Origin of the sequence: Variovorax sp. MHTC-1 (assembly GCF_003984645.1) — a bacterium.
Classification (GTDB): Bacteria; Pseudomonadota; Gammaproteobacteria; order Burkholderiales; family Burkholderiaceae_C; genus Variovorax.
The window spans coordinates 108,975-166,645 of record NZ_RWKI01000010.1 but is presented as its reverse complement, the minus strand read 5'-3'; the positions used below and the strand labels follow the sequence as shown (position 1 = coordinate 166,645).

The 57,671-nt window shown below is 66.7% G+C and carries 45 protein-coding genes and 1 pseudogene (2 of these 46 cut by a window edge); 24 read left to right on the top strand and 22 right to left on the bottom strand.

From position 1 onward, the window contains the following. Positions 1 to 448 carry the start of an ATP-binding protein gene (locus EJI01_RS18435; RefSeq protein WP_260602512.1) on the bottom strand. It extends 3,086 nt beyond the left edge of the window, so only the first 448 of its 3,534 coding nucleotides appear in the window; it begins with the start codon at positions 446 to 448; its stop codon lies off the left edge, out of view. A gap of 75 nt (positions 449 to 523) precedes the next feature. Between EJI01_RS18435 and EJI01_RS18430 the strand changes: the two genes are divergently transcribed. The 4 genes from EJI01_RS18430 (at position 524) to ureC (ending at position 3,698) form a co-directional block, all read left to right on the top strand. After that, positions 524 to 826, top strand: a complete 303-nt coding sequence (locus EJI01_RS18430; RefSeq protein WP_093108993.1) for an urease subunit gamma — start codon at positions 524 to 526, stop codon at positions 824 to 826. A gap of 19 nt (positions 827 to 845) precedes the next feature. After that, entirely contained in the window at positions 846 to 1,442 is a 597-nt protein-coding gene (locus EJI01_RS18425; RefSeq protein WP_126838571.1) for a HupE/UreJ family protein, read from the top strand. An 88-nt stretch (positions 1,443 to 1,530) separates the two neighbouring features. Next, the gene (locus tag EJI01_RS18420) at positions 1,531 to 1,836 is read left to right on the top strand and encodes an urease subunit beta (protein WP_126838570.1); all 306 of its coding nucleotides are present in this window, start codon (positions 1,531 to 1,533) and stop codon (positions 1,834 to 1,836) included. Between the two features lie 143 nt (positions 1,837 to 1,979). Then, positions 1,980 to 3,698 (top strand): urease subunit alpha, encoded by a 1,719-nt coding sequence (ureC, locus tag EJI01_RS18410; RefSeq protein ID WP_126838569.1) that lies wholly within the window; start codon positions 1,980 to 1,982, stop codon positions 3,696 to 3,698. Here ureC and EJI01_RS18405 read toward each other — a convergent pair. Further along, positions 3,695 to 3,943 carry an AbrB/MazE/SpoVT family DNA-binding domain-containing protein gene (locus tag EJI01_RS18405; protein ID WP_126838568.1) on the bottom strand — a complete coding sequence of 83 codons (249 nt, stop codon included), beginning with the start codon at positions 3,941 to 3,943 and terminating at the stop codon, positions 3,695 to 3,697. The two genes, ureC and EJI01_RS18405, sit on opposite strands and share 4 nt — an antisense overlap. A 68-nt stretch (positions 3,944 to 4,011) precedes the next feature. Here EJI01_RS18405 and ureE point away from each other — a divergent pair, with 68 nt between their 5' ends. From ureE to EJI01_RS18375, 6 genes are all read left to right on the top strand, one after another. Continuing rightward, the gene (gene ureE, locus EJI01_RS18400) at positions 4,012 to 4,590 is read left to right on the top strand and encodes an urease accessory protein UreE (RefSeq protein ID WP_126838567.1); all 579 of its coding nucleotides are present in this window, start codon (positions 4,012 to 4,014) and stop codon (positions 4,588 to 4,590) included. Then, entirely contained in the window at positions 4,590 to 5,279 is a 690-nt protein-coding gene (locus tag EJI01_RS18395; protein ID WP_126838566.1) for an urease accessory protein UreF, read from the top strand. The genes ureE and EJI01_RS18395 overlap by 1 nt, the downstream gene beginning before the upstream one ends. A 12-nt stretch (positions 5,280 to 5,291) precedes the next feature. Next, positions 5,292 to 5,942 (top strand): urease accessory protein UreG, encoded by a 651-nt coding sequence (gene ureG / locus EJI01_RS18390; protein WP_126838565.1) that lies wholly within the window; start codon positions 5,292 to 5,294, stop codon positions 5,940 to 5,942. A gap of 145 nt (positions 5,943 to 6,087) precedes the next feature. Continuing rightward, entirely contained in the window at positions 6,088 to 6,357 is a 270-nt protein-coding gene (locus EJI01_RS18385) for a hypothetical protein (RefSeq protein ID WP_126838564.1), read from the top strand. A gap of 69 nt (positions 6,358 to 6,426) precedes the next feature. Then, a complete protein-coding gene (locus EJI01_RS18380) occupies positions 6,427 to 6,810 on the top strand; it encodes a bleomycin resistance protein (protein WP_126838563.1) in 384 nt (127 codons plus the stop codon). 2 nt (positions 6,811 to 6,812) lie between these two features. Then, positions 6,813 to 7,505, top strand: coding sequence for an aspartate/glutamate racemase family protein (locus EJI01_RS18375; RefSeq protein ID WP_126838562.1), 693 nt, complete (start codon positions 6,813 to 6,815; stop codon positions 7,503 to 7,505). On the opposite strand, the gene EJI01_RS18370 is transcribed toward EJI01_RS18375, so the two are convergent. Genes EJI01_RS18370 through EJI01_RS18360 form a run of 3 tightly spaced genes read right to left on the bottom strand, consistent with a single transcriptional unit; the run spans position 7,502 to position 12,289 of the window. Next, on the bottom strand, positions 7,502 to 9,472 hold the full coding sequence (locus tag EJI01_RS18370; protein ID WP_409513966.1) for an acetyl-CoA carboxylase biotin carboxylase subunit: 1,971 nt from the start codon (positions 9,470 to 9,472) through the stop codon (positions 7,502 to 7,504). The two genes, EJI01_RS18375 and EJI01_RS18370, sit on opposite strands and share 4 nt — an antisense overlap. A gap of 3 nt (positions 9,473 to 9,475) precedes the next feature. Then, positions 9,476 to 11,095: an acyl-CoA carboxylase subunit beta gene (locus tag EJI01_RS18365; RefSeq protein ID WP_126838560.1), complete on the bottom strand. Its 1,620-nt coding sequence runs from the start codon at positions 11,093 to 11,095 to the stop codon at positions 9,476 to 9,478. An 18-nt stretch (positions 11,096 to 11,113) separates the two neighbouring features. After that, positions 11,114 to 12,289: an acyl-CoA dehydrogenase family protein gene (locus EJI01_RS18360; RefSeq protein WP_126838559.1), complete on the bottom strand. Its 1,176-nt coding sequence runs from the start codon at positions 12,287 to 12,289 to the stop codon at positions 11,114 to 11,116. Positions 12,290 to 12,394: 105 nt separating this feature from the next. Between EJI01_RS18360 and EJI01_RS18355 the strand changes: the two genes are divergently transcribed. The 3 genes from EJI01_RS18355 to EJI01_RS18345 are packed head-to-tail and all read left to right on the top strand — an operon-like array spanning position 12,395 to position 15,835. Then, the gene (locus EJI01_RS18355) at positions 12,395 to 14,182 is read left to right on the top strand and encodes an acyclic terpene utilization AtuA family protein (protein ID WP_126838558.1); all 1,788 of its coding nucleotides are present in this window, start codon (positions 12,395 to 12,397) and stop codon (positions 14,180 to 14,182) included. Beyond that, complete coding sequence (locus tag EJI01_RS18350; protein WP_126838557.1) at positions 14,183 to 15,022, top strand: GNAT family N-acetyltransferase; 840 nt, start codon at positions 14,183 to 14,185, stop codon at positions 15,020 to 15,022. Positions 15,023 to 15,055: 33 nt separating this feature from the next. Then, positions 15,056 to 15,835, top strand: coding sequence for a plasmid replication/partition related protein (locus EJI01_RS18345; RefSeq protein WP_126838556.1), 780 nt, complete (start codon positions 15,056 to 15,058; stop codon positions 15,833 to 15,835). Between the two features lie 53 nt (positions 15,836 to 15,888). Here the strand turns inward: EJI01_RS18345 and EJI01_RS18340 are convergent, their stop codons facing one another. Both EJI01_RS18340 and EJI01_RS18335 read right to left on the bottom strand, forming a co-directional pair. After that, positions 15,889 to 17,718: a pectate lyase gene (locus EJI01_RS18340; RefSeq protein WP_126838555.1), complete on the bottom strand. Its 1,830-nt coding sequence runs from the start codon at positions 17,716 to 17,718 to the stop codon at positions 15,889 to 15,891. Beyond that, complete coding sequence (locus EJI01_RS18335; RefSeq protein ID WP_126838554.1) at positions 17,715 to 17,909, bottom strand: hypothetical protein; 195 nt, start codon at positions 17,907 to 17,909, stop codon at positions 17,715 to 17,717. Before EJI01_RS18335 ends, EJI01_RS18340 begins: the two co-directional genes overlap by 4 nt. Positions 17,910 to 18,192: 283 nt before the next feature. On the opposite strand from EJI01_RS18335, the gene EJI01_RS18330 reads away from it, so the two are divergent. Then, positions 18,193 to 19,941, top strand: a complete 1,749-nt coding sequence (locus EJI01_RS18330) for a tannase/feruloyl esterase family alpha/beta hydrolase (RefSeq protein WP_126838553.1) — start codon at positions 18,193 to 18,195, stop codon at positions 19,939 to 19,941. A 1,373-nt stretch (positions 19,942 to 21,314) separates the two neighbouring features. On the opposite strand, the gene EJI01_RS29610 is transcribed toward EJI01_RS18330, so the two are convergent. Next, positions 21,315 to 32,381 (bottom strand): autotransporter-associated beta strand repeat-containing protein, encoded by an 11,067-nt coding sequence (locus EJI01_RS29610; protein WP_126838552.1) that lies wholly within the window; start codon positions 32,379 to 32,381, stop codon positions 21,315 to 21,317. Positions 32,382 to 33,070: 689 nt separating this feature from the next. Here EJI01_RS29610 and EJI01_RS18315 point away from each other — a divergent pair. Next, positions 33,071 to 35,179 carry a TonB-dependent siderophore receptor gene (locus tag EJI01_RS18315; RefSeq protein ID WP_126838551.1) on the top strand — a complete coding sequence of 703 codons (2,109 nt, stop codon included), beginning with the start codon at positions 33,071 to 33,073 and terminating at the stop codon, positions 35,177 to 35,179. Positions 35,180 to 35,226: 47 nt separating this feature from the next. Beyond that, a complete protein-coding gene (locus EJI01_RS18310) occupies positions 35,227 to 35,973 on the top strand; it encodes a DUF4198 domain-containing protein (RefSeq protein ID WP_126838550.1) in 747 nt (248 codons plus the stop codon). A gap of 201 nt (positions 35,974 to 36,174) precedes the next feature. On the opposite strand, the gene EJI01_RS29355 is transcribed toward EJI01_RS18310, so the two are convergent. Continuing rightward, positions 36,175 to 36,360, bottom strand: coding sequence for an ATP-binding cassette domain-containing protein (locus tag EJI01_RS29355; protein ID WP_260602515.1), 186 nt, complete (start codon positions 36,358 to 36,360; stop codon positions 36,175 to 36,177). On the opposite strand from EJI01_RS29355, the gene EJI01_RS29350 reads away from it, so the two are divergent. After that, positions 36,314 to 36,457, top strand: a complete 144-nt coding sequence (locus EJI01_RS29350; protein WP_260602517.1) for a hypothetical protein — start codon at positions 36,314 to 36,316, stop codon at positions 36,455 to 36,457. The two genes, EJI01_RS29355 and EJI01_RS29350, sit on opposite strands and share 47 nt — an antisense overlap. Positions 36,458 to 36,474: 17 nt before the next feature. Here the strand turns inward: EJI01_RS29350 and EJI01_RS18300 are convergent, their stop codons facing one another. The 12 genes from EJI01_RS18300 to EJI01_RS18245 all read right to left on the bottom strand — a co-directional run bounded on the left by EJI01_RS18300 (position 36,475) and on the right by EJI01_RS18245 (position 52,595). Continuing rightward, positions 36,475 to 37,005: a hypothetical protein gene (locus tag EJI01_RS18300; RefSeq protein ID WP_126838549.1), complete on the bottom strand. Its 531-nt coding sequence runs from the start codon at positions 37,003 to 37,005 to the stop codon at positions 36,475 to 36,477. A gap of 17 nt (positions 37,006 to 37,022) precedes the next feature. Further along, a complete protein-coding gene (locus EJI01_RS18295) occupies positions 37,023 to 40,253 on the bottom strand; it encodes an autotransporter outer membrane beta-barrel domain-containing protein (RefSeq protein ID WP_126838548.1) in 3,231 nt (1,076 codons plus the stop codon). 313 nt (positions 40,254 to 40,566) lie between these two features. Then, positions 40,567 to 41,757 carry an ABC transporter substrate-binding protein gene (locus EJI01_RS18290; protein ID WP_260602511.1) on the bottom strand — a complete coding sequence of 397 codons (1,191 nt, stop codon included), beginning with the start codon at positions 41,755 to 41,757 and terminating at the stop codon, positions 40,567 to 40,569. A 34-nt stretch (positions 41,758 to 41,791) separates the two neighbouring features. Next, on the bottom strand, positions 41,792 to 43,399 hold the full coding sequence (locus tag EJI01_RS18285) for a polysaccharide lyase family 1 protein (RefSeq protein ID WP_126838547.1): 1,608 nt from the start codon (positions 43,397 to 43,399) through the stop codon (positions 41,792 to 41,794). Positions 43,400 to 43,526: 127 nt separating this feature from the next. Next, complete coding sequence (locus tag EJI01_RS18280; RefSeq protein WP_260602510.1) at positions 43,527 to 44,255, bottom strand: hypothetical protein; 729 nt, start codon at positions 44,253 to 44,255, stop codon at positions 43,527 to 43,529. A 4-nt stretch (positions 44,256 to 44,259) separates the two neighbouring features. Continuing rightward, positions 44,260 to 48,021 (bottom strand): pilus assembly protein, encoded by a 3,762-nt coding sequence (locus EJI01_RS18275; RefSeq protein WP_126838546.1) that lies wholly within the window; start codon positions 48,019 to 48,021, stop codon positions 44,260 to 44,262. A gap of 17 nt (positions 48,022 to 48,038) precedes the next feature. After that, positions 48,039 to 48,641, bottom strand: a complete 603-nt coding sequence (locus EJI01_RS18270) for a hypothetical protein (protein WP_126838545.1) — start codon at positions 48,639 to 48,641, stop codon at positions 48,039 to 48,041. Further along, the gene (locus EJI01_RS18265; RefSeq protein ID WP_126838592.1) at positions 48,638 to 49,762 is read right to left on the bottom strand and encodes a PilW family protein; all 1,125 of its coding nucleotides are present in this window, start codon (positions 49,760 to 49,762) and stop codon (positions 48,638 to 48,640) included. Before EJI01_RS18265 ends, EJI01_RS18270 begins: the two co-directional genes overlap by 4 nt. Beyond that, positions 49,759 to 50,181 (bottom strand): type IV pilus modification protein PilV, encoded by a 423-nt coding sequence (gene pilV, locus EJI01_RS18260; RefSeq protein WP_126838544.1) that lies wholly within the window; start codon positions 50,179 to 50,181, stop codon positions 49,759 to 49,761. Before pilV ends, EJI01_RS18265 begins: the two co-directional genes overlap by 4 nt. Beyond that, positions 50,181 to 50,780: a GspH/FimT family pseudopilin gene (locus EJI01_RS18255; RefSeq protein ID WP_260602509.1), complete on the bottom strand. Its 600-nt coding sequence runs from the start codon at positions 50,778 to 50,780 to the stop codon at positions 50,181 to 50,183. Before EJI01_RS18255 ends, pilV begins: the two co-directional genes overlap by 1 nt. Next, entirely contained in the window at positions 50,768 to 51,466 is a 699-nt protein-coding gene (locus EJI01_RS29605) for a type IV pilin protein (RefSeq protein ID WP_126838543.1), read from the bottom strand. The genes EJI01_RS18255 and EJI01_RS29605 overlap by 13 nt, the downstream gene beginning before the upstream one ends. 157 nt (positions 51,467 to 51,623) lie before the next feature. Continuing rightward, complete coding sequence (locus EJI01_RS18245) at positions 51,624 to 52,595, bottom strand: LysR family transcriptional regulator (RefSeq protein ID WP_126838542.1); 972 nt, start codon at positions 52,593 to 52,595, stop codon at positions 51,624 to 51,626. 326 nt (positions 52,596 to 52,921) lie between these two features. Between EJI01_RS18245 and EJI01_RS18240 the strand changes: the two genes are divergently transcribed. Together EJI01_RS18240 and EJI01_RS28805 are read left to right on the top strand one after the other, a co-directional pair. Then, positions 52,922 to 53,455, top strand: coding sequence for a tyrosine-type recombinase/integrase (locus tag EJI01_RS18240; protein WP_126838541.1), 534 nt, complete (start codon positions 52,922 to 52,924; stop codon positions 53,453 to 53,455). Further along, positions 53,452 to 53,745, top strand: coding sequence for a hypothetical protein (locus tag EJI01_RS28805; protein ID WP_185878966.1), 294 nt, complete (start codon positions 53,452 to 53,454; stop codon positions 53,743 to 53,745). Before EJI01_RS18240 ends, EJI01_RS28805 begins: the two co-directional genes overlap by 4 nt. 24 nt (positions 53,746 to 53,769) lie before the next feature. Here the strand turns inward: EJI01_RS28805 and EJI01_RS29345 are convergent. Then, a pseudogene (locus tag EJI01_RS29345) lies at positions 53,770 to 53,964 on the bottom strand (efflux RND transporter permease subunit); the annotation flags it as partial. 312 nt (positions 53,965 to 54,276) lie between these two features. Between EJI01_RS29345 and EJI01_RS18235 the strand changes: the two are divergent. From EJI01_RS18235 to petA, 5 genes are all read left to right on the top strand, one after another. Then, entirely contained in the window at positions 54,277 to 55,677 is a 1,401-nt protein-coding gene (locus EJI01_RS18235) for a multicopper oxidase family protein (protein WP_260602508.1), read from the top strand. Positions 55,678 to 55,992: 315 nt separating this feature from the next. Then, a complete protein-coding gene (locus EJI01_RS18230; protein WP_185878965.1) occupies positions 55,993 to 56,448 on the top strand; it encodes a hypothetical protein in 456 nt (151 codons plus the stop codon). A gap of 148 nt (positions 56,449 to 56,596) precedes the next feature. Continuing rightward, the gene (locus tag EJI01_RS18225; protein WP_126838539.1) at positions 56,597 to 56,938 is read left to right on the top strand and encodes a P-II family nitrogen regulator; all 342 of its coding nucleotides are present in this window, start codon (positions 56,597 to 56,599) and stop codon (positions 56,936 to 56,938) included. A gap of 60 nt (positions 56,939 to 56,998) precedes the next feature. After that, the gene (locus tag EJI01_RS18220; RefSeq protein ID WP_126838538.1) at positions 56,999 to 57,253 is read left to right on the top strand and encodes a DUF2933 domain-containing protein; all 255 of its coding nucleotides are present in this window, start codon (positions 56,999 to 57,001) and stop codon (positions 57,251 to 57,253) included. A 45-nt stretch (positions 57,254 to 57,298) separates the two neighbouring features. Further along, positions 57,299 to 57,671 carry the 5' portion of a ubiquinol-cytochrome c reductase iron-sulfur subunit gene (gene petA / locus EJI01_RS18215; RefSeq protein ID WP_126838537.1) on the top strand. 224 nt of this gene lie beyond the right edge of the window, so only the first 373 of its 597 coding nucleotides appear in the window; the start codon lies at positions 57,299 to 57,301; the stop codon falls past the right edge of the window.

Here is a 57,671-nt window from a genome sequence, read left to right as displayed (position 1 = left end):
CCATCACCGCCGCCTCGAGCGCGAAGAAGATGAAGGTGAAGGAGGCGTAGATCAGCGAGGTCAGCGTGGAGCCGATGTAGCCGAAGCCGGCGCCGCGCGTGAGCAGGTCCATGTCGACGCCGTAGCGCGCCGCGTAGACGCTGATCGGCAGGCCGGCCAGGAAGATGATCAGCCCGGTGACCAGGATGGCCCAGGCGGCATTGATGAAGCCGTATTGCACCAGCAGCGTGGCGCCGACCGCTTCGAGGATCAGGAAGGAGGCCGCGCCGCCGAATGCCGTGTTCGCCACGCGCCACTCCGACATCCGGCGAAAACGCTGGGGCGTGTAGCGCAGCGCGTAGTCCTCCAGCGTCTCGCGCGCCACCCAGCTGTTGTAGTCGCGCCGGACCTTGACGATGCGCTGCGGGGCTTCGTCGCTCGGGAGCGGGGGAACGGCGGTAGAGTCCACGGGTTCAAAGTGCAGCTTTCATGCCACCGGCACGCGGGGAGCGACGGCGGCACGAGTGTTGCAAAGCCGACGACCATGGAACTGACACCGCGAGAAAAAGACAAACTGCTGATCTTCACCGCCGCCCTGCTGGCCGAACGGCGCCGGGCGCGCGGACTGAAGCTCAACTATCCCGAGGCCGTGGCGCTCATCTCCGCGGCCGTGATGGAGGGTGCGCGCGACGGCAAGAGCGTCGCGGCCCTGATGAGCGAGGGCCGCAGCGTGCTGTCGCGCGCCGACGTGATGGACGGGGTGGCCGAGATGATTCCGGACATCCAGGTCGAGGCAACCTTTCCGGACGGCACCAAGCTCGTGACCGTGCACCAACCCATCGTTTAAAAAACCACCCGCCACCACCATGCGCCTTCTTCGCCAAGCCCCCCTGCTCTTGATCGCGGCACTGCCGTTCGCCGCAGCCGCCCACACCGGCGCCGATGCCGGCATGCACCACGGATTCATGTCCGGCTTCCTGCATCCGCTGACGGGGGTCGACCACCTGGCCGCGATGGTGGCGGTCGGCCTGTGGAGCGCGCTCACGGCTCGGCGCGCCTGGCCCGACATGCTGTGGGCGCCGCTGGGCTTCGCGTCGATGCTGCTGGTTGGCGCGTTGCTGGGGTTGGCGGGCGTGCAACTCCCCGTTGTCGAGCCCATGATCGCTGCGTCGCTGCTGGTGCTGGGCCTGCTGGTCCTCACGCAGCGTCGCCTGCCGGCGCTGGCCGCCGCAGCGCTGGTCGGCCTGTTCGCCGTGTTCCACGGCGTCGCGCATGGCCAGGAGCTGGCAGGTGAATCCGGTGCCGCGCTCACGCTGGCCGGAATGCTCGCTGCGACGGTGCTGCTGCATGCGGCCGGCATCGCGATCGGCTGGTCGCTGCGCCATGCGAAGCGCTGGCTGCCGCGCGTCGCGGGCGCCGCGGTCGCGATCTTCGGTGTCGCATTGCTCGGCGGCGTTGTATGACCGCCCCCCGGCTCGCCACTTCGTGTGCTTCGCCACCCCCCGAGGGGGAGGCGCCTCCGCCTTGGGGCGGCCCGGCGGCGGAGGCATCATGATTCCCGGCGAACTCATCACCGACGGGGGCGACCACGTCCTCAACCCGGGCCGCCGCGCGATCACGCTGGTGGTGCAGAACACCGCCGACCGTCCGATCCAGGTCGGCTCGCACTACCACTTCGCCGAGACCAACGGCGCTTTGGGTTTCGACCGCGAGGCCGCGCGCGGCATGCGATTGAACATCGCCTCGGGCACGGCGGTGCGTTTCGAACCGGGCCAGCAGCGAACGGTCGAGCTGGTCGATTTCGCCGGCGACCGCGTGGTCTACGGCTTCCGCGGCCTGGTTCAAGGAAAACTCTGAGATGAAGCAATTCCGCAAGGCAAAGACGCGCCCCTCTGTTCGTGAAACACCGCGGAACCGGCTTTGCCGGGCCGCTGGTGTTGCCCCCGGTGAGGGGGTTGGCGAAGCGACACGAAGTGCGCGAAGCCTGGGGGTGAGCTGAGATGGCAACGATCGGGCGGCGTGCCTACGCCGAAATCTTCGGCCCTACCGTCGGCGACCGCGTGCGTCTCGCCGACACCGACCTCGTGATCGAGGTCGAGGAGGACTACACCCTGCGCGCCGGCGGCTACGGCGAAGAGGTCAAGTTCGGCGGCGGCAAGACGATCCGCGACGGCATGGCGCAGTCGCAGCGCACGCGCGCCGAAGGAACCGTCGACACAGTGATGACCAATGCGCTGATCCTCGACCACTGGGGCATCGTCAAGGCCGACATCGGCCTCCGGGGCGGGCGCATCGTCGCGATCGGCAAGGCCGGCAACCCGGACGTGCAGCCGGGCGTGGACATCGTCATCGGCCCGGGCACCGAGGTCATCAGCTGCGAGGGCAACATCGTCACCGCCGGCGGCATCGACAGCCACATCCACTTCATCTGCCCGCAGCAGATCGAGGAGGCGCTGGCTTCGGGCGTCACCACCATGCTCGGCGGCGGCACCGGCCCCGCGACCGGCACCTTCGCGACCACCGCGACGCCCGGGCCCTGGCACATCGAGCGCATGTTGCAGGCGGCCGACGCCTTCCCGATGAACCTCGGCTTTCTGGGCAAGGGCAATGCGAGCCTGCCGGCTGCGCTGCAGGAGCAAATCGACGCCGGCGTGATCGGCCTCAAGCTGCATGAAGACTGGGGCACCACGCCGGCCGCGATCAGCAACTGCCTCGACGTGGCCGACGCCACCGACACGCAGGTCGCGATCCACAGCGACACGCTGAACGAATCGGGCTTCGTCGAGAACACCATCGCGGCCGTGGGCGGCCGCGCGATCTGCGCCTTCCACACCGAAGGCGCCGGCGGTGGCCATGCACCCGACATCCTGCGCGTTGTGGGCGAGCCGAACTTCCTGCCCTCCTCCACCAATCCGACCATGCCCTACACCGTGAACACGCTCGACGAGCACGTCGACATGTTGATGGTGTGCCACCACCTCGATGCCGGCATCCCCGAGGACCTGGCCTTCGCCGAGAGCCGCATCCGCAAGGAGACCATCGCGGCCGAGGACATCCTGCACGACCTCGGCGCGATCAGCATGTTCAGCTCCGACAGCCAGGCCATGGGCCGGGTCGGCGAGGTCGTCATCCGCTGCTGGCAGACGGCGCACAAGATGAAGGGCCAGCGCGGCAAGCTGCCGGAAGACGGCGCGCGCAACGACAACTTCCGAGCCAGGCGCTACGTCGCCAAGTACACGATCAATCCCGCCATCGCGCACGGCATCGCGCACGAGGTGGGCAGCATCGAGGTCGGCAAGTGGGCCGACCTGGTGGTGTGGAAGCCGGCCTTCTTCGGCGTCAAGCCCTTCGCGATCCTGAAGGGCGGCACCATCGCGATGGCCGCGATGGGCGACCCCAACGCCTCCATTCCGACGCCGCAACCGGTGCACTACCGCCCGATGTTCGGCGCCTTCGGCGGCTCGCTGGCGAAGAGTTCGCTGACCTTCGTCTCGCAAGCCGGCCTGGCGGCCGGCATCGGCGAACGCTACGGCCTCGTCAAGACCTTGAGCGCTGTGAAAAACATCCGCGGCATCCGCAAGCAGCACATGGTGCACAACGCCTACACGCCGAAGATGGAGATCGATGCGCAGACCTATGCGGTGCGGGCCGACGGGCAGTTGCTAACCTGCGATCCGGCGGTGTCGTTGCCGATGACGCAGCGGTATTTTTTGTTCTAGCTCGGGTCTTGCGTGTCGCTCTTGGCTAGCGCGCGCAGTACGCCCCAGCGCTTGCGCATGATCTTCCTACCGATCTTCATCTGTTCCTCGAAGTCGTCAGTTGGCCTTGACAATGAAAAGCCGTTGGCGCTTTTGGCTAGCAAGACCGTGTCGCCGGCCTTCCAGTTCAGCCGCACGAGCAATTCCTCAGGCAGGATCAAGCCCACCGAGTCTTCACCGACTTGAGTCAACTGCAGAATAGTCATCGTCGTACAGCCGCTGTTAGGGATCGCCACTATCGAATGGCCGCAGCACACACCCAGATTGACCCCCCATGCTCACAGCCAACAAACTCATGCCCCAGGGCGGCGGCCTCGCGCCCGTTCTGCTTAAGCGCGCCGCCACGGTCGAACTCGACTGGGACGTGCGCCAGAAAAGCCGCTTCGATGCCACCGATTCGCACGGCCGCCAGGTCGGCGTGTTCCTCCCGCGCGGCACCGCGGTGCGCGGCGGCGACGTGCTGGTGGCGGAAGACGGTTCGCTGATCAAGGTGATCGCGGCCAAACAGCCGGTGCTGGTCATCACGCATTGCAGCCAGCACGGCACCCCCTTCGACCTGATGCGCGCGGCCTACCACCTGGGCAACCGGCATGTGCCGATCGAGCTCAAGCCCGACCACCTGAAGATCGAGCCCGACCACGTGCTGGCCGCCATGCTGCGCTCGATGCACCTGATCGTGCGCGAAGCCGAGGAGGCCTTCGAGCCCGAGGGCGGCGCGTATGGCGCGCAGGGCGGCGGCCATGGCCATTCGCATGGCGCAGCGCCGGTGGGGCCGGTGCTGCATCCGGACGCGTACTCGGCGCCGCATGCGCACGACCACGGCCACGATCATTCGCACGGGCACTCGCACTGATGGACGACGCGCCGGGCGCCCTGCCCGCTGGCAGCCTGCTGCAGTTGATCTGGCTGGCCTCGCCGGCGCTGCCAGTCGGCGGCTTCTCCTATTCGGAAGGTCTGGAAGCGGGCATCGAATGGGCCGGTCTCGCCACCGAAGAGGCGGCCTCCGACTGGCTGGCCGACCAGCTTCACCTGAGCCTGGCGCGCGCCGATCTCGCCGTGGTGGCGCAGGCGGTTCCGGCCTGGCACGACGGCGACACGGCACGCATCCGCGCGCTCAACGACTGGGTGTTCCAGACCCGCGAATCCGCCGAGTTCCTGCTGCAGACCGAGCAGATGGGCCGCTCCTTCGTCGAGTGGCTCAAGCTGCACCATGCCGACACCGCGAGCGTCTTCGATGGCCTGCCTGCAAGCTATCCCATCGCCTTCGCCTTCGCCGCCAGCCGCACCGGGGCGCCGGTGCGCGACGCCTGCCTGGCCTTCGCCTTCGGCTGGGCCGAGAACATGGTGGCGGCGGCCGTCAAGGCCGTGCCGCTGGGCCAGAGCGCCGGCCAGCGCATGCTGGGCCGCCTGGCCGCGGAAATCCCCACAGCCGTCTTGAGTGCGCTCACACTGGCGGATGATGAACGCCAGGCCTTTTCCCCCATGCTCGCCGTGCTGTCGGCGCGCCATGAAACACAGTACTCGCGCCTTTTCAGAAGCTAAAAGCGAATCATCATGACCTCCGCCCTGCACCACATCCCCCACCGCACCAAGAGACTGCCGCCGCTGCGCGTGGGCATCGGCGGGCCGGTCGGCTCCGGCAAGACCACGCTGCTCGAGATGCTGTGCAAGGCGATGCGCGACAAGTACGACCTGATTGCCATCACCAACGACATCTACACCAAGGAAGACCAGCGCCTGCTGACGGTGGCCGGCGCGCTGCCGGCCGAGCGCATCATGGGCGTGGAGACCGGCGGCTGCCCGCACACCGCGATCCGCGAGGACGCCTCGATCAACCTCGAGGCCATCGACCGCATGCTCGGCGAGTTTCCCGATGCCGACGTGGTCTTCGTCGAGAGCGGCGGCGACAACCTGGCCGCCACCTTCAGCCCCGAGCTCAGCGACCTCACGATCTACGTGATCGACGTCGCGGCCGGCGAGAAGATCCCGCGCAAAGGCGGCCCCGGCATCACCAAGAGCGACCTGTTCGTGATCAACAAGACCGACCTCGCGCCCTACGTCGGCGCCGACCTCGGCGTGATGGAGGCCGACACCAGGCGCATGCGCAAGCAGCGGCCTTACGTGATGACAAACCTCAAGACCCACACGGGCTTGGCCGAAGTCGTGGCCTTCATCGAAGAGCGCGGCATGCTCGCCGAGCACTGAGCGCACCAGCGCCGGCGGACTTCCGGCCCCATTTGTCGAAGCGATTCGAGAAATGCTTCACACCTTCGGGACGTCATAGAGCTTCGGGCTTATTTCTTGCTGAACCCGAAAATCCGATACTGCCGTAACGAATACGAAAGTTCCTATGGCCTCCGAAGCAACTTTTCATCCCGCAACCGGCAGCGTCCAGTTCGCGATCTACCCCGACGGGTACGACGGCGCACGCATCATTGCCCGGATCGACGAAGAGGCGCTGCACGCCCGCTTCCATGCACCGGAGGGCGACACTGAACTGGTGCGCGCCTATGCGGAGAACGCCGACTCGATCGACGCGCTGGCGACCGCGCGCTACCGCGAGAACCCGACGGCCGCCATCTGCCTGCACAGCACGGACTTCCAGCCGAGGGGCCGCTAGGGCCTGTTATTAATAACAGGCCCTATCGGACTTGAGGTTCAATGGCGTCTTCCAAAAAGGAGACGGTCCATGTCGAACTTCATCCAGGTCACGCCTTTCATGCACGTCGCCGAGCTCGACCGTGCCCTCGCCTTCTTCACCGACATCCTCGGATTCACGGTCGGCTACCGCGATGGAGGCTATGCCTACCTGCACCGTGAGAAAGTGGCCTTTCGCATCCTTGGGCTGGAGAAGGGCTGCACCGTGCCTCCCGGCGACCGGCGCTACGCCTCCTACATCGATGTGGTCGATGTCGACAGGCTCTATGCCGAGCTCAAGCCGAAGCTCGACACGCTTCCCGACAAGGACGTTCACGGCCCGATCGATCAGGACTACGGCCAGCGCGAACTGCTGGTGCTGGCGCCAGATGGCAACCTGATCGCGTTCGGGCAGGCGATCAAGAAGGCGGCTTGAGCATGCCCGAGCACATCGGAATCGTCGGCTGCTCCGCCGAAGGCGCGGGCCTTTGCTACAAGACCATTTGCGCCGAAGGCACGCGGCTCCTGGGCCCGCACGCCCATCCCGAGGTATCGATGCACACGCCCTCGCTCGCCGAGTACGTCGAGTGCCTGGACCGCGGCGACCTGCAGGGGGTGGGCGAGTTGATGCTCGCCTCGGCCCACAAGCTCGCGAAGACCGGCGCCGATTTCCTGGTCTGTCCCGACAACACCATCCATCAGGCGCTGCCGCTCATCGAAGCGCGCTCGCCGCTGCCCTGGCTGCATATTGCCGAAGTGGTTGCGGCAGAGGCCGTCGAACGCGGCTTCCGCCGGCTCGGCCTGACCGGCACGCGCTGGCTGGTGAACAGCGAGGTCTATCCCGAAAAGCTGGCGGCACGCGGCCTGATCTGCGTGCGGCCGAGCGACACCGAACGCGACGACATCCAGCGCATCATCATGGACGAGCTGGTCTACGGCGTGTTCAAGCCCGAGGCGGTGGCCCGCTTCCAGCAGGTCATCGGGCGCATGAAGGACGAGGGCTGCGATGCCGTCATCCTCGGCTGCACCGAGATTCCATTGATCATCGACGACACGAATTCGCCGCTTCCGCTGCTCGACTCCACGCGCCTTCTGGCGCGGGCCGCGCTGCGGCGGGCTGTGCAGGCCTAGGGCGCCTCGATCGCGAGCTCCGCCACCACGCGGCTGGCGGCGACCTGGTCGCCGGCTTTCACATGCAATGCGGTCACCCGGCCCGAGGACGGCGCTGCGTGCACGTGCTCCATCTTCATGGCTTCCAGGGTCACGATGGGTTGGCCGACCTCGACGGTGTCGCCGACGGCCACCATCACCGCGACCACGCGGCCGTTCATCGATGCGCGCAGCTTGCCGTCGCCGGCCGCGTCGCCGGCCTTGAGCGCGGCCGCGCGCGTGTGGTCTTCCACCCGCAGCTGGCGGCCGCGGTAGTGCAGCAGCAGCAAGGGTCCATCGCGATGGCAGGCCGCGTGTTCGGCCAGGCCGTTGCAGGCGAAGCGCACCGAGGCCTGCACCCGTTCGATTCGATCGATCTCGAAGACGCTTTCGTCGATGCCCACGCTGAACCGATCGGGATGCGTACGCACGACGCTGGCGTGGAGCATCCGGCCATCGAGCGTGAAGCGCAGCGGGATCGGCAGCGTATGCGTGATGCTGTGGCCTTGATGCGATCGATCGCCGCTGTCTTCGCAGAGCAGCACGGCCGCGAGCGCGGCGGCACGATCCTGCGTGGCGCCGTCCGGTGCGAGCAGTTCTTCCTGGTACTGGTCGATGAAGGCGGTGCTCGCCCCGCCGGCCGCGAACACCGGGTGCGCGAGGCAGCGCTGCAGGAAGAACTGGTTGGTGGTCACGCCCAGCGCCACCGCGTCCTCGAGGCCGGCCATCAGCTTGCGGCGCGCCTCCTCGCGCGTGCGGCCGTGCGCGACGAGCTTGGCGATCATCGAGTCATAGAAAGGCGGAATCCCGGCGCCCGAACGCAGTGCATCTTCGACGCGCAGCTGCGCCGGCATCCGCCACAGCGCCATGGTGCCGCTTTGGGGCATGAAGCCCTGCGCGGCATCCTCGGCGCAGAGGCGAACCTCGATCGCGTGGCCGTCGAAGCGCACGTCCTCCTGCGCCAGCGGCAAGGGCTCGCCGGCCGCGACGCGCAGCTGCAGCGCCACCAGGTCGAGCCCGGTGATCGCCTCGGTGACCGGATGCTCCACCTGCAGCCGCGTGTTCATCTCCATGAAGTAGTAGTTGCCTTCGCCGTCGAGCAGAAACTCGAGGGTGCCCGCGCCCTCGTAGCCGATGGCCTTCGCCGCCGCGACGGCGGTCGCGCCCATGCGCTCGCGCAGCGCCGCGTCAACCGCCGGCGAGGGCGCCTCCTCGATGAGCTTCTGGTGGCGGCGCTGGACCGAACAGTCGCGCTCGCCGAGATGAATCGCATGGCCGTAACGATCGGCGAGGACCTGGATCTCGATGTGGCGCGCCGCCGCGATCGCGCGCTCCAGGATGAGCTCCGGATTGCCGAAAGCGCCTTCGGCTTCGGAGCGCGCGCTCCGAAGCAATTCGGGAAACTCCGTCGCCGAGGACGCCAGCCGCATGCCGCGCCCGCCGCCGCCGGCCGCGGCCTTGATCATCACCGGGAAGCCGATGCGCGTGGCCTCGGACGCAAGACGCGCAGCGCTCTGGTCGTCGCCCTGGTAGCCGGGAATGCAGGGCACGCCGGCCGCCTGCATCAGCGTCTTGGCGCCGGCCTTGTGGCCCATCGCGGCGATTGCCTCGGGCGAGGGGCCGATGAACACCAGGCCGGCCTCACGGCAGGCGCGCGCGAAGCCTTCGTTCTCGGCCAGGAAGCCATACCCCGGATGCACGGCGTCCGCGCCCGCCACTGCGGCCGCTTCGAGAATCGCAGGAATGCACAGGTAGGACTGCGACGGCAAGGGCTCGCCGATGCAGACCGCCTGGTCGGCCTCCTGCACATGGCGCGCATCGGCATCGGCGGTGGAATACACGGCCACCGTGCGATAGCCGAGCGCTCGCGCGCTGCGCATGATGCGCAGCGCGATCTCCCCGCGGTTGGCGATGAGGATCTTCCGGAACGGTGTGGGCTGCATGGTCATGGCTCAGGGGCGCGCCACGGAGAACTGCATCGCCTGCGGCCGGCGCAGCTCGGCATCGCGGCAGATCGAGAGCAGCTGCGCGATGACGGCGCGCGTGTCGCGCGGATCGATCACGCCGTCGTCGAGCAGGCGCGCGCTGGTGGTGAACACACTGGTCTGGCTCTCGAAGCGCTCGATGATGCGGCGCTCGAGCTCGTCGAGCTTGGCCTGATCCACCGCGCCCTTGCGACGCATCGCGGCCTCGGTGACCATGACCATGGTGCCGGCCGCCTGCTCGGCGCCCATCACCGCCGTTCTCGCGTTGGGCCACGAGAAGCAGAAGCGCGGATGGAAGCCGCGCCCGCACATGCCGTAGTTGCCCGCGCCGTAGGAGGCGCCGCAGTAGAGCGTGATCTGCGGCACGGTGGCGTTGGTCACCGCCTGGATCATCTTGGAGCCGTGCTTGATCATGCCGGCCTCCTCATGCGCCTTGCCGACCATGTAGCCGGTCGTGTTGTTGAGGTAGAGGATCGGCGTCTTCGCCTGGCAGCAGGCCTGGATGAAATGGGTCGCCTTGTTGGCGCCGGCGCTGTCGATGGGGCCGTTGTTGGTGACGACGCCGAGCGGCAACCCCTCGATCTTGATGTGGCCGACCACGGTGGCGCTGCCGTAGCCCTCGCCGAATGGCAGGAACTCGGAGTCGTCGGCGATGCGCGCAATCACCTGCCGCATGTCGACAGGGCGCTTGGGGTCTATCGGCATGATGCCCAGCAGTTCCTCGGCGTCGTGGCGCGGCGGCTTGAAGCGGCGCGGCGGCTCGGCCGGCAGATCGCGGTTCCAGTCGATGTGGGCGAGGATCTCGCGCGCGATGCGGATCGCGTCGCGGTCGTCTTCCGCCAGGTAGTCGCCGAGGCCGGAGATCGAGGTGTGCATGAGCGCGCCGCCCAGTTCCTCTTCGGTCGCGATCTCGCCGGTCGCGGCCTTGAGCAGGGGCGGCCCGGCGAGAAAGGCGCGCGAGCGGCCGCGCACCATCACGATGTAGTCCGACAGGCCGGTCTGGTAGGCGCCGCCGGCGGTGGAGGAGCCGTGCGTCACCGTGATCACCGGCAGGCCGGCCGCCGACATGCGCGCGAGGTTGCGGAACAGGCTGCCGCCCTTGATGAACTCCTCGACCTTGTAGGTGAGCAGGTTGGCGCCGGCGCTCTCCACCAGCTGGACATAGGGCAGCTTGTTCTCGAGCGCGAGCTCCTGCATGCGCAGCGCCTTGTCCAGGCCCATGGGCTGCAGCGCGCCGGCATCGATCCCCGAATCGGAAGCGTTGACCATGACGCGCACGCCCGACACCCAGCCGATGCCGCCGATGATGCCGCCGCCCGGCACGCTCTGGTCGAGCTCGGGCTTGTCCATGCCCAGGCCGGCCAGCGATGCGATTTCGAGGAAGGGCGAGCCGGGGTCGAGCAGCAGTGCAACCCGATCGCGCGGCAAGAGTTGTCCGCGTTGCTCGAAGCGCTCGCGCGATCGCGCCGAAGTCGCCGCGCTGCGCCGCTCGCAGGCACGCACGCGTTCGAGCAAGGCCAGCATGCCCTCGCGGTTGGCGTGGAAGGACTCGCTGTCGGGATAGATGGTCGACTCGATGCTTGCCACGTTCTTTTTCCTTGCGCCTCAGAGGCCCAGCTGCCGCGCGGCCAGGTCCTTCATGACCTCTTCCGATCCACCGCCGATCATCATCACCTTGACCTCGCGGTAGATGCGCTCGCTCTTCGTGCCGCGCATGTAGCCCATGCCGCCCAGCAGCTGCACCGCCTGGTCGGCGCAGAACTGCATCGCCTGCGTGGCCTGCACCTTGGCGAGGCAGATACGCGCCACCAGCTGCGCCGGATCCGCGAGCCGGTGCTCGACGCGGTAAGCCAGGTCGTAGACGAGCGTGCGCGCGGCATCGATGCGCAGAGTCATGTCCATCAGCTTGTGGCGTACCACCTGGCGCTCGGACAGCGCCGTGCCGCCGACCGTGCGCTGGCGCGCCCAGTCCACCGCCTCCTCCAGGCAGACCTCGGCATAGCCGCAGGCCAGCGACGCCATGAGCAGCCGCTCGTTGTTGAAGTTGTGCATGAAGAGCTTGAAGCCGCGGTTCTCCTCGCCGACGAGGTTGGCTGCCGGCACGCGGCAGTCGTCGAAGCGAAGGTGCGCCGTGTCGGAGCTCCACCAGCCCATCTTCTTGAGCGGGGTGCGCGTGAGCCCCGGCGTATCGGCCTCGATCACGAGCGCCGAGATGCCGCCGGCGCCCAAGATTTTCGGATCGGTGCGTACCGCGGTCGTGATGAAATCGGCGCGCAGGCCCGAGGTGATGAAGGTCTTTTCGCCGTTCACGATGTAGTGATCGCCGTCGCGGATCGCGGTGGCTCGGAGATTGGCCACGTCGGAGCCGCCCGAAGGCTCGGTGACGGCCAGCGCGGCGATCTTCTCGCCCGCGAGCACCGGCGGGATGACGCGGCGCTTCAACGCCTCGCTGCCCGCGGCCAGGATCGGCGGCAGCGCGATGCCGTGCGAGTTCATCGAGGCCTGCACGCCGCCCGAGCCGCAGCGCGCGAATTCCTCTGCCACCACCAGCTGATAGAACAGGTCGGCCGGCGTGCCGCCGTATGCCTCCGGGTAGCCCAGTCCCAGGATGCCGAGCTCGGCCGCGCGCGCATAGAGCGAGCGCGGAAAGGTCTCCGCCTCGTCCCACGCGTTCACGTGGGGCGTGATCTCGCGCGAGATGAAGCCGCGCACACCGGTGCGGAACTGCTCGTGGTCCGGACTGAAATAGAAAGGCAGCGGCGGCGCATCGAGAAAATCCATGAACGGAGGCTAGCGGCGCGGAGCGCCCAGGTCTTGTGCGAAGTGGCTGCGCCGCAGCGAGTTGGCGCAAGCGCGGCGCGCGGCGGATCGCTAAGCTGCATCTTCATGACAAGCAGCAAGATCGTCCGCATCGGCGGCGCCTCGGGCTTCTGGGGCGACAGCATGGTGGCCGCACCGCAGCTGGTGAAGGGCGGCCGGCTCGACTACCTGGTGTTCGACTACCTGGCCGAAACCACGATGGCCATCCTTGCGGCCGCGCGCGCCAAGCAGCCCGAGCTGGGCTGGGCCACCGACTTCGTCGACATCGCGATGAAGCCGGTGCTCGCCGAAGTGAAGCGGCAGGGCATCAAGGTGATCAGCAACGCGGGCGGCATCAACCCGCACGGATGCGCAGCCGCACTGCGCGCGCTGGCCGAGGCCGAAGGCATCGCGCTGCGCATCGCGGTGGTCGAGGGCGACGACATCGGCGCGCAGATGCCGGCCTTGCGCGAGCACGGCGTCCGGGACATGTTCAGCGGCGAATCCCTGCCCGGGAAGGTGCTGAGCGCCAACGCCTACCTCGGCGCCCTGCCGATCGCCGCCGCGCTCGCGGCCGGCGCCGAGGTGGTGATCACCGGACGCTGCGTCGACAGCGCGGTGACGCTGGGGCCGCTGATGCACGAGTTCGGCTGGACCGCCTCGGATTTCGACCTGCTGGCCTCCGGCAGCCTGGCCGGCCACATCATCGAGTGCGGCTGCCAGGCGACCGGCGGCCTGCACACCGACTGGGAAGACATTCCCGACTGGGCGAACATCGGCTATCCGATCGTCGAGTGCCATGTCGACGGCAGCTTCGTCGTGACCAAGGCCGAGGGCACCGGCGGGAAGGTGATCCGCGCGGCGGTCGCCGAGCAGTTGCTCTACGAGATCGGCGACCCGGGCGCCTACCTGCTGCCGGACGTGAGCTGCGACTTCCGCGAGGTCTCGATCGAGCAGCAGGGAGAGAACCGCGTGCGCGTGAGTCCTGCCAAGGGACGCCCGCCGACGCCGAGCTACAAGGTGTCGGCGACCCAGCAGGGCGGCTACCGCTGCGCGGGCAGCCTGGTGATCGTCGGCATCGATGCCGAGAAGAAGGCGCGGCGCACGGCCGAGGCGATCATCGAACGCACCGGCCGCATCTTGCGCGAGAGCGGGCAGCCACCCTTCACTTCCACCCATATCGAAGTGATCGGCGCCGAGTCGCTCTACGGCCCGCACGCGCGCACGCGGGCGTCGCGCGAGGTCATGATGCGCGTGGTCGCCAACCATCCGCAGAAGGCCGCGCTCGCGATGTTTTCGCGCGAGATCGCGCCGGCGGGCACCTCGTGGGCGCCCGGCACCACGGGCCCGGGTGGCGGACGGCCTTCGGTTTCGCCGCTGATCGAGCCCTTCGCCTTTCTGCTGGAGAAGCGGGCCGTGCCCGTCGCCTTCGTGCTCGATGGCGAGCGCCATGCGGTGCCCATTCCAGCGGGCGACGGCGACGGCATCGCGCCTGCGGCCGCGGCACCGCCTCCCTGGACCGAGCCCAGCGAAGCGATGGAGGAGGTACGCCTGCTCCAGCTCGCCTGGGCGCGCAGCGGCGACAAGGGCAACCTCTCGAACATCGGCCTGGTCGCGCGCCGCCCCGAGTGGCTGCCGCTGCTGTGGGAGCGCGTGACGCCGGAGGCCGTGCGCGCCTATTTCGCGCACCTGGTTCACGGCAGGGTGGAACGCTTCTACTTGCCCGGCATCGCCGCGATGAACCTGCTGCTGCACGATGCGCTCGACGGCGGCGGGCCGTCCTCCATGCGCATGGACCCGCTCGGCAAGGGCATGGCGCAAATGCTGCTGGACATGCGGGTCAAGGTTCCGCGCTCGCTGGCCGCGGGACTTTGAATGCAGAACAGGCCTGAAACCCGCTTCATCCCCGCCACCGAGTTCGGCCGCAGCGAACTCACCGCGCTCTGGAATCGCGCCTACGAGAACTATTTCGTTCCCATTGCCTTCACCGAGGCGCTCTTCGAGAGACATCTGCGGCGCGCGAATGCCGACCTTGCGCTTTCCAGGGTGCTCGCGATCGATGGCGCACTCCACGGCATCTCGCTCGCGGGCCGCAGGCAGGGCCGTGCCTACCTCGCCGGCTTCGGCATCGCCGTTGCGCAGCGGGGCCGAGGGCGGGCAAGGGAGCTGCTCGAGGCTCAGATCTCGGCCTTGTCGGACGCGGGGATGCGCGAAGTCATCCTCGAGGTCATCGAGCAGAACCCGGCCCGGCTGCTGTACCGCAAGGCAGGCTTCGCAGAGCTTCGGCCCTTGGTGGTTCTGGAGGGAACACTCGCCCAAGGCCGCGCATTTGCCGGTGTGGCGCTCGATGCGGCATCCCTCGCCTCTGCGCACGCGCTCTGCAGCGCGAACACACGTCCGACCTGGCGCCGCGAAATCCCCACGGTGCTGGACGCCGTCGCGGCCGAGGGTGCGGTGGCCCTCGGCGTAAAGCGCAGCGGCGCCGTCGTCGGCTATGCCGTCTATCTAGAAGCCGGCGCTAGCAGCGCGCTGCTCGATGCCGGTGCGCTCGACGAGGCCGCGGCTTCCGATCTCCTAGACGCTCTCGCCTGCGCGCGCGCCGGCACGACATGGCGGCTGGTCGACGAGCCGGCGGACAGCGTCCTGTTTCGCGCGGCGACCGCGCGCGGGCTGGCGACCGGCATCCGCCAGGTGGAGATGCAGCTCGCGCTCTGAGAGAATGCCGCCCCCAGCCTTGATCCCGCATCCATGAATATCGTCGTCAACGAAGAACTAAGAACCTATATCGACCCGTTGACTCCCGAGGAACACGAAGCGCTGGAACGAAGCATCCTGGCCGAAGGCTGTCGCGATGCGCTGGTGCTGTGGGGCGATGTCCTGGTGGATGGCCACAACCGGTACGGCATCTGCCAGAAGCACGGGCTGCCGTTCCAGACGGTGCAGAACGCGCGCTTCCAAACCATGGAGGACGTGCACCTGTGGATGATCGACCAGCACCTGGGCCGGCGCAGCGTCTCGGACTTCCTGCGCGGCGTGCTGGCGCTGCGAAAGAAGGAGATCGTGGCCGAGCGGCAGGCTCGAATGTCGACAGCGGCCGCGCCGGCAGAGGCGGAGGCCCCAGCGGAGGCGCCCGCGTCCCTGAACAGCCGCGAAGCCGTCGCCAAGGCGGCGCGCATCAGCAGCAGCCAGGTCGTGATGATCGAGAAGATCCGGAAGCAGGCCGCGCCCGAGCTGGTGGCGGCCGTCAAGTCCGGAACGATCTCGATCAATGCCGCCGCAGCCGTGGCGACCTTGCCGGCCGAAGAACAGGCGGCCGCCGCGATCGCCGGCAAGGATCAGCTGAAACAGGCCGCCAGGCGCGTCCGCGAAGCCAGGCGCAAGCCGCGCGATGAGCCGGCGCCCTCCGACGAATCGGCAAAGCTCGACCTCGTGCAACAGCTGCAGCAGCGCGTGGCCGAGCTGAAGGCCGAGAACGAAGCCTTGCGCAGGCAAGTGGCCGATCTGCTGCAGGCGCAGCGGACGGGCTAGCAGAAGGCTGGTGCACCAGCCTTTCTGCTACCGCGGATTCACCCGCCCCGCTCTCAAGCCACCGGCGCGAGGAACGCGATCAGCTTGCCCGTGTTGGCGACGAAGTCGCTGGTCGAGATGCCCAGCGGACGCTCGCGTGGCTGGTAGGGCTCGATCTCCGGCGGGGTGAGCGGGTCATACGGCGAGGTGTCGTAGATATCGCCCACGTGCCTGCTGCGGTAGGCGTCGCCTGTATACGGCGTGGTGGGGCCGTTGCCGCGGAACGGGTTGGTGACGAACGCGATCGGCGAGAGCCAATAGTCCTTCTCGCCGAGGGCATCGACCACCGCCTGCGCCTGCGCTTCGGTGACCGTCGGGCTGGTCATGGTCGCGCCCGCGAACAGGTCGGGGAAGTCGACTTCGCGCAGCGAGAAGTACTTCGGCAGGTCCCTCGGCCTGGTGGCCTTCAGCGGCGACCCCGCAGTCATCTCGGCGATCGCGGCATCGCTCATCGACGCGAGCTGGTCGTAGGTTGCCTGAAGACTGCCGATGTTGACGCTGCGGCCCGCCGAATAGTGGCTGAGCGTGGCGCGATGGTCGTGATCGAAGTAGTACGCACCGTTCCAGATGTTCGAGCCGTAGCGGTGGACGAAGCGCGGCTGGTTCGTCCCCAGCTCGATGAAGGTGGGATGCGTGCGGCCGGCGAGCAGCGGGTTGTCGGCAATCATCTCGGGCGTCAGCTTGCAGCTGTTGAGCCACGCGATCGCTTCCGGCACGCGCGCCAGGAACGTCCTGTCGCCGGTCAGCCGGAAGTAGTGGAACAGCTGCAGCACGTTGGTCTGCGTCGTGTGCGTCGCGAGCGAGCGCGGCTCGTAGGTGCGCGCGCCGGCCGGAGCCCCGGCCGGGCGGCCGTCGCGATCCTCGGTCAGGTGCTGCAGCGCCCAGCCGGCCTGCGGCCCCGGCTGCTGGAGGCGCCGCAGGCATTGCATCGCGCGCTGCACCGGCTCGATCAGGCGGGTCTCGCCGAGTCCCACCACGCACATCAGCATGAACTTGATGTTCTCGCCGGCCACGTCGTCGTTGAACGTGATCTGGCGCGTGTAGTCGCCGTCCTCCATGCCTTGGGTCGCGCCGGGCGGCAGCTGCTGCGGGTTAGGCAGCGGCATCGACGAGACCGAGCCCGGGAACGGCGGATAGCGCTGCGGCCAGCCGCCGTCGGCGATGCCGCTGCTGAACTGCGCGCTGGTCACGAAGTCGATGGCCTTGTACAGCGGGCCGCGGAAGCGCCAGTCGCGCTTCTCGAGGTACATGCGCAGCAGGAACTGCGACGCCACCGCGGTGCCCGCGTCGTCGAAGGTCGCGTTGCCGTAGTAGTGCTGGAACTCCTCGAGCCGCCAGCCGTTGGCGCCGATCGTCTCGTACCAATGCTTGAGCGACGCCTCGCCGGCGAAGTCGTAGATGTAGTTCCAGCCGCCCGCCGGATGCTGGGCCGCGACCAGCGCGCGCGCGGTGCGCTCGGCGGCCTTGTAGAAGAGCTCGTCGCCGGTCGCGTGGTAGGCGTCGAGGAAGGCGTGACCGGCCGAAGGCGTGCCGGGCGGCTGGATCCAGCACATGGTGCGCTTGGCCTCCATCTCGCCCCAGCTGACCGACAGGTCGGGCAGGTAGGCCCAGACGTAGCCGCCTCGGTAGGACACCTCTTCGTCCATGAAGCGGACCGCTTGCCGCAGCGCCGAGCGGACGCGCTTGCGCAGCTTGTCGCCGGCGTCAGGTTTCTCGTCCGCGACGGCCTCGGGTTTCGAGCTCCCGGCGCCGGCAAGGGCTGAGGCGCCGCCATCGCCGCCGCCACCGCAGGCGGCCAGGGCGATCGGGCTGAGTCCGGACATCACGAATCTTCTGCGTTTCATCGCTGCTCCTCAAAGGTGGATTTGCCCACCTCGGTGACACCGGGGACTCTCACGCCCTGGTGGCCGGGGATCGGGCCGTGGACGAGATCCGGCCGGACGGCAGGCGCACGGCACGGCTTCGGCGGCATGTACGCCGGAACGCCAGTTTTGTCATGATTCTTGGCGCTACGGCGCGGCATGTCGTCGGTCATCGTATGACTCGAAGTCGACGGCAGGATTGGTGGAAACCATGATAGGCATGCCAAGGTCTACGATTCCCCACTGGAGGAGCCAATCAACCTGCTTCACATTCAGGTCCACCTACACCTATGACGTCAGACGACATGAACCATCGCCCACTTCATCGCGCAGCCGCCGCATCGACACGTCTTCGGGTACGGGTTTGCCCTATTTTTTAGTTATTCCAAAAAACTATATTGATTATTTGAAATAACGTTATGACCACCCGGGTCCGCCCCGGTCCAGGAGACAACCATGGGTCAGATCGCGTTCTATTCCTCATGCCGTCCCAGATGGGCAGCGTTGGCTGCGGCATCCCTGCTTGCCGCCTGCGGCGGGGGCGGCGGCGGCGGCGGCTTGGCCTTCGTTCCGGCAACGCCGGCTACGCCGTCGGAAGCGCGCCCCGGCACGCTGCAGTCTTGTACCGACCTCGCAAGCAAGGCAGCGTTCAGCAATACGGTCTACACCAGCGCCACATCCGTGGCCGCTGGCGCGCTCGCCGTAGCCGGCGTGACTGCGCCGGTGCCGGAGCACTGCCGCGTGCAGGGCCAGATGAATCAGCGAACCAGCGGCGTCGACGGCAAGACCTACGCGATCGGCTTCGAGATGCGCCTGCCGGTCAATTGGAACGGCCGCTTCTTCTATCAGGCCAACGGCGGGCTCGATGGGAACGTGGTTCCGGCAACGGGGAGCATCGGCGGAGGATCGCCGAAGACCACTGCCCTGCACATGGGCTTCGCCGTGATCAGTTCGGACGCCGGGCACTCCGGCGCGCAGATTCCGACTTTCGGCATCGATCCGCAAGCGCGCCTGGACTATGGCTACAACGCCGTGGCGCAGCTGACCCCGATGGCCAAGAACCTGGTCGCCAAGGCCTATGGCCGCGCACCCGATCGCTCCTATTTCGGAGGCTGCTCGAACGGCGGCCGCCACGCGATGGTGGCAGCAGCGCGATTCGCCAGCCAATACGACGGCATCCTGGCCGGCAATCCCGGCTTCAACCTGCCGAAGGCTGCAGTGGCTCAGCTCTATGGCGTGCAGCAATATGCCAAGGTGACGACGGCCAATACGGCAGCCGGCAAGCCGGATCTGCAGACCGCCTTCACGCAAGCGGAGATGAACACCGTGGCCAACGCGGTGCTCGCGCGTTGTGACGCACTGGACGGAGCGGCGGACGGGATCGTCGCGGACGTCCAGATGTGCAAACAGGCATTCGATCTGGCGACCGCCGTACCCACATGCGGCGGCGCGCGCGACGGCAGCTGCCTCACGGCCGCGCAAAAGAGCGCGCTCGACAACGTCTTCTCCGGCGCGAAAAACAGCGCGGGCACGGCGCTCTACAGCAGCTTTCCCTACGATGCCGGCATCAACCGTGCCGATTGGCGCCAGTGGGAGTTCTCCAATTCGCAAAGCCTGGATACCGCCGCGGTCGGCTTCGTTTTCAGCACCCCGCCGTTGGGAACGAGCCGCCCCTCCGGGATCGATTTCGCGCTCGGATTCAGCATGGACATCGATGCGCCGAGCATCTTCGCGAGTACCGCGCTCTACACCGAGTCGGCGATGTCCTTCATGACGCCGCCGAACCCGAGCAAGCTTTCGGCGCTTCGCGACCGCGGCAGCAAGCTCATCGTCTATCACGGCACCAGCGACGCGGTGTTTTCCTCGGACGACACGACCAGTTGGTACGAGCAATTGCGCGCGGAGAACGGCGGCGATGCGTCCGGCTTTGCCCGCTTCTTTCCGGTGCCCGGCATGAATCATTGCGGGCGCGGCCCGGCCACCGACCAGTTCGACATGCTGACGCCGCTCGTCGCGTGGGTGGAACAGGGCAAGGCGCCTGCGTCGATCATCGCCACGGCTCGCGGAGCGGGCGCCAATGTGGTCAACACCGAGTTGCCTGCCGACTGGTCGGCCGATCGCACGCGGCCGCTGTGCCCGTATCCCAAGACAGCAGCCTATGTAGGCGGCAGCATCGAATCGGCCTCCAGCTTCGCGTGCCGATAGCAGGCGGTGCGCATCTGGCTGGCGGAGAGGCCGAAGTGATCAAGGCGTTGGCTCCGATCTGGAAGACCAAGGCGGAGACTGCCAGCCGGTGTTTCAGCGGATTCGCACTGTCATCAACTATGGCGCCGCCAAGGACTATTGCTCGGGCGTGGATGGCGAGTTCTGGACACAAGCGAAGTTGGCGCTCGGGGCCAACGACCGGGCTCGCAAGGTCGAGCATCACAGCTCGTGCCCGTACAGCCAGGTGGGGGAGCTGATGTCGAAGGTGCGGGCCAGCACAGCGACGCCGCACGCTCTGGCGAGGTGAGGGGTGCGCGCTGGTCGGAGTTCGACGCTCATCTAACCCACTGGACCGTCCCCGGCGAGCGGATGAAGGCGGGGCGGGACCATAAGGTCCCGTTGTCGAAAAGAGCCAGGGCGCTGCTGCGGCAGGCTCGAGCGCTGCAGGCCGAAAATTGGCAGCGAAATCCTTCTTCTTTGGGGGGCGATATTGGACAGTTTCTGGACGCATCCAATATCCAGTGTTCCGCAACTATCAGTTTGGGTAGTGGTGCAGCGCGTCCCTCAGACGCACAGTCGGGGCTGATGGTCCGCCCTCCTCTCCGTTCCCGACGAGCGAGCCGCCGCCGATTCCGGCAGGTGCGCGACCGCACGGGCAAGCGCGTCCATCGCCCCGCGACGAACTGACTGCGGCCATCGGCCGCCGAATCAGGGCCCTGCGGGTCGCGGCTGGCGCTTCTGGTGGCGCGTTCGACCACAGGTGTGGAATATCTGGATCCATGCTGTCTCGGGTCGAGTGGGGGTCGTCTCACCATCCATCAGGACGGTGGCGAGGCAGCGCAACTTCTTACGCCAAAACTTACGCTAGAGGGGCACATTGGCTTGCCCACGCGGGTTCGCTACCACTCCAGGTGAGCCAGCCTGGTTCAGCAGTTGGGATTCCGAAATCGCGCGACGCAAAAGGCCACAGCGCGCGACGCTCAAAGCTGGGTCGCTCGCATGCAGGGCCACGATGTAGCGGGGGCATCTGCACCCGACAATCGAATTGACAATGCTTGAGAATTCCAGCGGCCCCCTGGGATCCGTTCCCCTCAGCGCCCAGCTCGCGCCGGTGCGCCTACGGCCGTGGCATCGCCGCGCCTCCTGTCGATGCCCGTGCGGCCGCCCGGGCCAGCCCTGTCAGTCCGCTGCCCAGGCTGGGCGCAGGAAGGGGCGCCAGACGTCCTCTGCGCCTGGCTGTGCGCAGCGCTTCTTCCGACAAGTCGAGTGCGACAGACAAGGCCACCAGAGGGGCGCTGTCCAGCGCCAGCGCGAGGAGTCCACGGTGGGTGGGCTTCTTTTTTCGCTGGCGCCAGGTTCGAGGCAGTTGCCGCTCAGAACGCCCAGTTCAGGTTGACCTTGAACCCGTGGTCCTTGAGCCCGTTGCCGAACTGGCCTGAATAGGAGGCCCCCAGCATCAGGTTCGGCCGCAGCTGCGTCTCCACGCCCGCCTCCAGCACCGCCACGTTCTTCGCCAGCGGCACGCCTTCGAGCGTGAACGGGATGCTGCCCGCGAACGCATGCGTGCTGGTGGGCGTGGTGTCGCCGAAGGCATGGCGCCAGCCCAGCATGCCGCGCAGCCGCGTGGCGCTGCCGATCTGGGTGCTGGCGCGCAGGCCCAGCGTGGTGAAGGTGGCATCGACGCTGCCGCCTTCGCCGTAGAGCGCGGCCAGGCCGCCGCGCTCGAGGAAGGCGTCGCTCTTCACGCGCACGTGGGCCAGGCGCGCGAAGGGCTCCAGCGCCACGCGGCCCGCATCGATGCGGTGGCCCGCCTCGCCGAAGAGCTGCGTGGTGGTGCTGTCGTAGTCGGCCGAGAGGGTGTCGGCAAAGCCCGCGAAGGCCACCGAGCGGCTGGTCTCGGTCTTGTGCCAGCTGTGGTTGGCGCCCAGGCGCAGCGCGGTGGCGCCCCATTGGGTGCCGCCGTAGGCGCCCAGGTGGTAGCTGTCGGTCTTGGCGCTGCTGTTGCGCGCCTCGGTGTCGGCGCTCGCGCGGCTGTAGCCGCCCAGGGCCCCCACGCGCCAGCCGCCGCCCACTCCGGTGTCGGCACCGACGACGAAGCCGCCGATGTCGCGCTCGAGCTTGGCGGCATTGCCGTTGCCGTCGATGTGGCCCCAGGAACCGAAGACCTGGCCCCAGGCGGTGCGTGCCTGGTTGTCCGCAGGCGTGCAGCCGTCACGTTCGCTTCCCTCCTGTGGCGGCTGCGCCGGCTGCTGCGGCGCGCTGCCGGGCGCGCAGGCGGCGGTGCGTAGCCGCTCGATGGCGGCCTCGCGCACGAAGCGGCTGTCTTCCAGCAGCGCGGTCTTGTTGGAGGCGTGGATGTCCACCGACAGTTGGTTCAGTGCATCGCGCGCAGCGAAGTCGCTGGGCAGGAAGGCCACCGCATTGGCAAGACCATTGCTCTGCGGCAGGCTGTCCAGCGCCGTGGCCACGGCCACCTGGTTGGGCGTGCCTGCCACCTCCGTGAAGCTGCGCACCTTCTCGGCATTCAGATAGACGTTGTTGGCGTCATAGCTGTCGACCAGCTGCACGAAGGCCGTGCTGGTGTCGCCGGCCAGGCTGTAGGTGCCGGTGAGGCCGCCATCGGCGGTGAGCACCCGATAGCGGTTGCCCATGGTGTAGGCGCCGCTGTGGATGCGCACCACGTTCAGGCGCGCGCCGCTGCCGATGCTGGCAGTGCCGGTGGCATGGATCAGGTCCGAGGCATTGGAGCCCGGGTCCACTTCGACTTCGTAGGTGGAGCCGGGTGCTTGCGTGTAGTTGCCGCTGACCGTGAGGGTGCCGATCGAGTTGCCGGGGGCGATGGTGCCGGCCACCGTCGTGCTGCCGATCGTGCCCGAGCCCTTCAGGCGGCCTGCCGCGAGCACATTGGTGCTGCCGCCGAGCACGCCATTGACGGCGAGCGTGCCGGCTTCCACGGTGGTGGTGCCGGTGTAGGTGTTGCTGCCGTTCAGCACCAGCGTGCCCAGATCGGTTTTGGTCAACGCACCGGTGCCAGCAAGCGCCGCGTCGATGGTGGCCGTCATGTCGGCGCCGGCGGCGGTGCCATCGCCCACGCGAAGGGTCGGCGTGCTGCCCACCAGGGCCAGCGTGCCGCCCGTGACCCGATAGCCATCGACCGCGAACTGCAGGCCCGACGCCTCGACCTGGCCGTTGCCGTTGTCGATCGTCACGGTGCCCGGCGTACCGGCCATGACGGTGAAGGCGCCGTTGGAGTACGGCGCATTCACCGCGCCGCTGGCCTCGGTCCAGCGGTCGTTGTCGGCAAGGCGCCAGGTGCCGTCGCCGCCGTTGACCACACCGTTGCCCTGGGCGTTCGCGCCATCCCAGAAGTTCAGCGTGAGACCGGTGGTGTTCACCAGGTTCACCTGCTGCGCGATCGACGTCTGCACGAACAGGTCGCCCGCGGGAACCGTGCCAAGTGCGAGACCGTTGTCGGTCAGGGCGCCGTCGTAGCTGAAGATGCGATACACGCCCGGCCCGAAGCTGCCGCCCGGCGCCGCGCTGACGTTGAGCGTCCCGGCCAGCGCAAGATTGCCGTGCACCACCGTGAGATCGTTCAGGGCCCCTCCCACCGTGCCGGCCTGGCCGAACCGGTAGTTCAGCGTCGAGCCACTGTCCAGCGACAGACTGCCATTGACGGTCAGCGTGCCGGCGGCACTCGTACCACCCGGGCTCAGCGTGGCGCCGCTCGCGATCGCCACGTCGCCACCGACCGTGCCCGTGCCACCCAGGGTGGCGCCACCCTGGACGGTGGTGAGGCCGGTCGCGCCGGACTGATCGCCGTTGACGAGCAAGATGCCCGCCTGCACGGTCGTGGTGCCGAGGTACGCGTTGGTGCCGGTGAGCACGGTGGTGCCGGCACCCGCCTGCGTGACGCTGCCGCTGCCGGAGATGGCGCCGCTGAACGTCGTGCTGTCCGAGCGGTTGAAGACGAGCGCGCTGCCGTTGGCCACATCGCCGATGATCGAACCGCCGGTTCCGCCGTCTCCCAGCTGCAGCGTGCCTGCCGTGATGGTCGTGCCGCCGCCGTAGGTGTTGGCGCCGGTCAGCACCAGCGTGCCCAGGTCCGTCTTCTGCACGCCGCCCGTGCCGGTCAGCGCGGAGGCGATCGTCGCGGTCATGGCCGCGCCGTCGGCCGTGCCATCGCCCACGCGCAGGATGTTGGGCGCGCCGGCCAGCGTGATCGGGTCGCCCTGGATCGTGTAGCCGTCCACGGCAAACTGCATGCCGCCGTTCCTGACCGCGCCTAGGCTGTTGTCGACCGTGACCGTCCCCGGCGCAGCGGCGAAGACGGCGAAGCTGGCGTCCTGGAACGGCGCATTGACACCGCCGTCGCCCACTGTCCAGTTGCCATTGCCCGTGGCGTTCTGCCAGACGCCGGCGCCACCCTGGATGACACCGTCGTTCTGGTTGCCGGGACCGTCCCAGAAGTTCACCGGCAACCCGGCTGCGTTCACCAGGTTCACCTGGTTGTTCACCGAGGTCTGCACGTAGAAACTCGGCGAAGGCATCGTGCCGGCGACAAGACCGTTGTTGGTCAGCGTGCCGCCGTAGCTGATGACGCGATAGATGCCGGGGTCGAACGTGGCGCCCGGCGTGGTCGTGACGTTCAGGGTACCGCCCAGCGTGAGGTCGCCTGCCACCTTGGTCAGGTCGTTGTAGGCGCCGCCGATCACGTTGGCCTGGCCGAAGTTGTAGCTCAGCGTGGAGGCATTGCCCAGCACCAGGTTCCCGTTGACGGTCAGCGTGCCCGGCACGCTGCCGAGGTTGCCCGGGCTGAGCGTGGCGCCGTCGGCCACCGACACGTCGCCGCCGATCGTGCCGGCGCCGCCCAGCGTGGCGCCGGCTGCCACCGACGTGGCTCCGGCAGCCGCCGCCTGGTTGCCATTGACGATCAGGGTGCCGGCATTGACGGCGGTGCTTCCGGCATAGCTGTTGTTGCCGGTCAGCACCGTGATGCCGGTGCCTTGCTGCGTGACGCCACCGCTGCCGGAGATCGTGCCGCCGAAGCTGTACGTATTCGAGCGGTCGAAGGCGAGCGTGCCGTTGTTGGCGACATTGCCCACGATGGAACCCGTGGTGCCGCCATCGCCCAGTTGCAGCGTGCCCGCCGAGATCGTGGTGCCACCGGCATAGGTGTTGTTCGCCGCGAGCACCAGGGTGGCGGCATCGGTCTTGGTCAGCGCGCCGGAGCCGCCGACCGCGCCGGTCAGCGTGAGGTCGCCGGTGGTCTGGAAGGTGCCGCCGCCCGCATTCAGCGTGACCGCCCGTGCCGACGTCAGGGCGGCCGTGCTCTGCAGCGTGCCGCCGTCGAGCGAGAGCGCGCCGCTCGCATGGCCGAGGTTGGCATCGCCCGAGACCGCAACCGTGCCGCCGTTGATGAACGTGCCGCCCGCATACGTGTTGCTGCCGGCGAGCGTCAGCGTGCCGCCGCCGGTCTTGGTCAACGAGCCCGCGCCGCCGATCGTGCCGGACAGCGCGAGGTCCGCCTGCGTATCGAGCCTGCCGCCGTTGGTGCCGAGCGTGACGGTACGCGCGGACGCGAATCCCGCCGTGTTGCGCAGCGCGCCGCCGTCCAGCGTGAGCCCGCCGCTTGCGTCGCCCAGGTTGGCATCGCTGGCCACTTGCAGCGTGCCGCCCAAGACCGTCGTGCCGCCGGTGTAGGTGTTCGCGCCATTGAGCACCAGCGTGCCGAGGTCGGATTTCTGCAACCCGCCCGCGCCGACCAGCGCGGCGTCGATGGTGGCGGTCATGCCGGCGCCCGCGCCGGTGCCGTCGCCCACGCGAATGATCGAAGGCGCGCCGGTCAGCGTGAGGGGAGCGCCGTCGATGGTGTAGCCATTCACGGTGAACTGCATGCCCGACGCGCGGACGGCACCGAGGCTGTTGTCCACGGTGACGGTGCCCGCCGTGCCGCCGAAGATGGCGAAGGCGCCATCGGCATACGTCGCATTGATGTTGGCCGTCTGGTCGGTCCAGTTGTCGCCGCCGGCGGCGTTTTGCCACAGGCCGTTGCCGCCCTGGATCGTGCCGTCGTTCTGGTTGCCGGGGCCATCCCAGAAGTTCAGCGTGACGCCGGTGCTGTTGACCAGGTTCACCTGGTTGGCGACCGAGGTCTGCACGGCGTAGGTGCCCGCGGGCGCACTGCCGATCGTCAGGCCGTTGTTGGTCAGGGCGCCGGCGTAGTTGATGACGCGATACACGCCCGGCGTGAAGCTGCCGCCGGACGTCGGGTTGACGTTGAGCATGCCGTCCAGCGTCAGGTCGCCGAGCACCGTGGTGAGATCGTTGAGCGGGCCGCCCGGCACATTGGCCTGCCCGAACTGGTAGTTGAGCGCCGCGCCGTCGTTCAGGGTCAGGTTGCCGTTGACGGTCAATGCGCCCACCGCGCCGGTAGCCCCCGGACTCAACGCAGCGCCGCTGGCGACGCTCACGTCGCCGGCGACCGTGCCCGTGCCGCCCAGCGTGGCCCCGCTCTGTACCGTGGTGGGCCCGCCCGCGCCGGTCTGGTTGCCGTTGACCAGCAGCGTGCCCGCCTGGACCGTGGTGCCCGCGGAATAGCTTTGCGTGCCGGTGAGCGTCAGCGTGCCGGTCCCCTGCTTCATCAGCGTCTCGAAGCCGGCGGTGCTGGCGCCATCCAGCGTGCGGCTGGCAGTGTTGTTCACCCGCATCGTGTCGCCGGCGCCGCTTTCGCCACCGGTGCCGGCGTTGGCGACGCCGGTGATCGTGCCGCCGTCGCTGAGCACCAGCGTGTCGTTGCCGGTGCCCAGGTTGAGCGTGCCGGGGCCGGTGTTGAGCGTGCCGGCCAGGGTGAGCGTGTCCGTGCCGGCGCCCAGGTCGCCGCTGGCCCGCAACGTGCCACCGGTGTTGACGGTGATGGTGCTGGCGCCGGCGTCGCCGGTCAGCGCGGTCGGGGCCGGGCCGCTGGCCTGCACCATGCCGTTCACCGTCAGGGCGGACGTTCCGTTGATCGCCACGGTCGCCGTGGTCAGGGCGCCGTTGACCTGCAAGGTGCCGGCGCTCACCGTGGTGTTGCCGATGTTGCTGCCGGTCGAGGTCAGGATCGTGGTGCCGGCGCCGACCTGCGCCAGCGTTCCGGCGCCGATCAGCGTGCCGGCCAGGGTGAAGGTGTCACTGCGGTTGACCGACAGCGTGGAGTCCGAATTGGTGACGTACACGTTGCCGGCGCCGACGTTGCCCGACGTGCCGCCATTGCCCACCATCAGGTTGCCCTGGTTGATGATGCTGTCGCCGGTGAAGGTGCTGTTGCCGGTCAGCACCCAGAGGCCGGTGCCGTTCTTTGACAGGGTGGTCTTGCCGGTGCCGGCATCGGTGAGGGTGGCGCCGAAGATGTTGGTGTCGGTGTTGGTGCCGCCCAGGTTCACGACGTGCGCGAGGCCGAGGCCGCTGGCTCCCGCGGTGGCGCCGGCCAGCGTCACGGTCCCGGTGTTGCTGAGGTTGATCGGGCCGGTCCCCGAGGATTCGATGAAGGTACTGCCGGACAGCAGCGTGAACTGGCGGTTGCTGCTGTCGCCCGCGCCGGTGTAGCGCAGGGTGCTGCCGGTGCCGATCACCAGGTTGCTGGCAGCGCTGCCCGAGGCGCCGATGCTGCTGGCCAGACCGCCATCGGCCAGCTTGTCCACGCCCAGCACGCCGCCGCCGCTGATCGTGGTCGCTCCGGTGTAGGTGCTGTCGGGATTCCTCAGGATCCAGGTACCGGTGCCAGTCTTGCTCAGCGAGGTCGCGCCGGTGCCACTGTCGGCGATCAACGCAGACAGGCTGTTGCTGCCGGCATGGGTACCGGTCAGCGTCAGCGTACGCGCGGCGGTGCCGGTCAGCGTGATGGGCGCGGTGCTGGTGAAGGCGATCGCGCCCGTGCCCGAAGCATCGAGGGCCGCACTGCCTCCCAGCGTGAACTGCCGGTCCGTGCTGGCGCCGGCGCCCGTATAGGCGAGCGTGCCGCCATTGAGCACCAGATTGCCGGCCGTGCCGTCGGAAGCGCCGATCGCGCTGGCCGTGTTGCCGTTCGCCAGGCAGTCCACCGACAGCACGCCGGCGTTGATCGTGGTGGTACCGGTATAGGTGCTCCCGCAGCCCGAGAGATATTGGTTGCTTGCGCCGTTCTTGACGAGATTGCCGGTGCCGCTGATGAGGCCGGCGAAATCCCAGGCGTTGACGCCCCCGCCGGTGCGGATGGTCAAGGTCTTGTCCGTGAGCCGGATTTCGCCGCCCGTGCTGCCGCCGCCACTCAGGGCAGACACCGTGGTGTCGAAGCCGTTCATGTCGAGGATGGCGCCGGCGGCATTGGCCACGATCATCCCGCCGGCCGTGGTGGCCGTGCCGAAGGCATTGGTCGCCCCGGCGCGCAAGATGCCCGCCGACACCGTCGTCCCGCCCGTGTAGTTGTTCGTGGTGCCGCCGAGCACCAGGGTGCCCGCGCCCGACTTGACGAGCCCGCCGCCACCGGTCGCCTGTCCTGCGAAGGTCAGCGTGGTCGCGGAATTCTGCACGCTGATCGTGCTGCCGGCGGCCAGGGTGAAACCGCGGTCGGTGGTGGTGGTGGTGCCCCCCTGGTAGTTGAGCGTGCCTCCCGAGAGAACGAGGTTGGTCGGGGCAGCACCGGACATCCCCACGTCGCTGGCCACGCCGCCGTTGGGCAGGCAGGAGATATTGAGCGTGCCCGAAATCGTGGTGGGACCGGCATAGGTGTGCTGACAGCCGCTGAAGGTCTGCGTGCCCGTGGCGAGCGTCACTCCGCCCGCGCCGTCGATGATGCCGCCGAAGACCGAGCTGCTGCCGTCGATGAGGTAGCGGGTCGAGGACAGGACGCCCAGATTCAGGGTGCCATCGCCGCTAAGCCCCCCGGCCCTGACGTTGGCGATGTCCGCGATGTCCAGCGTGGCCCCGCTGTTCACGGCGATCGGTCCACTGCCGAAGGCGCGCGCCGACCCCGCACGCAGCGTGCCGGCGCTCACCGTGGTGCCACCGCTGTAGGTGTTGGTGCCCGACAGCACCAACGTGCCGGCACCGGTCTTGGTGAAGGCGCCGCCTGTACCGCCGGCAAGGGTGCCGGCGACGGCACCGCTCATGCTCAGCGTGGCCGCCCCATTCGTCACATCGATGCCGCCGCTCGTATCGAGCGTGAAGCCGCGGTCGCTGGAGGTCGTGCCGCCCAGGTAGGCCAGCGTGCCGCCGTTCTTCATCACCAGACTGGACGAGGCGCTGCTGGAAGTGCCGATCGAGCTGGCCGTGCCTCCGTTGCCCAGTTCGGTGACTGCCAGGGTGCCGCCGTCGATGGTGGTGGTGCCGCTGTAGGTGTTGGCCGTATTGCCCAGGGTCAGGGTGCCGGGACCTTTGGCGATCAGGTTGGCGCCGTCCGGGCTGACCACCTGGCCGTCGAAACGCAGGTTGGCTCCGGCGTTGGTCACCTCGACGGTGTTGTCGATCACCGAACCGTTGGTGGCAAGGGTGAAGCCGCGGTCGGTGCTGTCTCCGGTGCCGGTGTAGCGCAACGCGGCGCCTTGCAGGAGCAGGTTCGACGAATCGGCCGACGAGGCGCCGATGCTGCTGGCCGCACCGCCGTTGCCGATGCTGGACACGGACAAGGTGCCCTGGCTGACGGTGGTGGCGCCGGTGTAGGTGTTGGCGCCGCTCAGGACGACCGTGCCGGTGCCGCTCTTGGCGAAGCCGGTGGCGCCGCCGTTGTCGACGATGGTCGAGGCCACCGTGAAGGCGCCGCTGCCGCTCTTCGCTATCCCCAGCGTGCCGCCGCCCGTGACGCCGGTGAGCGAGCCGCCGGTGATGGTCTGGGTGGCGGCGCCGACACTGGACGACACCACGATGGTGCCGTCCACGCCCAGGGTATTGCCGCTGCCGATGTTGACGGTGGAATCCTGCGTCGCGACGTACTGCAGGCCGCCGATCTGCTTGGTGCCGCTCACGGTGCCGTAGTACGCCGTGGTGGTGGTTCCCGTGTCGCCGCCGTCGCTGAGGATCTCCCCGTTGACCCAGTTGGCGGCATTGTCCTTGTAGACGTAGTCGCTCGAGGTGAACGGGACGATGTAGCCGCCCACGACCTTGGCATAGTCGGTCCCGTTGATCGTGGCCCAGCCGCCCAGCGTGCCATCGGCCTGCGTGGTGGTGATCCTGGCGCTGCCGGTACTGCCGAAGGTGCCGGCCGAGGCGAAGTTGAGCAGGCCGCCCGAGTAGGTGACGGCGCCCAGGTCGACCTGCATGCTGCCGCCGGTGCCTGGAGCGACGTTCAGCGTGTTGTTGCTGGAGAGCACGTTCAGGCCGTTGAAGGCCTGGGCGTTGGCTTCGCCGGCCGCGCCGGTGACCCTGAGCGTGCCGCCCTGCAGGTTGAGGGTGGAGGCGCTGGAGATGATGTTGCTGGCCGGGGCGCTGGCATTGGAAAAGTCCAGCGCCAGCGTGCCGCCGCCGATGGTCGTGGCGCCCACATAGGTATTGGCGCCGGTGAGCGTGAGCGTGCCGATGCCCAGCTTGGTCAGGCCGCCGGCACCGGCGATGCTGCCGCCGAAGCTGCTGTTGGTCGCGCCATCGACGGTCAGATTGCCGGCGCCAAGGGCCAGCGTGCCGCCGGTGCCGCTCAAGCTGGCGGTGGTCTGGCTGTAGCCGTTGAGGTCCAGCGTGCCGCCGCTGACCGTGATGCCGCCGATGGTGGAACCGAATGCGGTGGCGCTGCCGGCGCGCAAGGTGCCGCCGGCCACGTTGAGGGTGCCGGTGAACCCGGTGTTGTTGCCGGTCACCACCCAGGTGGCGGGCCCGCTGCTCCCCAGGTATCCCGCGCCCGAAACCGCGCCTGAAAGCGTGTTGTCGCTGGCCGTATGGTCGCCGCCGAGCCAGAGGCCGTTGCTGAGCGTGGTGGCGCCCGCCAGCGTGAACGCCCCCGTGCCGTCGTTGCGGAAGGTGCCGCCGGCGCCTGCGATGGTTCGGTCGATGCTGGCAGCGCCGCCGGTGTAGCTGAGGTTGCCGCCGATGCTGATGTTCGACCCGGCACCGAGGGAACTGGCCGTGCCGCTGTTCGCCAGCGTGCCGGCCTTGACCATGCCGCCTCCGCTTATGGAGGCGGTGCCACCGAAAGTATTGGCATTGCCCAGAGTGAGGGTGCGCCCGGCACTCGCGCTGAAGCCCACCGTACGGGCGCTTCCACTGCTGATGACACCGGAGAGAAGCATGTCCGCCGTACCGGCGGAAAAGCTCACCGCGTTCCCGCTGCTGGCTCCCCCGACGGCGGTCAGCACGAAGTTGCCGGTCAGGTTCAGGATTCCGGAACCGTTGTTTACGAATGTGACCTGGGCACCACTGTAGATCCCGGGAGTGATGCTCCAATTGCGGTTGGATGTGGCGGCGGCTCCCGTGTATGAAATGGACTTGCTGTACTGGTTGCTGCCGCTGCCTTGCCCGACCCTGAGATCGATGGTTCCCAAGGTGGCGTCGGTCGGTGCGCCGAACGCACTGGCCTGGCCCAGATTGGCGACCGAGCCGAAGGAGATGCTGCCTGAGGTCGAGATGATCGTCCGGCCGGTGTAGTCGTTGAGCGTGTTGGTCGGCGAGGCATTGCTGGTGACACCGCCGGTCCCGGTCAAGCGGGACGACAGGACGCCGTTGTAGACCGTCGTCTGGCCGGTACCGGTCAGCGTGACGACGCGGCTGCTCAACGCAGCGCCTGCACTCAGGACGGTGCCGCTCGCCGCGGTGATGCCATTGCCGGCTGCCCCCAGCGCCGCGTCATTGGCGACGTACAGCGTGCCTTGGTTGACCGCGACGGTGCCCGTGAACGTGTTCGCGCCGGTCAGGTCCAGCTCCCCCGCCCCTGTCTTGATCAGGCCGGCGGAACCGGCAACGACCGAGCTGATGGTGGAGGTGCCGCTCGTCGTCGTGATCGTCGGTGTCGCGCCGCCCAAGGTCAGCGTATTGCCGCTGATGGTGTAGCCGCCAACGTTGAACGTGAGCCCACCCACGACGATCGGCGCAGCCAGGCTCAGCGTGCCCGCGGTGCCCATGAAGACCGCGGTATCAAGGGCGGCATTGTTCCAGCCACTGAGATAGGGTCCGGCCACGCCGTCCTGGACGGTGCCGTCGTCCCAGGTCCTCGTCGCCAGGTCCCAGGTGCCCGCGCCGCCCATGCCGGTGGCATTGCTGTTGGCGTCCCAGTACCTGTCCGCGGCCTGCGCCGATGGGTACAGGGCCAGCAAGGCCGCCAGCGCGACGAGCCGCAAGGCCCAAGGGCCGTGCATTGCGGCAGGGAACCGCTCCACCGCAGCTGCCGTCCGGGGCCGCTTGTCGGCCCCGCCGCTCTTGCCATGTCGCTTGGCCAGCTCCGAGGCAGCCACCCAGGTACCCAGCGCGTTGGACCAGATGGTGTGGAACACATGGTTCATTTGAACGACCTTTGAAGACAATTCGAAAAGCTGAACTGCGCGCCTGTGGACGAGCAGACGAGTTCCGGAAACGCGCGGAAATGTCCGTACGACCTCCCCGGAGGCTGACCGCCGGGGCGTTCACGGGCCTTGCCCGGCGATTGCCGCAGTGCCCGCGCCGCGCACATTCGCCGCGGCCAGGAAGGCCATTGACGGCGCAATCACCAAGCCGGGGAGGAAGCCTCCGGGGCGTGCTGCCGCAGGGTGATGCAGATCCACGAACTGGGCGCTCTTGTTCGGTGGATTCGTTGTCGCGAACTGCCTTGCGGCACTGCTCGAACTCATGGCGCATCCTCGTCACAGGTTGTTACCTGGGAATGATGCAGTCGAGCCGGCAATCCATACGACCTGTTCGTAAGACGTAAATACTCAGTCCTCGGAACAGAGCCGGATCTGTGTAGCGTCATCACGACAACTGAACCGCCTCCGCGAACTATCGATCTATCGACCTTCGTTGAAGCGCAGCCACGAAGCGGAGCCCGAGAAACCTGTCGCATGGGCGCGGAGACCGCGCTCGAAGCCGCGCGTGCTGTCGCGCAGGCGCGCATCCATGGAGCGCGCCGCCTCGCCAAGGCGCCATGTGCAGCATCTACAATAACGAATGAGATTTATTCTCAACAACTCCATTCAAAACGCACCAAAAATTCTCCATGGGATTTCGTACTCGGCCGTCACGCATCGCCTTCGCCTTGCTCCCCCTCGCCTCTCTTTCCTCACTCGCAACGGCACAAGGCACCGGCAGCGAACCGGCCGCAGCTGCGAGCACATCGCTGCCCGAGGTGCAGGTCGTCGCAGATCCGGACTCCGGCAGCTACAACCCCACGAGCAGCAGCGGCGCCACGCGCACTAGCACGCCGCTGCGCGAGGTGCCGCAATCGGTACGCATCGTGTCCAGCCAGCTGATCGAAGACCTGGGTGCGACGCGCCTGGCGGACACGGTGAGCTTTGTCAGCGGCATCACACGCCTCAATGATTTCGGCGGCACCTGGGACAACTTCGGCATTCGCGGTTTCAGCAGTACCGAGATGGGATTCCTGGTCAACGGTTTTCCCGGATCGCGCGGCTACAACCCGCTACGCGACACCGCCAATGTGGAGCGCTTCGAATTTCTGAAGGGGCCGGCGTCGGCGATCTACGGCAGCAGCGAGCCGGGCGGCACCATCAACATCGTCACGAAAAAGCCGCAGTTCGCGCGCCGCAACACGGCCGACTTCAGCATCGGCAGCCAGGGCCTGCGCCGCAGCACCCTGGACAGCACCGGCGCGCTGAGCCGGAACGTTGCCTACCGCCTGAATCTGGCGGCGGAAGAAGGCGACAGCCGCAGCGACCTGTTGAGCAACAGGCGCACCCTGGTCGCGCCGGCGCTGACGTGGGTGATCGACGACAAGACAGTCCTCAACTACGAGTCCGAGTTCCTGCGTTCGAAAACGCCGCTGGACCGCGGGCTGATCAACGTTGGCGGCGTGCTCGGGACCCTGCCGCGCGACCGGGTGCTCAACGAGCCCAGCGACGGCAACATGACGCTCACCAGCAATACGCATCAACTCACCCTGGACCGCGAGCTGTCGCAGAACTGGCGTGCCCGCATGGGTGCCAGCTACAAGGAAAGCACCTTTTCCGGCAACTACACCGAAGCGACTTCCCTCGCAGCCGACGACCGGACACTAAATCGCCGTGCGACCTGGCGCCAGCTGCCGTCGCGCGACACCTCTTTTCAGGCGGAACTGGAAGGGAAGTTCACGACCGGCCCCCTGGCCCACACGCTGCTGATTGGAATGGAAGCCTCCAGGCTGTGGATGAACATCGAGATCCTTCGCTCGGGAAACTATCCCATCGATATCTACCAGCCTGTGTATGGAAGACCTCGGCCGCCGCTCACGTCCTTGACCAACAGCACGGACGAGCATCAGCGCGCGAATGCCGTTTTCGTGCAAGACCAGATCAGCCTTTCGCCGCGATGGAAGCTGCTGGTGGGCGCCCGCTACGACCACTACCGGCAGAGCATCGAGAATCGCGTCGTAAACAGCAACAGCGCTCAGCAGCACGATGCCGTTTCGCCGCGCGCCGGCCTGACCTATCTGCCGAATGACTGGAGTTCCTGGTACGTCTCCGCCGGCAAATCGTTTCGCGGCAACAGCGGCACCGACCAGAACGGCCGGGCATTCGATCCGCAGCACTCAACCGCGCTTGAAGCCGGCTTGAAACTGCAAACGCCAGATCAGCGCCTGGGCGCCAATCTGGCGGTGTTCGACATCAAGAAGACGAACGTGTTGACGGCAAGCGATACGCCGGGGTTCTTCGTGGCGGCCGGCGAAGTCAAGAGCAGCGGCTTCGAGGCCGACCTCTATGGCCAGATCGACAAGAACTGGAGGGTGAGCGGGAATTTCGCCTACATCGACGCCCGGATTTCGAAAGATGCCACGCTGGCGCCCGGCACACGCATCACCAACATCCCGCGGACAAGCGCCGGCCTGTTCGCCATTCGCGAAGATGCCCTGGCCGATGGCAGCCGCTATGGGATCGGGGCAGGCATCAACTACGTGGGCAACCGTTCGGGCAACAACGCCGACACCTATGCCCTGCCGGCCTACACCACCGTCAAGCTCGTGAGCTTCTGGCAGATCAACAAGACCACCCGCGTGTCGCTGGACGTGCACAACCTGTTCAACAGGAATTTCTATACCGCCTCGTGGCTCAACCTGTATGTGATTCCGGGCGCCAAACGCAGCATCGTGGCCAGGCTGACGCTGGACCTCTGAAGCGCCCGCCTTCGCCTCACCCCCTGAATTTTGGAATTGGACACGCAATGAACAGACTGCACCGAATCGCCGCCCTGGCAGCGCTCGCCACGGCCGCCGTGCTTTCCTCGACGGCCGCACAGGCGCACGGCATCTGGTTTGCCCAGCGCTCCGGCGAACTCGCATTGATCTATGGCGAAGGCGCCGACGATCTGGACATGGTCAAGCGACAGCCCTTGATCACCGCGATCACCGCCTACGATGCGTCGGGCCATCCTGTGCCGACTGCCCTGGAGGCGAGCGGGCGCCTGCTGATCGTCGACACGAAGGAGAGGCCCGCCATCGTCGCGGCGGTGCTCGACAACGGCACTTGGAGCAAGACGCCGGAAGGCAAGTGGCTCAAAAAGGGCAAGAACGAAGTTCCAGGGGCGCTTACCAGCGGCCACAACCTCAAATATGCGGTGCATCTGCGCAGCCCGCTCAGCGGTCCTTTGCCCCGGCTGCCGGGACACACGCTGCAGATCGTCCCGATGGACTCCACGCTGCCCGAAAAGCTGGGCCAGGACTTGCGCTTGCGCGTGCTCTACCAGGGAAAGCCCGTCGCGGGCGCCCTGGTCCTGGGTGACTTCGTCAACGATCCGGACGCCAAGCCCATTGAAAGCGGCGCCGACGGCAGCGTCGTCCTCAAGGTGCGCAACCAGGGGCTGAACGTCATCACCGCCCAGCTGGCCACGCCACCGGAAGATCCCGTCAAGACCGACAAGGTGGAGCACCTGGCATCGCTCTCCTTCGTACTTGCACACGCGCCGGAATAGGCGGGCAGCGCTGGCACTCTTGCGCAGTCGCGACGCCACGCCCTTCGGTCTTCGCGCATGCGCTCCCGGACAGCCGTGCAGTGCGCCGGTTGCCGTCGGCTCGGAAGCAGCCGAGGCCCCATCGCAAACGCGTCTGAACTCAGGCCTTCGAGCTGGTCGAGGCCAGCGCCCCGAGGTAGGCGCGCACCCGCTCATCGCCCATCAGCGATTCGAAGTCGGGCATCTGCACGACCGTGCCCTTCTGCACGAAGACGAATCGCTCGCAGCTTTGGCGCAAGATGTCGATGTGGTACGGCTCGTTGGGGTGTAGCGGCCCGCGCTCGGCGAATTGCTGCCGGTCATGAGCTCGAACAGCGTGGTCTTGCCGGATCCATTGGGCCCGAGCACGCCCACCACCGCCGGGTCCTCGATCTCGAAATCCGCCCGAAGGGAGATGCTCAATCGCGCAGCGATCTGCCGCAGCGACGACATCATCGTCAGCTGATTTACTTTTGCGCCTCCTTAGCGCTGTTGAAAACATGACTGCAGTGTCTTGGCGGGCAGACTTTCCGGGTCGCAACTTGCGATCGCTTTTGCGCAACTTGCGTCTTTCGTAGTCGCGAGTATCTCCGGCAGGCGTACGGTCTTTGGCAATCCACTACCGCGCGGCAACCATGCGCTGCGACCGTATTCAGTTTCGAATGCATGAAGTCGCTTTCGGACCTCAGCCAGACGCTTGGGTTTTCCGTTCAAGAGCCCGATGATTCCGGCCATCGGCGTGATTCCCATCGTCAAGAGGGCCGCCTGCCTCAGCCCGACGCCATCGCGGGCGGCCCACACCGGCCAACGCGGCGCTTGCAGCCTTGGGCGGGCAGCGCCGCGAGCGCTCGGAGCCCGCGAACAGGAAGCAAGCCGCCGTCTGAAGACGGTCGCATGCCACGTCGCCTGTTTCCCATCGATCCGGACCGGCCGGTCGAGCGGGTTCTTCGCATGCGGTGCAGCGGGCATCCGCGAGAAGTCGTCGCTGTACCGCCGCGCCAGGAACCGGTCCATGACGCGGCGGCAGCTCGTTACCACTTCATGCGCAACCCAAGCGAGCCCTGCACGGAAGTCTTCACATCCGTCGCGCCGCCCGAAGCCCACAGCTTGCCGATCTCGCCGTAGATGCTGGTCGTCTGGTTCAGCGCCAGGGTAAGCCCGCCTGCGAGTTCGCTGACGGTGGCCCCGGTGCGGCTCGTGATGTCGGTCGAGGCGGCGGGTCCGATGAAGCGGGCCACGTCGGCACCGGCGCTCGCCTTGTAGACGTTGAAGCGGCCGTAAGGTTGCAGCGTGCCGAGGCCGGTGGCGAACTCGCCCTTCAGGCGCACGCCGGCGCGCGCGATCCAGCCGTCGTCGCTGTCCTGCCGCACGCGCGCGCCGGAGATCGCGAGGTCGTTCAAGCCGAGGTGCTGGTGGATCAGCTGCAACTGCGGCTCGATCTTCCAGCCGCTCGCGCCGAGCGCGAAGGCCTGGCCCACTTCGATGGATGCCATCAGGCTGTCGCCCTTGCCCGCGCTGCGCGCGGCCGACATCGGCTCGACTGTGTAGCGGTGCCGCCCGGCCTGCAGCACGGCATCGGCGTAGAAGCCCGAATCGGCGGTCCAGGTGCCATACGCGCCCAGGTATTGGCTGCGCAGGTCGTTGGAGCCGACGGCCAGGTCGGCGATGCCGCTCGCGAAGCCGCTGACCTTGACGCTGCCGTCGAGCTGGCCGGCGTACACGCCGGCACGCCAGTTCGGGGTGGCGAGCAGATCGGTGCCGGCCTGGAAGCCCTTGACGCTGCCGTTGCTGTACGGGCTGACGGTGCCTTGCTGGCGGATGTCGATGTCGGTGGCGATCACGCGGCCCCAGGCACGGCGCCCGGTGCCGGTCGATGCGGCGCCGCCGGCCTTGACGTCGTCGTCGCCGACGCGCTGGTGCAGGTTGCCGATCATGGCCAGGTCCATTTGGCGTACCTGGCTGGGCAGCGCGGAGAGCAACGGGACTTCAACGCGGTAGGCGGGCACCTGCACGGGGGCCGGGCTGCCTGACGATCCGCTCGTGCCTGCCACCGGCTTCGCCGGCGCGGTGGTGGTCGAGCGCAGGTACCAGTTCTCGCCGGCGCCGCTCGCGTCGGCGGCATACAGGCGGTACTCGTAGGCGCCCGCATCGACGTGTCCGCCAGCCAGCGTGAACGCATCCTTGGTGGTCTGGGCGGTGGTGGTGGCGCCGTTGAGCGCCGAGATCACTTCGATGCCGTTGCCTGCGGTCGGTGCGCCCAGGCCGCCGAGTTGCGTGATCTGCACGCTGGTCCTGCCGCTGGCCGAGGCGCTCGCGCCGTTGAGCACCAGCCGGTCGCTCACGCTGGTGCTGTCGCCCAGGAAGGTGCCGAGCCGCAGCACGCCGTTGTCGCCGACGTAGGCCCCGTTGACGGTGAGGCTGGTGCCCGGCACGGCGCCCACGAGCGAGATGGTGCCGCTGCTGGCGAGCGAGGCGACGGTCTGGCTGAAGCCTGCCAGGTCGAGCGTGGCACCGCTTTGCACGGTGTGCGCCGAAGCCGCGCTGAAGGTGCCGGTGGCGCCGGCCTTCAGGGTGCCTTCGGCCACGTCGGTCGCGCCGGTATGGCTGTTGATGCCCGAGAGCGTGAGGGTGCCGCTGCCCAGCTTGGTGATGAAGCCGCCGCCGCTGATGTTGCCGCTGAGCGTGGCGCTGAAGCTGCCGGTGTCGATCACCGGGTCGTTGTTGCCGGTCAGCACGACGGCGTTGGCGAGGTTCAGGCCGTCGGCAACGAAGCCGAGCGTGGTGCCGTCGTCCATCGCCAGCGCGCCGCTGCCCAGCGCCAGGCTGTTGCCGACGTTCAATCGGCCCTGCTTGAGCGCGGTGCCGCCGCTGTAGCTGTTGGCCGCGGTCAGCGTCGTGGTGCCGGCGCCCTCCTTCACGAGCGAGCCGGTGCCGCTGATCGTGCCAGGCAGCGTGAGCGCGTCGGAGCGATTGATGACCAGCGTCGCGTTGTCGACGATGTTGCCCGTCACCGAGCCGGTGGTGCCGCCATTGCCCAGCTGCAGCACGCCGGCGCTGATCGTGGTGGTGCCGGTGAAGGCTTGATCCTGCGTCAGTGTGAGCGTGCCCGCGCCGGTCTTCTCGATGCCGCCCGTGCCGCTCACCAGGCCGGCATAGGTGGCGTTGTCGGGCTGGGCGAAACGCACGAGGCCGTTGTCGGTGATCGCTGCCGGCGCGAACTGCGCGCTGCTCTGCAACACGCCGCCCGAACCGACGGTCATGCTGCCGGTGTAGGCGCTGTTGTCGGCCCCCAGGATCAGCGTTCCGCCAAGGACAGTGGTGCTCGTGATGCCTGCCGGCGCCAGCGCGGCATTGAAGTTCCAGGTGCCGCTGTTGTTGACCAGCGTTTCGAAACCGGTGAGCGACAGCGGTGCGAAGGTGCCGTTCGCATTGTTGTCGCTGTTGAGCGTGAGCAGGTCGGCGCCCGCGCCGCCGCTGATGTTGCCGGTGATCGAGCCCCCGGTGTACCAGCGCAACGCGTCGCTGCCGCCGGCAAAGGCGAGCGACCCGGTGAGACTGCCCTTGTTGGTGAAGTCGACGGCCATCGTGCCGCTGGCGCCGATGACGGTCACTGTGGTCAAGTTCGTACCTGCACCGGCGACGATGGAACCCGTGTTGACGACGGTGTTGGCACCGCTGCCCGCCTGGAACCAGATCGCCGTGTGCGCGGAACTGATGGTGCCGTTGTTGGTGATGGTATTTCCGCTGCCGACGGGATTGATGGCCTCGGAAGTGGTGCCCACGCCGCTGGCGATGACAGCCCCGCCCGCCTCGATGGCGATCGTGCTGTTGTTGTTGACCTCGATCGTGTTCGCGCCGATGCCGGCATAGGGCGACGCGCCGCCGTTGGCAGCGCTGTTCTGGACCGTGGCCCCGCTCTGGACGACGATGCTGGCCGTGTCGCCGAGGCTGATGGCCGATGCGTTGCCCGTGCTGACTGTCGCACCCGAGGTGACCAGTACCGCGGTGCCTGCCGGCGTGGCCAGTCCGCTGCCCACCGTGGCGGCCTGGTCGGCGCCGGTGCAGTTGACCGCATGGGTGTTCGCGTCGGTTGTGCATGCGGCCGAAGCCGGCAAGGAAGCCGCCGCGACCAGCAAGGTGGCGGCAAGCCGGGCCACGCCCTGCGTGGTGGCGGTTGATCTCGCGTGGCCGCGTCCGAGTTCGGATGCAACGGCCCAAAGGGCGAGCGCGTCATTCCAGACGACGCGGAAAATCCTATTCATGACCTGAGTCCTGTTTCCTGCGAATTGAAGTGCACTCGAACGAAGTGCGTGCGCGGCACTGGTGTGGCCGGTGCTCTGTGCCTCCCTGGCAAGGCGCGGACTCTAATGCGAATTTCGAGCAGATTTCGCCGTCCCCCGATGAATACGGGATCTTTGACATTTGTTTGGTTTTTGCAGGAGTGCGGTTGGAATGCAGCCGCTCATTTTTCGATGCAATCGCCTCGTGAGAGGACGAACTCGCCGCACGCCCAGCTTCTCCAGGGCGTTGCCGGATCCATCACGAAAATGCCGTGGGGATCGAGTCCCCTCGACATCAATGAACGAAGTGTCCGCGCGGGCCGATCATGGTCATCTCGATGAACCGTGAGCCGTTGTGGTTGTCCGGAGTGAAGGACACGGTAAAGCCGCCTGCGTCCCAGTTGTTCAGCGTTTCCAGGGCTGCGATCAGCCTGGCTCGCGTGAGATCCCGTCCTGCGCGCCGCAGCCCTTCGACCAGGGTTTTCGCAGCCAGGAAGCCTTCCATCGATCCGAAGCTCATGCGCGGCACGCCGGCCTTCTGCATCGCCCGGGCATATTCGCGCTGAATGGGAGAGGCCTTGCCCCAGGGGAAGGGCACGACTTCGGAGATCATCACGCCCGCACCGGCGCTGCCCAGTTCGTCGGCCAGCGCCTGGCCCCCAACGAAGGACACGCTGACGAACCGGCCGGTGTAGCCGGCCTTTTTCATTTCCTTGATCAAGGTGGCACTGGTCGCGTAGGAGCTGATCAGCACGACGGCGTCCGGGCGCGCCGCCTGGAGCGTCCTCGATGCGGCGCTCACGTCGGTGCTGTGCCGCTCCACCGTCGCCGCTGCAACGGTCGACAGGCCGCGCTTGGCTTTCGCCTTGTTGATTGCATCGAGCCCGGCCTTGCCGTAGGCGTCGTTCTGGTAGAAGACGGCGATGCTCTTGGTGCCGGTGATCGACAACTGGTCGAGGATGTACTCCGCTTCGTCGAAATGGCTGGCCCTGACGTTGAAGACGTAGCGGTTGAATGGCTGGCGCAACGCATCGGCGCCGGTGACCGGCGCAAAGAACGGCACCTGGGCAGCCACGGCCACCGGCAAAGCCGCCAGCGTGGTGGAGGTGCCGACGTAGCCGAACAGCGCAACGGCACGATCCTGCTCGAGCAGTTCGGTGGTGTTGCGCGCTGTGAGACTGGGGTCGTAGGCATCATCCTTGGCGCGCAGTTCGATCCTGCGGCCGTGGACGCCGCCGCTCTCGTTGACCATCTGGAAGTAGGTACGCGCGCCCAGGTTGAACTCCGTTCCGAGTTGCGCGGACGGGCCGCTGAATGGCGCGGACTGGCCGATCACGATCGTGTCGTCAGCCCTGGCGAAGCCCGGCAGACCGATGAGCTGGAGCGAGGAAGCGATGGCGCACGCTGTCAGCAGCGAACGCCTGGTCGATGCTGGAGGCCGCGAGCGGTGCGCGATGGTCTGGCAGGGGAGCATGTGAATCGTCATTGATTTGAAGGATGTCCCGCCTCGGCAGGCGGGATCAGGGGGAAACCGTGTAGGGCGAAGGCACCGGCGACACCTTGCCGACGCCGGCGCTGGCCGCCACCTTGGTGCGCAGCGCATCCACGCCGGTATCGGCGGTGTAGCTGTAGCTGGCGGCGGGGCTCCAGGTCACCGGGCCGATGAAGGGCGTCGAGCCGCCGTTGTTCCTGGCATCGATCAGCGACTTGGCCACCGCGTTGAGGTCCACCGCAGCGCCGTTGAGCCACGAGCCCGCGTCGGTGAAGTACTGGGCCCACTTGTCGAAGCTGGCGCTCAGCAGGTTGCTGGCCGCGGCGTTGGGAATGTCGAAGGCATTGCGCTCGGAATAGACCTTCGAGTTGTAGCCCAGCCCGATGCCGTAGCCGAAGTAGTACTGCTGCGTGTAGTCGGCCTGCTTCGGGCCGGCGTACACGTTGTTCAGGATGTGAACCTGGCCGTTGCGCACGCGCGGCATGCGCTGGTTCACCCACTGGATATGGTTGTGATGGAAGGTGATGCGGTAGTCGCCGTCGTTGCTGTCGGTGGCGCCGATCAGCATGGCCTTGTGGTGGTTGTAGAAGCGGCTGTAGGAGACCGTCACGTAGTCGGCCCCGCTCTTGATGTCGAGCAGGCCGTCGTAGTACTTGTAGCGCGACTTGTCGGTTTGCGCGCCTTGCAGTTCGGGGCCATCGGTGAACTCGCAGTGGTCGACCCAGACGCGGCTGCCGCCGATGATGGTCATGGCGTCGGGCTCGGCGTTCCAGGCGCAGTAGTCGGGGTCGGAGATGCCCGAGGCGCAGGCCTCGAAGGAAGGCCAGAAATCGGTGGCCGGCACGAAGCGCAGGTTGCGCACGATGACGTTGCTCTGGCCGCTGAGCATCAGCCAGCCCTGGTGGAACTCGGGCAACGTGCCGTCGTCGCCGGCCACGCCGACAACCGAGATATTGCCGCGCTCCAGCTTCGCCTGCGTCACCGCCTGCTGGCACGGCTGCCGGATCTTGCCGCTGCACAAGGGGTCGGTGCCGGCCTCGTACGCGGCTTGCGTCAGGATCGTGCCGCTGTCGTTGACGTTGGCGTCGATGCGGCCCTTGATGAAGATGACGACCGGATAGTCCTTCCAGCCTCCGGTCACGCCGTTGTGCACTTCCCAGGTGGACCAGTTGGGCGCGCCGGCACGCGGATCGTCGTTGCCGGCATCCGTCTTCTTCGAGCGGTACAGGCAATCGCGTAAAAGGCGCATGCTGGTGGCGGTGCAGGTCACGGGCGCCTTGGCAGCGACGGCCGCAAAGCCGCCGGTGGGCGCGCCTGCGCTGTGTACCGTGGCCCAGCCGATCAAGCCGTCGTCGGCTGCGACGGCGGTGGTCGTGTCGCTGGTGGTGCTCGTGCCGCTGGTGGTGCTCGTGCCGTTGGTGGCGCTCGTGCCGCTGATGGTGGTCGTGCCGCCGGCAGTGGTCGTGCCTGCGGTGGCGGTGGCCGACTCGCCGGAAGTTGCGGCGGCGGCCGGGGCCGGCGCAATGGCCGCGCCGCCGCCCGCTCCTGAACCGCCGCCGCAGGCAGCGAGCAGCGCACACAGGAGAAGCGCCCAGAGGGCGTGCGGCGCCGGTACTGGCAATGATGGATCTCTCATGTTGTTCTGAAGTTGGGGTGAGTTCAAGCGGCTTCGAACGAGGCCGGCCCTGTGCCTTCGCTCGTGCAGCCGATCGCCGTTGTCTTGCCCTCGCCCACGCTCTTCGTGAAGAGGATGTCGTGCTCTTTCATGACGCTCGCAGGCTGAGTCCGCGACGGATGCCGTCGATCAGGCTTTTCACAAAGTTGCTCCGGGCCGCGCCGGCAGGCTCCGTCGACCGCGAAACTTCGGCATGGGCCGGAACGTCCGGCGCCACATGCACTTCCAACAAGCCCGCGGATTGCAGCACTTGCAAGAATCTGGCGCATTGAACAGGCGGGAGTCCGCTGATCTCGGCCAGCTCGATCCCGTTCAATTCATGGCGCAACAGCAGGCTCGCCATTTCCACCTTGTGGGGGTCATTTCGCAGCAGCAGGGTCGAAGGCCAGCGGCGAAGCATGAAGCGGACCGAATCGGAGACCTCGAGCTTCGCGCAGGCTTGCCCGTCCATGCTCAGCTCCGAAGGCATCTCCTGCAAGGCGCACTCGATGTCTTGCAACCACTTCTTCAACCTGTCCGCGCGAATCGGCCGCGCCATCGTATCGGGCAGCTCGTCCGCGTTCATGCGCGTGAGCGTAAGCACGGCACCGGCCATGAGGGCCAGCTCGCGGCGCTCATCCTCTGTCGCGGTGCTATCGATGATCAGCGCGTCATACGGCGGCATATCGACCAGCGTCCATGGAAATGCGATGTCGTTCGCATACAACCGGACGATCGTCTGGATCACTGCAGCCTCGGCGGCCGGCAACGTGTAGACGCCAAGCCTCAGTATGGGCACGCCCTGCCTGCGCCACTCCTGCATTCCGGAGACACCCATGCCGCTAGTTCACCGCCGGCACTTCGCGCCAGTTCAGCAGGCGCAACGAGATGCCGCTTTTCAGGTCGGTGGGAATCTTGGCGATGTCGCCCTTGGTCGTGCCTGCGATGAGGCGGGGGCTCCCGTCCACGCCCACGAAGCGCAGGTCGGTCACCGCGCTGGAGATGGCCGCGTAGCCATCGGGCGCCGACAGCAGCACCGATCTGCCGGTGCCGTAGTTGATGGCGAAGACCCGGCTTTGCCCCGAGGGGCTGCAAGCATCGCCCGTGGTCAGCAGGCTGGAGAACGCCACGACGCCGCTGTAGGTCGCGGGGGTGGACACCATGCGCCAGCTGACGGCGGTGTCGACGTCCAGGTCGAGGTACCAGCCCATCGAGGTGCTCGACAAGGTGGCGCCCGTCGTCACGTCGGTCACCTGCGTGAGCCTGGCGCGCGTGATCGCACTGCCGACGGCATTGAAGGAGCCGGCAGTGCCGTCGACGATGGCGTAGAACGACTGCGGCGCCTTCGAGTTCACGTCCGAGGGGTCCAGCAGCTTGCCGGTTCCGAGCAGCACGAAGCGCTTGCGCGTGACGGGATTGATCTCGATCAGCGGCGCGGTGGTCACAGGCTGCGCGGCACCGGATGCGTCGGTCAGCGTGGCCAGCAGTGTCGGCGCGGGGTACGCGGCGGTGCTTCCCTTGGGAGCGGTGAGATCGAAGCGCCAGAGCTGCCCGTCGAGGTCCGCCGCATAGACGGCATCTGCGGTGTGGTCGGCACGATCGGCGACGTAGGCCGAGGCGTGCACCAGTCCGTTGGAGGACGTGGGCGTCTGCATCTTCTCGAGCAACGCGCCGGTCTTCGGGTTGACGATGTACAGATAGCCCTTGCCGTCGCTGTTGTTGTAGCCCGATGTCAGCATCACCACCCACCCGTACTTCTTGGTCTTCACGACCGTGGGCGCACCGTAGCTGTAGCCCATGGTGGCATCGCTGAACTCCCACCTCACCTTGCCCGCCACGGCGGCTTCGCTGGTCATGCCGGCCGGGTCGGTCACGTCGATGGCGTAGAAGCTCTTGCCGCCCTTGCCCAGCCCGCCGATCAGCAGCGTGTGCCAGTTGGCATTGCTGCCGTTGCTCGTGGTGGTGAACGCGCCGCCGGCGCTGTTCAGGTCGATGTCGAAGGCGAGCGGGGTCGCGTCCACGTAGTAGTGGTGGACGTAGTTGGGGTTGCCGATCTGTACCAGCCCATCCACCTGCGGCGTGCCGTTCGGGCCCTGGAACAGGGCGCTGGGGACATAGGCGAACTGCTCCGTCCCGGCGGTGGCGCCCGTGAGGGTGCCGTTGAAGGCGTGCAGCATGCCGTCGTTGCCGCCGGCGTAGACCATGGTGGGGCGTCCGGCCCATCGGGCCTTGAAGGCCGCGTAGCCCGGGCTGCTGTTCTCCGAATAGTTCGTGCTGGGCGGACCTACCGGCATCACCTTTGCATCGACGATGTCGCCCAGCAGGAGCGCCCGGCTGCGCAGGGCCTTGGTGCTTCCGGCCACCGCCGAGGTGGCTTCGTTCTTTCGGTCGCCCCGAAGGTAGTTGAGATAGTCGGTACTCGTGTTGCCGATGGCGTAGGCGGGCGTGAGGGCTGCCAGCTGCGCCGAGGTCAGGGCCCCGGCGCGGAATGCAACGCCCTTGCTGCCGTCCCATGTCGCAACGCGGCGCGCCGTGTCCCAGCCGCCATTGGCCAGTTGCGCCTCGAGCGTGGTGCTGGTGGACCAGGCCGGCGCGGCGGACGGCGTGCCGTCGCTTGCGAAGGTGATCGTGCTCGCCGTCACCACGCCGGTCCATCCCTTGGAGTCGTACTGCGATGCATAGGAGGCGTTCCCCGAGGAAGAGGCCTGCGCGGTGGAGAGGGAGAACGACGTCGTGAATGCCTTGATGGCGTTGGCAATGTCGGTGAATGCCGATTTCAGGCCGCTCACCATCTGCCGTGCGTTGCCGGCCAGGAAGTAGTTGTCCGGGCGCAGGCGGGACTTGCCGTTCATGTCGATGGTGTCGCCCGACATGTTCCACCAGTTCTGCTTCAGCGCCGTCTTGGTGTTGGCCGTGTCATAGCCCGCGGGCACGCTGAAGCCGCCGTACTTGGCTGCCAGGTAGTAAGGATTCCGGTCTTCGGCCCGCTGGAACTCCATGACATCCATCCAATAGGTCGAGATGTTCTGGACGCCGGGCAGATCCGGCCGGATGTCATTGATGTGCGCGCCATAGGCCAGACCCGCGATGAAAGTGCTCGAGCCGGCGCCGTTCTTCACCCAGTTTGTGAGCGCCATGCCTTCGAGCGTTTGAACACTCTTGGTCCAGTCGTCCGCCTTGTTGAACGTGTCCGCCGCGACTTCTGCAGGAATGGGCCGGCCTCTGCGGACCAAGCTCCCGCCCACGTTGTAGTCATGGTGGGTGTGGTCGTCGCCGATGCCCAGAATGAAGTTCTTCTGGCACGAATAGGCGATCGGGTCCTCGTCCTTCCAGTCGATCACTGCAGGAAATCCATCGAGCCTGGCATCCCTGTTCTCGGCGCCGGGGGCTACCGAGTCGGTCCACTCCGGCACGTTGCCAAGCTTCTCGAAGTACCGCACCGCCGCGTAGTAGAGCTCGCTGACGTTGTCGTTCGTCATGTAGCTCTTGGCGGCCTCCCCGAACTTGTTGAGGTAGTTCATTACCCCGCTCTGCGCGACGCTGCTCGCCTTGGCGGAGGCCCTGTCGGGGTTGGTGTGCATGATGCCGGTGGCGGGATCCCATTCGCTGCGGGTGTTGGTCACCACGGCGTTGGACAGCGGCTTCGGATACGTCGGGCCGATGAATCCCATCGGCGCACGCATCACCCCGCCCTGCTGCGTCTCGCCATCGGCGTTGAGGAACGAGAAGGTGCCATAGCGGATCTTGTTGGCGTTCTGCTGCAACAGGCCTTCCGGCTTGTAGCTGCTTCCGTACCTGACGCAATTGGCTTCCACGCCGCCGCCTTCCGGCTTGGCATCGCAGACCTTGACGCGCACGTAGACCCGGTAGACCGAATCCTCCTTCTTCGACCTGTTCGCACGGTCGACATCGCTCAGGTCGGCGCCGGTTCCGTTGAGGTCGCCTGTTCCCGTGAACACCATCGTGTTGCCGCGCGACCAGATGCTGCTGTTGAAGCTGTCCCACCTGCTGAACGGCGTGACAGAGGCGATGAGGCTGCTGGGCAACTTGTGGCCGGTGGGCTGGTCGGTTCCGCGCAGCGGAAAGTTGGCGATGGTGCCCTGGCTGGAACCCCACGCCTTCTCCAGGATGGTTTCACTCGTGGTGTCGACGCTGCGGTAGCCGCCGGAAAGCGCCCATCGAAACGGGTCGATGGTCTGCATCGCCGCCCAGTTCATGAAGTTCCCGCTCCATTGGCCCGAGCAGCTGTGCTTGTTGCTGCCGGTCGCCGCGCCCGCGGGCTGGAAGTAGCTGTTCGACGCGGGGCCGTCCTTGACAGCGGGCTCGACGTACTTGTAGACGTAGCACTTCCGCGGATCGAAATAGCCGAGGTACTCGGTGGCATCGGCATAGTCGTTGAGGTTCGCCACGCTGATGGCGGTGGGAAATTCCACCGACAGCGCCAGCAGCAGGTTGCCGGGCACATCGGCCGTTGCGAACACCGGCTGGTCGGCGAGCTTCGTGGCGGCCGCCAGCACAGCCGTGCACGACAGGCCCAGCCACGCGGCCGCGATCACGCCCGCCCTGGAGACCCTTGTCGACGAACGACGAAAAACGCGTGTCATGGTGATGCGATGCCTTCTCAATCTGGCTTGGTGAACGTCGACTGCAAGAACACCTGCGTATCGCGGGGACCGCTGACCCGCATGCTCAGGCGGTAGACCGTCGCGGTGGGCGGCGCCGGCGGCGGCGTGGGGCTGGCGGTGCCTCCGGCGGGAGCCGCGGACGACTGCACGCAGCCGGCGCTGGTGGCCGGTCCCGTGCCGGCGCAGAGGCGATCGATCACGTAGCGGATGCTGACCTGCGCGGCGGTATCGGTGACGTCGTTGGAAGCCTTGCCGACCGTTCCGAAGGTCTTGTCGTCCAGCAGCGCCATCGGCACGCCATGCGTGTTGGTGTCGAGCTTGGTCGCCTTGAAGTTCTCGCCCGGAAGATCGTCGGTCGCATTCACGAGCGTTCCGGTGCTGGCGAACTTCGCCAGCACGAGGGACACGGCCCGCTCACCCTGGTTCACGAGGTCGCGCCTGAAGGCCAGGTTGCCGGCTGAGGTCAGGGAGGCGTTCATGGAACGCACAACCGCCACACCGCCGGTCAGCAGGATCACGAGAACGATGAGGCACAGCAGCAGGACGACGCCGCGCTGGCGCTGGCGCGCCGCGCGCAAGGGCACAAGGGACATCTTCATGGCAGCATCAGCATGTTGCGCAGCGGGACGGTGAACTCGACGACGTGGTGGCGGTAGTGCTGATCGTCTGCGGCGCTCAAGGCCACGGTTTGCGCGAGGGACTTGCTGGACGCGTCCTGGAAATCGCCGAACAGGGTGAGCTTGTCGGGCGAGACGACCTCCTTTTCCTTGCTCGCGCTGCGCATGACCAGCGCGACGCGCACGGCGACGATCTGCCGCATCGTGGCCGGCTTCTGCATGACGGTGGCGATGTCGAAGCCCGCACTGCCCGGGTCCGCCCAGCCGTCGAGAATGCCGTCGCCATTGATGTCCAAGCCGTAGATGGCATGCAGTTCGGCCACTTCGTCGGCAAGGGCCTGCGTGACGTCTCCGGAGCCCTGCAGCAGGTCGTAGCCGACCAGCGTGTGGTTGTCGCCCACGCCGAAGAGCTGGAACTGGACATTGCCGTTCGCGGGATTGCCGAGCGGCGTGACGTAGGTCGATGTGCTCGCCGCCAGCGCCTCCAGCGGGGTGGACTTGCCGGCCGTGTAGTACTTGCCGCCCAGGGTCAGCACCTTGGCCGTGGTGCCGGTGACCTGTTCGAGCAGGCAGTCCGTCGTGCCCTGCTGGCTGACCAGCACGAGGTCGCCCGCGGACACGCCGACGGTGTTGTCCATCGAGAGTGTGGTGGCGCTGCCGGGATCCGTCAGGCCGCGCGGCACACCGCCCGCCGCGGCATCGCCGCCCATGACGACCAGAACGTCGGAGCCGGTGTCGGACTGGTTCTTGCCGATAAGCACCGGCGCGACGCGCAGGTTCGACGTGGCGCCGGGCAGAAAAGCCTTCTTGAAGGGCGGGGGAAATCCGTCGCCGGGCAGCAAGGCGCCCGCGTTGAGCCTGCAGCCGAACACGCCCCGGTCGATCGGCTGGGCGGACTGGACCAGGCTCGAACCGGCGCTGCGCAACGCGCGGTCGAGCACGTAGGCCGCGTATGCGCCGGCCTGCTCCATGTCGTTGGTCGAGGTGGTGATGCGCTTGTGCGTCTCGCCCATGACCACGATGCTGGTCACGGCCAGCGTCACGATCAGTCCGATGAGCATGGCGACGAGCAACTCGACCAGCGTGAGACCGCGCTGCTTCATGGGAGCGTCACCCGAGTGGTGAGCGTGCTGCTCTGTTCCGTCTTGGCGTTCGCACGGCCGGGCGCTTTCCAGGTGATCACGATGTCGGCGCTGTTGGAGACGCCGGCGACTGCCTTGACGGTCACGGCGCCGGTCGGCAGGCCTGCGTTCCTGGTCTCGCTCACGCGCTTCTGCCAGACCGAGCCCACGCCGGTGTCCACCACGACCGACTTGGCGAGCCACATCGCGCTGGCGATGTCGTTGGCCAACAGCGCGGCGCGGTTGCGGTCCTGCGCGTCCGTCGACAGGCTGATGGCGCGCGCCTGCAGGCCTATCAGGCCGAGGATGCCCAGCGAGAACAGAAGGATGGAGACGAGCACTTCGAGCAAGGCGATGCCCGACTGCCTCGCACCGGAGGCGTCGCGTAGACTTTTCTTCATCAGCAACCGTCAGGAGAATCTGCGAGCTTGCGGGCCGGGTCGCACATGCGGACCTGCCCACCCAGGCCGACCAGCACGCGCAGCGGTCGGTCGGCACCGCTCACGGTGATGTCGTAGGTAAAGACCGGCTTGCCGGGGTCGGTGCTGCAGAGAGCGCCGCTCACGCCCGTATCGGTGTTCGCCACAAGGCGTCCCATGGCATTGAAGCAGACGGCCGCGGGCCCGGTGATCCGCACGCCGGAAGCAACGTCCGCCAGGACGCCGGCCTGCACGAACACGCTGCTCGCATCCAGGCTCGACTTCGAAACGTTGATCGACCAGTTGCTCCCGCCTTCCACGGCGGTGAGGCTCTTCTGGGGTGCCGCGCTGTTGGTGAGCGAGAAGACCATCGGCCTGCTGCGGCGCAATGCTTCGGCCTGCGCGAAGCGCAAGCCATTCTGCAGCGAGTCGCTGACGGTACGGACCTTGTTGTTGGCGACCCATGTGGAGAACGACGGCATGGCCAGCATCGTGAGGATGCACATCAGCGCGATCGTCACCATCATCTCGATCAGCGTGAATCCCGATACCCGGACCATCCGCACGCTCACGTCGGGCACAACATGCCTCGCTTGGTCACCCATGCCTTGTCGCAGCCGCTCCAGCCAGACACGCCGGTGATCGTGGTGCCTTGAACGCCGAGTTGATCCACCGTGAATGTGAATCCAGCGGTGGGGCCGCTGCCGACGGCTTGCAGCGTGTACGTCGTCGACTTGTCGGTGGAGATCGGGGCGCAAGACAACTGAAAGGTGCCGACGATGTTGGTTCTGCCGGCCGTGGAAACACAGGGCGGAACGAAGCCGTTCACCTTGTCATAGGTCCTGTTGTCCTGGTAGTAGCGCTCCATGTCCGCGCGCATGGCCGCCAGCCCATTGGTGCCGTCGACGAGCTGGCCGCGCAGGACATAGTCGCGGTAGCTGGGCAGCGCAAGCGCCGCGAGGATGGCCACGATGGCCACCGTGATCATGACTTCGATCAATGTGAAGCCGGCGGTGCGATGCCCTTTCGCATGTCGCCGATCGAATGACGGGCCGGTCCGAACCGCAACGCCGGTCGCGCAAACGCCATCGTCAAGCTGCTGCCACGAAGCGCCAAGGCATTCCTCGCGGAAGCGCTTGCGGCCGTGGCCGCGCGCGTCCTGCTGCCTCACCGCATTCAAAGGCTGCGTTTGCATTGCGTTGTCTGTCCCCGGTACGAAGAAAACTTGCCGACCAAAAGGCGTGAATGCCCTTGGAGGCTCGCCCACTTAGCACACCGCAGGGCCACTCGCTTCCATGGAAACGAAGACGCACAGCAAAGGTGTCATTGAGAAACTCAATGCGGCAATTATTTTCAGATACACGTTTCTTGACTAGCGTGCAGAATGAACTTGAGTCATTCACTTTTCGTGGCAATCGCATCGTTCATTCGATGAAAGACATGCCGGCGGGGACTTCCGGCCGCCTGGTGCTCGAGACCGCCTCGACCTTCGGCCAAGGCGACCATTCCTGCATGCTCAGTTTCTCTACCGCCATATCGGCAAAGGCCGCTACCGCAAGCGGTCGTTGCTGGCGACTGGGGTGGACGACACTCAAGCCGCGACCGGCTCGCATGTATTGCGGCAGCACCGGCAGCAGTCTGCCAGCTGCAATGTCGGATGCCGTCAGGATCGACGGCAGCGCGGCAATGCCGAGCCCGGCGCACGCGGCCTCACGCAGGACCTCATGCATGTTGCTGTGGAAGCGCCCTCTCACCCTGACTTCGGTTTCCGCGCCCGATGCGTCCTGCAGACGCCATGTGACGTGGCCGCCGGAGTCCGCGTGTATCACGCACTCATGCTCGCTCAGTTCCTGCACGCTGGTCGGCGCACCGTGCTTCGCCAGGTAGGCAGGACTGGCGAGAAGTCCGCCATAGCTCGAGAAGATCCTTCGGGCAACATAGCTGGAGTCTCGCAAGGGTCCGACGCGGAACGCGACATCGATGCGCTCGGCAATGAGGTCGACCACGGCATCGCCGAGCACGAAGTCGATCCGCACCAACGGGTGCGCAGCGAGAAACTCCGTGACCCATTCCATCTTGAAGAATCGGAAAAAGTTCGCCGGAGCGGCCACGCGCAACAAGCCGCTCGGTCTCTGGCTTTCCGAGACATGCAACTGTCCGGCCTCGATCAACTCCTCGACCGCCGGACCGCACCGCTCACGCAATGATTCGCCGGCATTGGTCAGTGTTAGTTTGCGGGTCGAGCGCTGCATCAACCTGGTGCCCAGCCGCGCCTCGAGTTGCTGGATGCGCCGACTCAAGGTCGCCGAGGGCATGCACAAGCGCCGGGCTGCCTCGGCAAAACTGCCGCATTGCGCAACCTGCACAAACATGGCGACATCGTTCAGATCAAGCACGTGAACTCCTTCTTTTTGTTGATGTTGGGGGGCGATCCACTCGGGACATGGTTGGCGCCCGTGGCGCCCTTCCTCATGGGGGCAAGCGGTCGACAGCGGCCCTCCTGGCGATCGCGAGATCTGGGGGTCTGAAGGACTCGCACATCGGGGCGTCACCCGCTCGCTTCGGGCGGGGGTGGCCTCCGATGAACTCTGGAAGCGTCCGGCTACCGTCTCAACTCGAGCCGCATTGTAACCAAACAATACAATCTATCAGGGTTAACCCCTAATCCCGGACGATGGGTTAGGTTCGCTGGTCGATATGCCTTTGGATAGGGCCCGCGAACGTGCGCAGGAATGTCGAGTTCTCGATTGCCAATGGAATTGATCCAATTCAGCATCGAGAACAACAAAAAATTGCAAAAATTGCTGCCGCGATTGAACTGCAGCAAGCAAGCATGACATTCGAGGACTGCGCCCGAGAGTTCCACAAGGAACGCGCGGCCGAATGGAAGAACTTGAAGCATCGGGCTCAATGGATTAATACGCTGGTCGCATATGTCTTTCCTCTTTTCGGGAAAACCTCTCTCAAAGAGATCGGCAAGCGTGAAATTCTTACGACCTTGACGCCTCTCTGGAAAACCAAAGCAGAAACGGCTGATCGTCTCCTGCAGCGAATTCGAAAGGTGATGAATTACGGCGCCGCCAAGGACTATTGCCAGGGCGTCGACAGCGAATTCTGGGAACAGATCCGGATCGCGCTCGGCTCGAACGAGAAGGCACGCAAAGTCCAGCATCATCCTTCTTGCCCGCACTCCCAGGTGGGTGGTCGAGGGTTTGGAGCCGCTTGTCATACACCGCCGCCCAGTAAGCGCTCTTGACGCTGCCAAAGTTGAACGTCTTCGCGACGTCCTTGCGCACTCGTTTGCCGAACATGGTGATGGCCGTGCTTGTAGCCAATGAGATAGTTCTGCAGGATGCAGTTGACGATATCGACGGCGATATCGATACGCTCATGTGGCTCGTGTCCTCACTGGCCGCGCCGGTTGAAGTCCCGTCTGGCCTTCGCGTATCGGTTGCCCTTGTTCTTGCTTCGGTTGGCCTGGTTTTCGGCGTCGCAGGCATGGTCTCATTCTGGCGAGCAAGATCCTCGCGATCACTGTTTGGCTGATGCTTCGAACCAGCGCGCCTAGTGAATGGCGTGATCCAAGGAAGCGCCTGCATCCCGCAGATTTCGGATGAAGGAGACACCAAGCCGTAAGCACCGCCACGCCTGCCAGAACGACAAAACCCACAGCGGCTGTGATCGACAGCGGGATGCCGCGCAGCCAAATGCAAGGATGCCTCCCGTAAGGGCAAAGGGAATGTCCGTGAAGACGATCAGACGATCCGCTTTGCAGGCCGACGTTTTCGTGCTGATCTGGTTGGTCATCACCGCAACAAACCACTATGGCCGTGGGAGGCCGGATCACTGATTCACGAGGCGGTGATTGCCATGGAGTTCAAGGCATCTTCTGAGTAAATCGCGCGAAGCTACCACGCGCATCCGACCCTGCCGGGGGCCTTGCGAGAGGCACCCTCGCAGTAGAAGGCGGCCGCGTCCCTCACACCTGACCGCTTCAGCCGCGCAGATACGCTACGAGCATCTCGCAACATTGTGGCCAAACCGCGGCGGTGGTACCGTTCCCAGCGAGGTATCCGCGTGGAACGCCGTCAATTCCTGCAGCTCCTTCCATTCTCCGTAGCCGCTGCTGCCGGTTGCTCGGTCGTGCCAACTCGAGAGCAGCCGCGCGAGTTTCATCTGCGTGCGATGGAGGGACACGCTCTGCGTGATCCGGGCAAGCCTGGCGTCTTGGCTTGGACGTACAACGGCGGCGTCCCCGGTCCGCAGCTGCGCGTGCGGCAGCGCGATCGCGTGCGCATCCATGTCGAGAACTTACTGAGCGTGCCAACGACGGTGCATTGGCATGGCGTGCGCGTCCCGAACGCAATGGATGGTGTGCCGCATCTCACGCAACGCCCCATCGCGCCGGGTGAGCGGTTTACCTACGAATTCGACGCGCTCGACGCGGGCACGTACTGGTACCACTCGCACTTCAAGAGCTCGGAGCAAATGGAGCGAGGGCTCTACGGCATGATGATCGTCGACGAACCGGACGACCTGCCGTTCAGCCGCGATGTGACCTGGCTGCTTGACGACTGGAGAATCACCGCGTCTGGCAGCGTGAGCGAGACGTTCGGCAACGCGCATGACATATCGCACGCCGGGCGCATCGGAAATGTGGTCACGGTCAACGGGTCCATGCACGAGGAGTTTGCGATCCGAACAGGTGAAAGGATACGCCTGCGGCTCGCGAATGCCGCGAACGCACGCATCTTCGCGCTCAAGTTTCAGAACCACAGGCCCCTGATCATCGCTCTCGATGGACACCCGGTCCGTCCGCACGAACCTGTCCAAGACCGCGTGATCCTCGCCCCGGGTATGCGGTGCGACTTGCTGCTCGAAGGAAGCCAGCAGCCTGGAACGCGTCATGACGTGCAGGACCTTTTCTACCCCCGTGATGCCTACGTCCTCATGCAGCTCGTGTACGAGAACGAAGCTCGCGCCGCGGATCTAACGGCATTCACCCCCGCCCCCGCCAACCCGTTGCCGGAGCCCGATCTCACCTCGGCGGCCGTGCACGAAATCCGTTTCGAGGGCGGCATGATGGGCAGCCTGCATCGGGCACTTTTGGACGGGCAGCCCACCGACATGAGGGCGTTGCTGCGCCGCGGTAAAGCGTGGGCGGTCAACGGCGTCGTATCCGATGGACACGCGATGCAGCCTTCGCTGCACCTAAAGCGGGGGCGCAGCTACTTGTTTAGGATGAACAACGCCACCCGATGGCACCACTCGATCCACCTGCACGGCCACACGTTTCGCGTGCTGCGGCGCAATGGGAAGGCGACAGACCACCAAGAGTGGCAAGACACAGTGCTCATGGCGCCAGACGAGCACGTCGATGTCGCGTTTGTTGCCGACAACCCAGGGGACTGGATGTTCCATTGCCACATCGTTGAGCACATGGAGGGCGGGATGATGAGCGTCATACGCGTCCTGTGAACGATCTTGTGCCGTCTTCCCGAGAGCACCCGCGGCGCGGCTCTCAAGTAGCCCCGGATCCGGACCGGTTGCCCGATGGGGGATAGGGAACGACCTTCTGAAACGCTAGGCAGCGGCCAGCGTGTCCGATCCTCGATGAACGCGCCGAATGAGCGAGCGTCGGTGGATGTGGGCGCGCCGCGGAGGTGGTGGTGGCGCTGATAGTCGCTGTCACCGTCGCTTCTGGGCTTGTTCGCCGGTGCTGCTCCCATGCCCCGGATTGACGCGGCGCAACATCGTTGCAGGCAGGGAACTGCTTCCCTTGCCGCTGCTCAAATGATCGTCATGACCATCCTGCCCTCCTGGCGCTCGATCTGTAGGCTGTTGATCGGTGTGCTGATGCTCACGCAGCTGGCGATCGCTGCCCATGCCTGCGCCGGCTTGTCGCGCATGGACATGCCTGCGCGGGACCGGAACGCCGATGCCGCCGTCACGATGGCCGGCAGTGGCATGGTCGGCATGAGTACGCCGGACCTCGGCGCCGCTGCAGATCAGGGCGACGGCATGGACCCCAAGCTGTCGAATCTTTGCGTCGCGCACTGCCAATACGGACCACAGAGTGCAGACCACGCCCAGGCGCTTGCCATGCCTGCGGTTCTGGCAACCTATCTCTACACGCTCCCACCGCTCGGTGAGGTTGCCGTGAACGCAGGACTTCCCCCTGGGCCGGGGCGTCCACCTGCCGCGGCGGAGCCGCCGCACGCCATCTTGCACTGCTGCTGGCGCATTTGACCCGCATCTGACGCGTGTGATGGCGACCTGACCGGTCGTATCGGCACGCGCGTCCGCACGATGCTCGGGCCGGCGCGGGTCGAATCGCCCGTCCGAATTTCCGCCACTTCTTGCTGTCGATCAGACAGCCGAAAACAGCGAGGAAATCATGAACTTCAAATATGTCGTGGCAATTGTCCCGCCCGAGGCGATGAAGTCGCTGAGCGCGAAGCTCAGGAGCATTGGCGTCGAAGGGATCACGCTGACGAAAGTAAAGGGCTTCGGCGAGTACAAGAATTTCTTTACCGATGACCTGCTCAGCGAGCACATCAAGATCGAGATCTTCACGGAGGACTCGAAGGTGGAGTCGCTGCTCGGCACCTTTTGGGAAGTTGGCAGGGCCGATATTCCCGGCGCAGGCATCGTGGCGGTGATGCCGGTGGACAGGTTCCTCCACCTTCGCACCGGCACCGAGGTCTTGCCAGTCCGGCCTGCTCCAAAGGCCCTCTAACCGGCGAACGCAAAGAGGGCTCGATCCCTCGCTGCGACGCCCCATCTCAAAGGATTCATCATGAACTGCGATTTCAAGACGATGATCAAGATCGCTGTCGGCTTCGGCGCTGCGCTCGCAGCTGCGTACTTCGCGGTACCCGCGGCCCACGCGTTCATTCTGGCCAGCGCACCGCTCTTGCTCGCACTTGTCTGTCCCATTGCGATGATCCTCATGATGAAGGGCATGAACGGCAGCAAGAACGATGAGAGGTCCAAGCTCGACGAAAGCAAGATGAAGTCCGGGCTCGGCGAAGCCGACCCGGACAGGGCTTAGCGAGCGCGTCGGAGTGCGCGTTCGCGCCCACCCAGGAAACCCCAGATGTCACAGACGGCAAACCCCAGCGACCCTGCACGTCGCCGTTGGGTCACGGCCTGCTCCGCGGCCGGCAGCGTTGGCATCCTCGCGACAAGCGTGCCCTTCGTCGCTTCGATGGCCCCCAGCGAGCGAGCGCGCGCCTTCGGCGCGCCCGTGGAGGTGGACGTCGGAACCGTCAAGCCGGGCGAGCTAAGGACCGTGGAGTGGCGCGGCAGGCCGGTGTGGGTGCTGCGCCGCAACGCGGACATGCTCGCAGCCTTGCGTAGCCACGACGGCCTCTTGAGCGACCCGCGTTCGACCCGGCAGGGGCAGCAACCGGGCTATGCACGCAATGACCTGCGTTCGGTGAAGCCCGACATCGCCGTGCTGGTGGCGA

Excerpts from the sequence above, each read along its gene's own strand:
- EJI01_RS18430 (WP_093108993.1), top strand. The coding sequence starts at position 524 with ATGGAACTGACACCGCGAGAAAAAGACAAACTGCTGATCTTCACCGCC.
- EJI01_RS18425 (WP_126838571.1), top strand. The coding sequence starts at position 846 with ATGCGCCTTCTTCGCCAAGCCCCCCTGCTCTTGATCGCGGCACTGCCG.
- EJI01_RS18420 (WP_126838570.1), top strand. The coding sequence starts at position 1,531 with ATGATTCCCGGCGAACTCATCACCGACGGGGGCGACCACGTCCTCAAC.
- ureC (WP_126838569.1), top strand. The coding sequence starts at position 1,980 with ATGGCAACGATCGGGCGGCGTGCCTACGCCGAAATCTTCGGCCCTACC.
- EJI01_RS18405 (WP_126838568.1), bottom strand. The coding sequence starts at position 3,943 with ATGACTATTCTGCAGTTGACTCAAGTCGGTGAAGACTCGGTGGGCTTG.
- ureE (WP_126838567.1), top strand. The coding sequence starts at position 4,012 with ATGCTCACAGCCAACAAACTCATGCCCCAGGGCGGCGGCCTCGCGCCC.
- EJI01_RS18395 (WP_126838566.1), top strand. The coding sequence starts at position 4,590 with ATGGACGACGCGCCGGGCGCCCTGCCCGCTGGCAGCCTGCTGCAGTTG.
- ureG (WP_126838565.1), top strand. The coding sequence starts at position 5,292 with ATGACCTCCGCCCTGCACCACATCCCCCACCGCACCAAGAGACTGCCG.
- EJI01_RS18385 (WP_126838564.1), top strand. The coding sequence starts at position 6,088 with ATGGCCTCCGAAGCAACTTTTCATCCCGCAACCGGCAGCGTCCAGTTC.
- EJI01_RS18380 (WP_126838563.1), top strand. The coding sequence starts at position 6,427 with ATGTCGAACTTCATCCAGGTCACGCCTTTCATGCACGTCGCCGAGCTC.
- EJI01_RS18375 (WP_126838562.1), top strand. The coding sequence starts at position 6,813 with ATGCCCGAGCACATCGGAATCGTCGGCTGCTCCGCCGAAGGCGCGGGC.
- EJI01_RS18370 (WP_409513966.1), bottom strand. The coding sequence starts at position 9,472 with ATGACCATGCAGCCCACACCGTTCCGGAAGATCCTCATCGCCAACCGC.
- EJI01_RS18360 (WP_126838559.1), bottom strand. The coding sequence starts at position 12,289 with ATGGATTTTCTCGATGCGCCGCCGCTGCCTTTCTATTTCAGTCCGGAC.
- EJI01_RS18355 (WP_126838558.1), top strand. The coding sequence starts at position 12,395 with ATGACAAGCAGCAAGATCGTCCGCATCGGCGGCGCCTCGGGCTTCTGG.
- EJI01_RS18350 (WP_126838557.1), top strand. The coding sequence starts at position 14,183 with ATGCAGAACAGGCCTGAAACCCGCTTCATCCCCGCCACCGAGTTCGGC.
- EJI01_RS18345 (WP_126838556.1), top strand. The coding sequence starts at position 15,056 with ATGAATATCGTCGTCAACGAAGAACTAAGAACCTATATCGACCCGTTG.
- EJI01_RS18340 (WP_126838555.1), bottom strand. The coding sequence starts at position 17,718 with ATGAAACGCAGAAGATTCGTGATGTCCGGACTCAGCCCGATCGCCCTG.
- EJI01_RS18335 (WP_126838554.1), bottom strand. The coding sequence starts at position 17,909 with ATGACCGACGACATGCCGCGCCGTAGCGCCAAGAATCATGACAAAACT.
- EJI01_RS18330 (WP_126838553.1), top strand. The coding sequence starts at position 18,193 with ATGGGTCAGATCGCGTTCTATTCCTCATGCCGTCCCAGATGGGCAGCG.
- EJI01_RS29610 (WP_126838552.1), bottom strand. The coding sequence starts at position 32,381 with ATGAACCATGTGTTCCACACCATCTGGTCCAACGCGCTGGGTACCTGG.
- EJI01_RS18315 (WP_126838551.1), top strand. The coding sequence starts at position 33,071 with ATGGGATTTCGTACTCGGCCGTCACGCATCGCCTTCGCCTTGCTCCCC.
- EJI01_RS18310 (WP_126838550.1), top strand. The coding sequence starts at position 35,227 with ATGAACAGACTGCACCGAATCGCCGCCCTGGCAGCGCTCGCCACGGCC.
- EJI01_RS29350 (WP_260602517.1), top strand. The coding sequence starts at position 36,314 with ATGAGCTCGAACAGCGTGGTCTTGCCGGATCCATTGGGCCCGAGCACG.
- EJI01_RS18300 (WP_126838549.1), bottom strand. The coding sequence starts at position 37,005 with ATGGACCGGTTCCTGGCGCGGCGGTACAGCGACGACTTCTCGCGGATG.
- EJI01_RS18295 (WP_126838548.1), bottom strand. The coding sequence starts at position 40,253 with ATGAATAGGATTTTCCGCGTCGTCTGGAATGACGCGCTCGCCCTTTGG.
- EJI01_RS18290 (WP_260602511.1), bottom strand. The coding sequence starts at position 41,757 with ATGACGATTCACATGCTCCCCTGCCAGACCATCGCGCACCGCTCGCGG.
- EJI01_RS18285 (WP_126838547.1), bottom strand. The coding sequence starts at position 43,399 with ATGAGAGATCCATCATTGCCAGTACCGGCGCCGCACGCCCTCTGGGCG.
- EJI01_RS18280 (WP_260602510.1), bottom strand. The coding sequence starts at position 44,255 with ATGGGTGTCTCCGGAATGCAGGAGTGGCGCAGGCAGGGCGTGCCCATA.
- EJI01_RS18275 (WP_126838546.1), bottom strand. The coding sequence starts at position 48,021 with ATGACACGCGTTTTTCGTCGTTCGTCGACAAGGGTCTCCAGGGCGGGC.
- EJI01_RS18270 (WP_126838545.1), bottom strand. The coding sequence starts at position 48,641 with ATGAAGATGTCCCTTGTGCCCTTGCGCGCGGCGCGCCAGCGCCAGCGC.
- EJI01_RS18265 (WP_126838592.1), bottom strand. The coding sequence starts at position 49,762 with ATGAAGCAGCGCGGTCTCACGCTGGTCGAGTTGCTCGTCGCCATGCTC.
- pilV (WP_126838544.1), bottom strand. The coding sequence starts at position 50,181 with ATGAAGAAAAGTCTACGCGACGCCTCCGGTGCGAGGCAGTCGGGCATC.
- EJI01_RS18230 (WP_185878965.1), top strand. The coding sequence starts at position 55,993 with ATGATCGTCATGACCATCCTGCCCTCCTGGCGCTCGATCTGTAGGCTG.
- EJI01_RS18225 (WP_126838539.1), top strand. The coding sequence starts at position 56,597 with ATGAACTTCAAATATGTCGTGGCAATTGTCCCGCCCGAGGCGATGAAG.
- EJI01_RS18220 (WP_126838538.1), top strand. The coding sequence starts at position 56,999 with ATGAACTGCGATTTCAAGACGATGATCAAGATCGCTGTCGGCTTCGGC.